46 protein-coding genes, 3 pseudogenes and 1 riboswitch are annotated in these 51,726 nt (G+C 36.3%); of the genes and pseudogenes, 38 read left to right on the top strand and 11 right to left on the bottom strand.

All coding sequences use genetic code 11. The features are described from left to right. Positions 1 to 103 precede the first annotated feature (103 nt). The 11 genes and pseudogenes from EKL96_RS00240 to EKL96_RS00190 form a co-directional block, all read left to right on the top strand. Positions 104 to 205: pseudogene (locus EKL96_RS00240) on the top strand (PLP-dependent transferase); the annotation flags it as partial. Positions 206 to 373: 168 nt separating this feature from the next. Then, positions 374 to 784, top strand: coding sequence for an RrF2 family transcriptional regulator (locus EKL96_RS00235; protein WP_126457434.1), 411 nt, complete (start codon positions 374 to 376; stop codon positions 782 to 784). Between the two features lie 115 nt (positions 785 to 899). Continuing rightward, entirely contained in the window at positions 900 to 1,805 is a 906-nt protein-coding gene (locus tag EKL96_RS00230) for a sulfite exporter TauE/SafE family protein (RefSeq protein ID WP_231507414.1), read from the top strand. Between the two features lie 15 nt (positions 1,806 to 1,820). Further along, the gene (locus EKL96_RS00225) at positions 1,821 to 2,522 is read left to right on the top strand and encodes a phosphoadenylyl-sulfate reductase (protein WP_126457433.1); all 702 of its coding nucleotides are present in this window, start codon (positions 1,821 to 1,823) and stop codon (positions 2,520 to 2,522) included. A 65-nt stretch (positions 2,523 to 2,587) separates the two neighbouring features. Continuing rightward, on the top strand, positions 2,588 to 3,487 hold the full coding sequence (gene cysD, locus EKL96_RS00220; RefSeq protein ID WP_126453028.1) for a sulfate adenylyltransferase subunit CysD: 900 nt from the start codon (positions 2,588 to 2,590) through the stop codon (positions 3,485 to 3,487). Between the two features lie 152 nt (positions 3,488 to 3,639). Further along, the gene (locus EKL96_RS00215) at positions 3,640 to 4,884 is read left to right on the top strand and encodes a sulfate adenylyltransferase subunit 1 (protein ID WP_126457432.1); all 1,245 of its coding nucleotides are present in this window, start codon (positions 3,640 to 3,642) and stop codon (positions 4,882 to 4,884) included. Positions 4,885 to 5,070: 186 nt separating this feature from the next. After that, entirely contained in the window at positions 5,071 to 7,161 is a 2,091-nt protein-coding gene (locus EKL96_RS00210) for a HEPN domain-containing protein (protein ID WP_126457431.1), read from the top strand. Beyond that, positions 7,154 to 7,927, top strand: a complete 774-nt coding sequence (gene cobA, locus EKL96_RS00205; protein WP_126457430.1) for a uroporphyrinogen-III C-methyltransferase — start codon at positions 7,154 to 7,156, stop codon at positions 7,925 to 7,927. The genes EKL96_RS00210 and cobA overlap by 8 nt, the downstream gene beginning before the upstream one ends. Positions 7,928 to 8,001: 74 nt before the next feature. Continuing rightward, on the top strand, positions 8,002 to 8,583 hold the full coding sequence (locus tag EKL96_RS00200) for a bifunctional precorrin-2 dehydrogenase/sirohydrochlorin ferrochelatase (RefSeq protein ID WP_126457429.1): 582 nt from the start codon (positions 8,002 to 8,004) through the stop codon (positions 8,581 to 8,583). Between the two features lie 107 nt (positions 8,584 to 8,690). Further along, on the top strand, positions 8,691 to 9,743 hold the full coding sequence (locus EKL96_RS00195; RefSeq protein ID WP_126457428.1) for an NAD(P)/FAD-dependent oxidoreductase: 1,053 nt from the start codon (positions 8,691 to 8,693) through the stop codon (positions 9,741 to 9,743). A 92-nt stretch (positions 9,744 to 9,835) separates the two neighbouring features. Then, positions 9,836 to 9,955, top strand: a riboswitch (SAM riboswitch). A 265-nt stretch (positions 9,956 to 10,220) separates the two neighbouring features. Further along, positions 10,221 to 11,222 (top strand): homocysteine S-methyltransferase family protein, encoded by a 1,002-nt coding sequence (locus tag EKL96_RS00190; protein ID WP_126457427.1) that lies wholly within the window; start codon positions 10,221 to 10,223, stop codon positions 11,220 to 11,222. Between the two features lie 319 nt (positions 11,223 to 11,541). Here EKL96_RS00190 and EKL96_RS14545 read toward each other — a convergent pair whose 3' ends face one another. Further along, entirely contained in the window at positions 11,542 to 11,667 is a 126-nt protein-coding gene (locus EKL96_RS14545; protein WP_255416337.1) for a hypothetical protein, read from the bottom strand. A 256-nt stretch (positions 11,668 to 11,923) separates the two neighbouring features. Between EKL96_RS14545 and metH the strand changes: the two genes are divergently transcribed. Together metH and metF are read left to right on the top strand one after the other, a co-directional pair. Continuing rightward, positions 11,924 to 14,605, top strand: coding sequence for a methionine synthase (gene metH / locus EKL96_RS00185; RefSeq protein WP_126457426.1), 2,682 nt, complete (start codon positions 11,924 to 11,926; stop codon positions 14,603 to 14,605). Positions 14,606 to 14,715: 110 nt separating this feature from the next. Further along, a complete protein-coding gene (gene metF, locus EKL96_RS00180; RefSeq protein ID WP_126457425.1) occupies positions 14,716 to 15,672 on the top strand; it encodes a methylenetetrahydrofolate reductase [NAD(P)H] in 957 nt (318 codons plus the stop codon). 261 nt (positions 15,673 to 15,933) lie between these two features. Here the strand turns inward: metF and gldA are convergent, their stop codons facing one another. After that, complete coding sequence (gene gldA, locus EKL96_RS00175; protein ID WP_126457424.1) at positions 15,934 to 16,833, bottom strand: gliding motility-associated ABC transporter ATP-binding subunit GldA; 900 nt, start codon at positions 16,831 to 16,833, stop codon at positions 15,934 to 15,936. 145 nt (positions 16,834 to 16,978) lie between these two features. On the opposite strand from gldA, the gene EKL96_RS00170 reads away from it, so the two are divergent. The 12 genes from EKL96_RS00170 to queA all read left to right on the top strand — a co-directional run bounded on the left by EKL96_RS00170 (position 16,979) and on the right by queA (position 28,683). Further along, positions 16,979 to 18,232: a dicarboxylate/amino acid:cation symporter gene (locus tag EKL96_RS00170; RefSeq protein ID WP_126457423.1), complete on the top strand. Its 1,254-nt coding sequence runs from the start codon at positions 16,979 to 16,981 to the stop codon at positions 18,230 to 18,232. Between the two features lie 373 nt (positions 18,233 to 18,605). Further along, positions 18,606 to 19,433: a prephenate dehydratase gene (locus EKL96_RS00165; RefSeq protein ID WP_126457422.1), complete on the top strand. Its 828-nt coding sequence runs from the start codon at positions 18,606 to 18,608 to the stop codon at positions 19,431 to 19,433. 75 nt (positions 19,434 to 19,508) lie between these two features. Next, positions 19,509 to 20,654, top strand: a complete 1,146-nt coding sequence (locus EKL96_RS00160) for a pyridoxal phosphate-dependent aminotransferase (RefSeq protein WP_126457421.1) — start codon at positions 19,509 to 19,511, stop codon at positions 20,652 to 20,654. A 3-nt stretch (positions 20,655 to 20,657) separates the two neighbouring features. Further along, positions 20,658 to 21,515: a prephenate dehydrogenase gene (locus EKL96_RS00155; RefSeq protein ID WP_126457420.1), complete on the top strand. Its 858-nt coding sequence runs from the start codon at positions 20,658 to 20,660 to the stop codon at positions 21,513 to 21,515. A 59-nt stretch (positions 21,516 to 21,574) separates the two neighbouring features. Continuing rightward, positions 21,575 to 22,657, top strand: coding sequence for a bifunctional 3-deoxy-7-phosphoheptulonate synthase/chorismate mutase type II (locus EKL96_RS00150; RefSeq protein ID WP_126457419.1), 1,083 nt, complete (start codon positions 21,575 to 21,577; stop codon positions 22,655 to 22,657). 201 nt (positions 22,658 to 22,858) lie between these two features. Beyond that, positions 22,859 to 23,836, top strand: a complete 978-nt coding sequence (rsgA, locus tag EKL96_RS00145) for a ribosome small subunit-dependent GTPase A (protein WP_126457418.1) — start codon at positions 22,859 to 22,861, stop codon at positions 23,834 to 23,836. Positions 23,837 to 23,881: 45 nt separating this feature from the next. Then, positions 23,882 to 24,334: a D-aminoacyl-tRNA deacylase gene (gene dtd / locus EKL96_RS00140; RefSeq protein ID WP_126457417.1), complete on the top strand. Its 453-nt coding sequence runs from the start codon at positions 23,882 to 23,884 to the stop codon at positions 24,332 to 24,334. A gap of 117 nt (positions 24,335 to 24,451) precedes the next feature. Next, the gene (locus EKL96_RS14365) at positions 24,452 to 24,781 is read left to right on the top strand and encodes a type ISP restriction/modification enzyme (protein ID WP_233579241.1); all 330 of its coding nucleotides are present in this window, start codon (positions 24,452 to 24,454) and stop codon (positions 24,779 to 24,781) included. A gap of 2 nt (positions 24,782 to 24,783) precedes the next feature. Beyond that, the gene (locus EKL96_RS00130) at positions 24,784 to 25,773 is read left to right on the top strand and encodes a virulence RhuM family protein (protein ID WP_126457416.1); all 990 of its coding nucleotides are present in this window, start codon (positions 24,784 to 24,786) and stop codon (positions 25,771 to 25,773) included. Further along, positions 25,770 to 26,096, top strand: a complete 327-nt coding sequence (locus EKL96_RS00125) for a nucleotide pyrophosphohydrolase (RefSeq protein ID WP_126453086.1) — start codon at positions 25,770 to 25,772, stop codon at positions 26,094 to 26,096. The genes EKL96_RS00130 and EKL96_RS00125 overlap by 4 nt, the downstream gene beginning before the upstream one ends. Before the next feature lie 120 nt (positions 26,097 to 26,216). Further along, positions 26,217 to 27,434, top strand: a complete 1,218-nt coding sequence (gene aroA / locus EKL96_RS00120; protein WP_126457415.1) for a 3-phosphoshikimate 1-carboxyvinyltransferase — start codon at positions 26,217 to 26,219, stop codon at positions 27,432 to 27,434. 199 nt (positions 27,435 to 27,633) lie between these two features. Further along, the gene (queA, locus tag EKL96_RS00115; protein ID WP_126453091.1) at positions 27,634 to 28,683 is read left to right on the top strand and encodes a tRNA preQ1(34) S-adenosylmethionine ribosyltransferase-isomerase QueA; all 1,050 of its coding nucleotides are present in this window, start codon (positions 27,634 to 27,636) and stop codon (positions 28,681 to 28,683) included. A gap of 524 nt (positions 28,684 to 29,207) precedes the next feature. Here the strand turns inward: queA and EKL96_RS00110 are convergent. Beyond that, positions 29,208 to 29,420, bottom strand: a complete 213-nt coding sequence (locus tag EKL96_RS00110; RefSeq protein ID WP_126457414.1) for a hypothetical protein — start codon at positions 29,418 to 29,420, stop codon at positions 29,208 to 29,210. A gap of 67 nt (positions 29,421 to 29,487) precedes the next feature. On the opposite strand from EKL96_RS00110, the gene kynU reads away from it, so the two are divergent. After that, on the top strand, positions 29,488 to 30,774 hold the full coding sequence (gene kynU / locus EKL96_RS00105; protein WP_126457413.1) for a kynureninase: 1,287 nt from the start codon (positions 29,488 to 29,490) through the stop codon (positions 30,772 to 30,774). A gap of 101 nt (positions 30,775 to 30,875) precedes the next feature. Then, entirely contained in the window at positions 30,876 to 31,283 is a 408-nt protein-coding gene (locus EKL96_RS00100) for a glycine zipper family protein (protein WP_126457412.1), read from the top strand. Positions 31,284 to 31,361: 78 nt separating this feature from the next. Here the strand turns inward: EKL96_RS00100 and EKL96_RS00095 are convergent, their stop codons facing one another. Beyond that, the gene (locus EKL96_RS00095) at positions 31,362 to 32,894 is read right to left on the bottom strand and encodes a cryptochrome/photolyase family protein (RefSeq protein ID WP_126457411.1); all 1,533 of its coding nucleotides are present in this window, start codon (positions 32,892 to 32,894) and stop codon (positions 31,362 to 31,364) included. 2 nt (positions 32,895 to 32,896) lie between these two features. After that, complete coding sequence (locus EKL96_RS00090; protein WP_126453105.1) at positions 32,897 to 33,538, bottom strand: flavin reductase family protein; 642 nt, start codon at positions 33,536 to 33,538, stop codon at positions 32,897 to 32,899. A gap of 174 nt (positions 33,539 to 33,712) precedes the next feature. Here EKL96_RS00090 and EKL96_RS00085 point away from each other — a divergent pair, with 174 nt between their 5' ends. Further along, positions 33,713 to 36,103, top strand: coding sequence for a penicillin acylase family protein (locus EKL96_RS00085; protein WP_126457410.1), 2,391 nt, complete (start codon positions 33,713 to 33,715; stop codon positions 36,101 to 36,103). A 63-nt stretch (positions 36,104 to 36,166) separates the two neighbouring features. Beyond that, positions 36,167 to 37,504 carry an FAD-dependent oxidoreductase gene (locus tag EKL96_RS00080; protein ID WP_126457409.1) on the top strand — a complete coding sequence of 446 codons (1,338 nt, stop codon included), beginning with the start codon at positions 36,167 to 36,169 and terminating at the stop codon, positions 37,502 to 37,504. Between the two features lie 32 nt (positions 37,505 to 37,536). Here the strand turns inward: EKL96_RS00080 and EKL96_RS00075 are convergent, their stop codons facing one another. The 3 genes and pseudogenes from EKL96_RS00075 to EKL96_RS00070 form a co-directional block, all read right to left on the bottom strand. Beyond that, positions 37,537 to 38,796 (bottom strand): NAD(P)/FAD-dependent oxidoreductase, encoded by a 1,260-nt coding sequence (locus EKL96_RS00075; RefSeq protein WP_126457408.1) that lies wholly within the window; start codon positions 38,794 to 38,796, stop codon positions 37,537 to 37,539. A gap of 42 nt (positions 38,797 to 38,838) precedes the next feature. Further along, positions 38,839 to 39,006: pseudogene (locus EKL96_RS14660) on the bottom strand (cupin); the annotation flags it as partial. A 6-nt stretch (positions 39,007 to 39,012) separates the two neighbouring features. Continuing rightward, positions 39,013 to 39,293 (bottom strand): annotated as a pseudogene (locus tag EKL96_RS00070) (helicase HerA-like domain-containing protein); the annotation flags it as partial. A 373-nt stretch (positions 39,294 to 39,666) separates the two neighbouring features. Between EKL96_RS00070 and EKL96_RS00065 the strand changes: the two are divergent. From EKL96_RS00065 to EKL96_RS00030, 7 genes are all read left to right on the top strand, one after another. Then, positions 39,667 to 40,488: a MotA/TolQ/ExbB proton channel family protein gene (locus EKL96_RS00065; RefSeq protein ID WP_126453117.1), complete on the top strand. Its 822-nt coding sequence runs from the start codon at positions 39,667 to 39,669 to the stop codon at positions 40,486 to 40,488. A 47-nt stretch (positions 40,489 to 40,535) separates the two neighbouring features. Beyond that, positions 40,536 to 41,147, top strand: coding sequence for an ExbD/TolR family protein (locus tag EKL96_RS00060; protein ID WP_126457407.1), 612 nt, complete (start codon positions 40,536 to 40,538; stop codon positions 41,145 to 41,147). A gap of 19 nt (positions 41,148 to 41,166) precedes the next feature. Beyond that, entirely contained in the window at positions 41,167 to 41,715 is a 549-nt protein-coding gene (locus EKL96_RS00055) for an ExbD/TolR family protein (RefSeq protein WP_126453123.1), read from the top strand. Positions 41,716 to 41,756: 41 nt separating this feature from the next. Continuing rightward, on the top strand, positions 41,757 to 42,554 hold the full coding sequence (locus tag EKL96_RS00050) for an energy transducer TonB (RefSeq protein ID WP_126457406.1): 798 nt from the start codon (positions 41,757 to 41,759) through the stop codon (positions 42,552 to 42,554). A 230-nt stretch (positions 42,555 to 42,784) separates the two neighbouring features. Beyond that, complete coding sequence (locus EKL96_RS00040; protein ID WP_126457405.1) at positions 42,785 to 43,711, top strand: PstS family phosphate ABC transporter substrate-binding protein; 927 nt, start codon at positions 42,785 to 42,787, stop codon at positions 43,709 to 43,711. After that, positions 43,698 to 45,404, top strand: coding sequence for a tetratricopeptide repeat protein (locus EKL96_RS00035; RefSeq protein WP_317125126.1), 1,707 nt, complete (start codon positions 43,698 to 43,700; stop codon positions 45,402 to 45,404). Before EKL96_RS00040 ends, EKL96_RS00035 begins: the two co-directional genes overlap by 14 nt. Before the next feature lie 210 nt (positions 45,405 to 45,614). Then, positions 45,615 to 46,247, top strand: a complete 633-nt coding sequence (locus tag EKL96_RS00030; protein ID WP_126457404.1) for a 7-carboxy-7-deazaguanine synthase QueE — start codon at positions 45,615 to 45,617, stop codon at positions 46,245 to 46,247. Between the two features lie 185 nt (positions 46,248 to 46,432). Here EKL96_RS00030 and EKL96_RS00025 read toward each other — a convergent pair whose 3' ends face one another. Together EKL96_RS00025 and EKL96_RS00020 are read right to left on the bottom strand one after the other, a co-directional pair. After that, the gene (locus EKL96_RS00025) at positions 46,433 to 46,975 is read right to left on the bottom strand and encodes a YfiT family bacillithiol transferase (RefSeq protein ID WP_126457403.1); all 543 of its coding nucleotides are present in this window, start codon (positions 46,973 to 46,975) and stop codon (positions 46,433 to 46,435) included. A 22-nt stretch (positions 46,976 to 46,997) separates the two neighbouring features. Then, on the bottom strand, positions 46,998 to 47,705 hold the full coding sequence (locus tag EKL96_RS00020; protein ID WP_126457402.1) for a class I SAM-dependent methyltransferase: 708 nt from the start codon (positions 47,703 to 47,705) through the stop codon (positions 46,998 to 47,000). 75 nt (positions 47,706 to 47,780) lie between these two features. Between EKL96_RS00020 and EKL96_RS00015 the strand changes: the two genes are divergently transcribed. Further along, positions 47,781 to 48,275: a YkgJ family cysteine cluster protein gene (locus EKL96_RS00015; protein ID WP_126453140.1), complete on the top strand. Its 495-nt coding sequence runs from the start codon at positions 47,781 to 47,783 to the stop codon at positions 48,273 to 48,275. Positions 48,276 to 48,349: 74 nt separating this feature from the next. On the opposite strand, the gene EKL96_RS00010 is transcribed toward EKL96_RS00015, so the two are convergent. Beyond that, entirely contained in the window at positions 48,350 to 49,585 is a 1,236-nt protein-coding gene (locus tag EKL96_RS00010; RefSeq protein ID WP_126457401.1) for an exo-beta-N-acetylmuramidase NamZ domain-containing protein, read from the bottom strand. A 78-nt stretch (positions 49,586 to 49,663) separates the two neighbouring features. On the opposite strand from EKL96_RS00010, the gene EKL96_RS00005 reads away from it, so the two are divergent. Beyond that, entirely contained in the window at positions 49,664 to 50,899 is a 1,236-nt protein-coding gene (locus EKL96_RS00005; protein WP_126457400.1) for an ABC transporter permease, read from the top strand. The last annotated feature ends 827 nt before the right edge of the window (positions 50,900 to 51,726 follow it).

Genomic DNA, 51,726 nt, shown 5'->3' with positions numbered 1-51,726 from the left:
GGATGTGATTGCTGATTTAGAGCAGGCGCTTTCGTAAAGTTCATGACGATTGAAACCATACAATAGTCCACGGTTTAAACCGTGGGCAATGTGGTTTATTTAAGAACGTTTAGCAGTGAGTATTACCGATGGTTTAGTGCGTGTTTCAGTAGGATTGGAAACCGTAAAAGATGAGATTGCTGATTTGGAGCAGGCATTGTTGTAAGGATTTTTGATTGTAGATTTACTACAAATTAAAAATCATCAATCTCCATTCACTATTCTTAAATCAAAAAGTATATTTTTGTTGTTTCAATATAAAAAGAATGTTGATTTCAGACAGCTTTGAAATCTACAATCAAAAATAATTAATCTTCAATTATATTTTTTTAAAATGCTTTCAAAAAAAACTAAATACGGAATAAAAGCACTTACTTTTTTGGCACGCCAAAAAAACAATTTTCCGGTGCAAATAGCGGAGATAGCCAAGAGCGAGACTATCTCGATCAAGTTTTTAGAAAGTATTTTATTATTACTGCGTCATTCTGGTTTTTTAGGAGCCAAAAAAGGAAAAGGCGGAGGCTATTATTTGATAAAAGATCCTAAGGAAATAAATATGGCCCATGTGTATCGTATTCTAGAGGGACCTATTGCATTACTTCCATGTGCCAGCCATAATTTTTATGAACCTTGTGGAGACTGTGCCGATGAAACCACTTGCGCCGTTCGGAAATTAATGACCGAAGTGCGAGACAATACCCTGATGATATTGGAAAACAATACCCTAGCGGATATCGCCTTTTAAAAAATAAACTTAAAAATTAGTGTTGTAGTTAAACAAAAAGTACTATTTTTGCGCTTTAATCTACAATGCCGATAGGGTAATAGATAATAAATAAAATTTATTTTACCTTGCAAGCATGAATAAAGAAGTAGTAGAAGAAAATAAAGGGATGATAAAATCCCAAATTACATTTAAAGAACGCTTGTGGGTTGTTATTCCGGTTGTTTTATTAGTTGGATTAATTTCTACATTGGTGTACAACCATCATGCTGAATTTTCTTGGAATGGTTTTGTGGGAGGGTTCGATCAGGAGTTTTTAATCTTTTTTTGTATTGGCGTTTTTGCACAACTAGTCGATGGAACTTTAGGAATGGGCTACGGAGCAACCTCTACCTCTTTTTTATTGGCATATGGAATCCCGCCAGCAATCAGCAGTACAGGTGTTCACGTTGCTGAAATGTTTACCACCGGCGCTTCTGCAATTTCTCATCATCGTTTTGGGAATATCAATAAAAAACTAGTCCGGCATTTGTTGATACCCGGAATTTTGGGTTCGATTACCGGAGCTTATTTGTTATCGGATGTAATTGATGGGGATGCAATAAAGCCTTTTATTGCCGTGTATATGATCGCTTTGGCGGTTATAATTATCAGAAAGGCAATGCAAAAAAATATTATTAAAAAGAAAACGAAACGATTGAATATTCTGGCTTCTTTTGGGGGATTCATGGATTCCGTTGGAGGTGGAGGCTGGGGGCCAATTGTAACTTCTACATTATTAGGACGCGGTAGAAATCCTAGATATACAATTGGTTCTGTGAATGCAGCCGAATTTGCGGTTTCTTTCGCTAGTGGTATTACATTTATGATTTTTGGAGGAATCCAAGGATGGCAGGTTATTATAGGTTTAATTTTAGGAGGCGTTATTGCTGCGCCAATTGCTGCTTTATTAGTTAATAAAATCAAAAGAAAACCAATGATGATTTTGGTAGGTATCTTAATTATTATTTTGAGTTTAAGAACCTTGTCAAAATTGTTGTAAAAGATAAACGGAATTATGAGCACAGATATAGTACAAGCGTTATTGCATAAAACCAAAGATTTTTCCATTGAGGAAACGCTTCGTTTTTTAGCCAACGAATATAAGGATAACGTAGTTTTTTCTACTTCTTTTGGTCAGGAAGATCAGGTGATTACGGCTTTAATTGCGAAAAATGATTTGCCAATTACCATTTTTACATTGGATACAGGACGATTATTTCAGGAAACGTATGATGTTTTTCATAAAACTTTAAGAAAATATAAAATTGACATTAAAACCTGTTTTCCGGAAGCAATTGCGGTGGAAGAGTTGTTAAATCATAAAGGTCCAAACAGCTTCTATGAATCGGTGGAGAATAGAAAAGAGTGTTGTTTTATTCGAAAAGTGGCACCGTTGACTAAAGGATTAAAAGGGAATGACATCTGGATTACTGGTCTACGTGCGGAACAATCCGAAAATAGAAATGACTTAGACCTTTTTGAATACGATGAAAAGTTCGACATTATAAAATTCAATCCATTGTTAAAATGGACTTTGATAGAAGTAGAAGCCTATTTAGAAAAAAATAATGTGCCACAAAATGTATTACACAAACAAGGGTTTGTAAGTATAGGATGTGCTCCATGTACGAGAGCCATAGCCGAAGGGGAAGATATCAGAGCAGGGAGATGGTCATGGGAATCGAGTCATAAAGAATGTGGGTTGCACCAAAAATAATTAAAAATTAATACAACAATCTTTCAATTTTTGAATTTTTCAATCCTTGAATAAATAAAAATATAATGAGTACCATATTAAAAACAAATGCTTTAGAAAGCGAAGCGATATACATATTTAGAGAAGTAATTTCTCAATTTGACAAACCGGTATTGCTTTTCTCTGGTGGAAAAGATTCGATTACTTTGGTACGTTTAGCGCAAAAAGCATTTTTTCCAGCGAAAATCCCTTTTCCATTGTTGCACGTAGATACGGGACATAACTTTCCTGAAACTATTGCTTTTAGAGATAAATTAGTTGCTGAATTGGGATTAGAATTAATCGTTCGTAATGTGCAAGATGCTATTGACGAAGGGAAAGTTGTAGAAGAAACAGGTAAGTACTCCAGTAGAAACAGTTTGCAAACGACTACACTTTTGGATGCTATCGAAGAATTCAAATTTGATGCTTGCATCGGTGGTGCGCGTAGAGATGAAGAAAAAGCGAGAGCGAAGGAACGTATTTTTTCGGTTCGTGATGATTTTGGTCAATGGGACGAAAAAAATCAGCGTCCTGAATTATTTGATATTTTAAACGGAAAAATTGAAAACGGTCAAAACGTTCGTGTTTTTCCAATTTCGAATTGGACAGAGCTAGATGTTTGGAGTTATATCGAACAAGAGCAAATCGAAATTCCATCGATTTACTTTTCACACAAGCGTAAGGTATTCTTGAGAGACGGTATGATTTGGTCTCATTCTCCTTTTGTTTACCAAGAAGAAGATGAGCAAATTGAAGAAAGAATTGTTCGTTTTAGAACCGTTGGAGATATGAGTTGTACCGCAGCTGTTGATTCTTACGCAGCAACTATTCAGGAAGTGGTGGGTGAAATTAGATCTTCAACTATTTCTGAAAGAGGAGCCAGAATTGATGATAAACGTTCTGAAGCTGCAATGGAAAAAAGAAAACAACAAGGTTATTTTTAGAAAACAATTATAAGTTATGAATTATAAATTATGAATTGTTCCGAGATATTTAAAATTTATAATTCAACATTTAAAATAAAAAAATCAAATTTAGAAGTTTTTACAAGGTGTTTTTGAAAACCTTAAACTTTTAAACTTTAAACAAAATTCAGATGGAAGTTTTAAAAATAGCAACAGCAGGAAGTGTAGATGACGGAAAAAGTACATTAATCGGGAGATTATTGTACGATACAAAATCATTGACTACAGATAAGATTGAAGCAATAGAAAAAAGCAGTAAGCAAAAAGGATACGATTATTTAGATTTCTCATTGGCTACCGATGGTTTGGTTGCTGAAAGAGAACAAGGAATTACGATTGATGTGGCGCATATTTATTTTTCGACAGCCAAAAAAAGTTACATTATTGCCGATACTCCGGGTCACGTTGAATATACACGAAACATGGTTACCGGAGCTTCAACTTCACAAGTTTCAATCATTTTGATTGATGCGCGTAAAGGAGTTATTGAGCAAACCTACCGTCACTTTTTTATCAATAATTTATTGAGAGTAAAAGATGTGATTGTTGCGGTAAACAAAATGGATTTAGTTGATTATTCAGAAGAAGTATACAACAAAATCAAAGCAGACTTTCAGGCATTAAATGCAAAAAGCGCTTTTAAAGAACAAAATGTAAGTTACATTCCGCTAAGTGCAATCAATGGTGGTAATGTTGCAGATAAATCGGAGAATATGCCTTGGTACACCGGACAGACGGTTTTGGAACATTTAGAATCATTGGAACCAAATGATATCTACGAAAACGGAATCGCACGTTTCCCTATTCAAACAGTAATTAGACCAAAAACGGAAGAGTATCATGACTTTAGAGGATATTCAGGAAAATTATACGGGAACACTATTAAAGTAGGAGATGCTGTAACGGTGCTTCCTTCTTTAACTGAATCTACCGTAACGAATATTCACTTTTTTGATAAACAATTTGATGAAGCGACAGCAGGTTCTTCTATCACTATCGAATTAGATAATGACATCAATGTAACCAGAGGTGATATGATTGTAAAATCGAATGAACTTCCTAAAATTGAAAAAGATATTACAACAACTGTTTGTTGGATGGACAGTAAAAAATTAGTGGCAGGTGCAAAATATTATGTGCAACACAACAGCAATAGAGTTTTGGCGAAAATTGACAGTGTAAAAAACGTAATCGCAACCGATTATTCTGGAACAACACCAGCGACTCAATTAGCTATAAATGAAATTGGAGAAGTAACTATCAAATTGAGCAAAGCCATTTATTTTGATGCTTATACTGATAATAAATCTAACGGAGCTTTCATTTTAATAGATGCTGCAACCAACACAACAGCAGGAGTTGGGTTTATAAAATAGCCCCCACCCCAGCCCTCCCCGAAGGGGAGGGAGACATCCTGGATAAAAGTATGCCGGTAGTTAAGGCGTTTGCCTTTTACGATAAGAATATAATAATAATTGAGTTAAAAGAAAATGTAATAATATTTCCAGTTTCGACTCCCTCCCCTTCGGGGAGGGTTGGGGAGGGGATAAACATAACTAAAGATGCAAAGTTTTAGAACAGAAATAGAAGATCCGATTGTCCAAAAAGAGATTATCGATTTAGAGAAAAAAATTCATTCCTTCCGAAGTGGACAAATTGACGATGAGCGTTTTCGCAGTCTTCGTTTGGCCCGTGGTATTTACGGTCAACGTCAAGAAGGCGTGCAAATGATTCGTATTAAATTGCCTTACGGAAAAGTAACTAGCGAGCAATTGAAGCGTATTACGGAAGTGTCCGATAAATATTCTACGGGACGTTTACACATTACAACTCGTCAGGATATTCAAATTCACTATGTGAGTTTAGACAGAACACCTGAGCTTTGGTCTGAGTTGGCCAAAGATGATATCACTTTGAGAGAAGCGTGTGGAAACACCGTGCGTAATATTACTGGAAGCGAATTAGCGGGTGTTGATGTTGACGAACCTTTTGACGTGTCGCCTTATGCGCATGGTTTGTTTCAATATTTATTGCGTAACCCAATTTGTCAGGAAATGGGACGTAAGTTCAAAATATCATTCTCCTCTTCTGATAAAGATACCGCTTTGAGTTATTTGCATGATTTAGGATTTATTCCAAAAATTGTAAATGGCGAAAAAGGGTTCAAAATAATGTTTGCGGGTGGTTTAGGTTCTCAACCAAGTCACGCTGAATTGCTTTCAGAATTTGTACCGGTGAACCAAATTATTCCAACTGCCGAAGGTATAATCAGAGTTTTTGACCGTTACGGAGAAAGAGCAAAACGTTTGAAAGCACGTATGAAGTTTTTAATCAAGGACTTGGGTCGTGAAGAGTTTTTGCGTTTGGTTGACGAAGAGAAAAAAGCTCTTCCGTTTCATACTTACGAAATAGACACTACCGCTTTTGAAGGACCAATTACTGAACCTTTATTGGCAGTACCAGCAGTAACGATCGAGGATGTTGAAGCTTTTGAAGCTTGGAAAAAATCGAACGTGATTGTACAAAAACAAGCAGGATATGTAGCTATTGGTATCAAAGTACTTTTAGGAGATTTTTATACGGACAAAGCAAGATTGTTAGCCGATTTGATTAAAAATTACGGTGCGAATGAATTGCGTTTTTCATTACGACAAAACATCGTTTTACGTAATATTAAAGAAGAAAATCTAGCGTTCTTTTACCAAGAATTAGCCAAATTGGATTTTGTTGCTTTAGGATATGATACTATCGGAGATATCACGGCTTGTCCGGGAACGGATACGTGTAATTTAGGTATTGCAAGTAGTACTGGTATTGCGGATGAATTAGAAAGAGTATTAAAAACAGAATACCCACAATACAGCAACAATCAACAAATCGCCATAAAAATTAGCGGTTGTATGAATGCTTGTGGACAACACAATATGTCCGAAATTGGTTTCCAAGGAATGTCTATTAATGCAGGAAAGTTGGTAGCTCCGGCTCTTCAAGTTTTATTAGGTGGCGGGAATTTAGGAAACGGAAACGGAAGATTTTCTGACAAAGTGATTAAAATTCCAAGCAGAAGAGGACCCGATGCGTTGCGTTATATCTTAAATGATTTTGAAGCAAACGGAAACGGACAATCATTCTTGAATTATTACGACGCCAAAGGAGAGAAATATTTCTATGAATTCTTGAAACCATTAGCAGATATAACAAACCTTACCGAGGCTGATTTTGTAGATTGGGGAAATGCTGATAACTACGTAAAAGCAGTTGGAGTAGGAGAATGTGCAGGTGTAGTAATTGATTTAGTGGCTACTTTAATATTAGAAGCCAAAGATAAAATGACTTTTGCACAAGAAGCTTTCGAAGAAGAAAAATGGGCAGATGCGATTTACTTGGCCTATGCAGGTTTTGTAAACGGTGCCAAAGCAATTTTATTGGCCGAAAACCAAAAAACAAATCACCACGCTGGAATTATCGATTTATTTGATACTGTTTTTATCGAAAGCAAAAAAATAGAATTGGATTCAAGCTTTAAAGATTTGGTTTATCAAATCAAAGCGAATGAGCCTTCTGCCGAATTTGCACAAAAATACATCCAACAAGGAGTTGCGTTTTTTGATACAATAGAGAAATACAGAGCCAAAGACCTAGCTGATGCATAATACAATACAACCCAAAGTAACTTTAGTAGGCGCTGGTCCTGGCGATCCGGATTTGCTTACTCTGAAAGGAGTAAAGGCGCTGGCAGAAGCGAATGTGGTTTTGTATGATGCACTAGCCAATGAGGAAATAATGATTCATGCACCCAAAGATGCCATAAAAATATTTGTAGGGAAACGAAAAGGCTGTCATGAATATTCGCAAGACCAAATCAATCAGTTGATTGTTGATAATGCGCTTACCTATGGAAATGTCGTTCGGTTGAAGGGTGGAGATCCATTTATTTTTGGTCGTGGAAGCGAAGAAATTGAATTTGCAGAAAGTTTTGGAATCCCTACATTTGTAGTCCCCGGAATTTCATCTTCGATTGCAGTTCCGGCTTATCAAGGAATTTCTTTGACAAAAAGAGGTGTTTCAGAAAGTTTTTGGGTAATCACAGGCACTACTTCCAACAGGAATTTGTCGAATGATGTAGCTCTCGCAGCGCAATCATCAGCAACAGTTGTGATTTTGATGGGAATGAGTAAACTATCACAAATTGTGTCATTATTCCAGAAGGAATCCAAAGGAGAAACTCCTGTTGCAATTATTCAAAACGGAACTACTCCACAGGAAAAAATTGGAGTTGGAACGATTAATACTATCCAAGGAGTTGTGGCGGAGAAAAAGTTAAGTTCACCAGCTATAATTGTTATTGGAGAAGTGGTCAAAGAAAGTAGCAAGTTAAAAGGATTTTACGAAGAATTCATTTTAAGTAACATTGCATAAAAAATAAGTATAAATTATTCAAGCTCAGGCTCCCTCTCCTTCGGAGAGGGTTGGGAGAGGAAAATAAGATAGTAATGGAAAGAAACGAACTATATCCTGTTTTTTTAAAACTACACAACCTCAATGTACTTATTGTAGGTGGAGGAAATGTGGGTTTAGAAAAGTTATCTTTCATGTTGAAATCCAGTCCAAATGCCAATGTTGAAGTGGTGGCACCAAGGTTTCTTCCAGAATTGGAAGGCCTGGCAGCAAAACATCCTTCGGTAATATTGACCTATAAAAAGTTCAATCGCTGGATGCTTCGCAAACGCCACATGGTAATTGCCTGTACCGATGATTTGAAAGTTAATAAACGGGTATTCGACTTGTCACGAAAAAGACATTTGATTTGCAACATTGCCGATACACCGGATTTATGTGATTATTATTTGGGCGGAATCGTAACCAAAGGAAATGTGAAAATAGCCATTTCAACCAACGGTAAATCACCGACAACTGCCAAAAGATTACGGGAGTTTTTCGAAGAAATAATTCCGGATGACATCAATAAAATGGTCGAAAACCTCAATGAATATCGCAAAACGCTTAAAGGGAATTTCGAAGAAAAAGTACAAAAAATGAATGAAATCACAGAAGCATTAAAAAACAAAGAATAAAAGCATTGCAAATTAACGAATGATATTTATCATTTAAAGTTGTAAAAATCAATCGTTAATTTGTACTAAATAGTTTATTATAATTACATTACATAAAGAATAAAAAAATGATTAAAACAGACATACTTATAATAGGAGCCGGACCAACTGGTTTATTTGCCGTTTTTGAAGCAGGATTATTGAAATTAAAATGCCATATTTTAGATGCCTTGCCACAAGCGGGCGGACAGCTTTCAGAATTATATCCTAAAAAACCTATTTATGACATTCCAGGGTTTCCAGAAGTATTAGCGGGGGATTTAGTGGATAATTTAATGGAACAAATCAAGCAGTTCGAGCCAGGATTCACACTTGGCGAGCGTGCAGAAACGATTGAAAAACAAGAAGACGGAAGTTTTATTGTCACCTCAAATAAAGGAAAAAAATTCCATGCACCAGTTGTAGCAATTGCTGGTGGATTAGGAAGTTTTGAACCCAGAAAACCATTGATTGAAGACATCGAATTTTACGAAGATAAAGGAATCAAGTATTTCATTAAAAATCCGGAAAAATTCAGAGACAAAAGAGTAGTAATTGCAGGAGGTGGTGATTCCGCTTTAGATTGGAGTATTTTCTTGTCGAATATTGCTTCCGAAGTGACTTTAATTCACCGTAGAAATGAATTCAGAGGAGCCTTGGATTCGGTCGAAAAAGTGCAGGAGTTAAAAGATTCCGGAAAAATAAAGATGATTACGCCGGCAGAAGTAGTTGGTTTAAATGGAGCCGAACATTTAGAATCAATTGATATTGAGGAAAATGGAGCGCATCGTACTATAGAAACGGATTATTTCATTCCACTTTTTGGATTAACGCCAAAATTAGGACCTATTGGAGACTGGGGATTAGACATTGAAAAAAATGCCATCAAAGTAAATAATGCTTTGGATTATCAAACGAATATTCCGGGAATTTTTGCCATTGGTGACGTAAACACTTATCCAGGAAAACTGAAATTGATTCTTTGTGGATTCCACGAAGCAACTATGATGTGTCAGGCAGCCTACCAAATCATCAATCCGGGGAAAAAATATGTATTGAAATATACTACAGTTTCTGGTGTTGATGGTTTTGACGGAACTCGTAAAGAAGCTCCAAAAGCGGTAGTTAAAGCCATAGTTTAACAACTTAGTACAAACTAGTTAAAAAATAAAGCGCTAATACTTGCAAGTATTGGCGCTTTGTCTTTACTTTGTACTGTTCCTATATTTATTGAAAGTTATCACGAAAGGCGGAGGGAAAGACCCGATGAAACCTTAGCAACCCTTTATCTTTAAAGAAGGTGCTACATTCTACTTTATACAGAACCAGTTTCAGTATCAAAGATAGATAACACACGAATACTCACCCAGTATTTCTCAAACCTTTTCTTGACAACATATATTTTTAGCCTGCTGAATCATTTTCAATATCAGTAGCGAAGAATTGGCCTTTTTTTGCCAATATCGTTCCCGCTTTACGCTATATCTTTTTTTCTGAACACCAGAAAAAAAGGATATCGCTTCAATCGGGGCTAAAGAGTTCATATAGTGAACTTTTGTAATTAATAATCAAAAGTGTAAATCCCGAAATGGATCGTGATTTACAAGAAATAACAAGATATGTCAAGCATTCAAGAAGCCATTAAAAAAAATATACTCATACTCGATGGAGCTATGGGAACCATGTTGCAACGTTACAATTTCTCTGAAGAAGACTTTCGTGGAGAACGTTTCAAAGATTTTCCACATTCCTTAAAAGGGAACAATGATTTATTGTCACTTACGCAACCACAAGCGATTCGAGCGGTTCACGCCGCCTATTTTGAAGCAGGAGCGGATATTGTTGAAACCAATACTTTTTCTGGAACCACCATCGGAATGGCAGATTACCATCTCGAAGATATTGTTTATGAACTCAACTACGAATCGGCAAGAATTGCCCGTGAAGTAGCCGATGAGTTTACAGCCAAAAATCCAGATAAACCTCGTTTTGTAGCCGGTTCAATTGGACCTACAAACAGAACAGCGAGTATGTCGCCAGATGTAAATGATCCGGGTTACAGAGCGGTAACTTTTGATGATTTGCGCATTGCTTACAAGCAGCAAGTGGAAGCGTTGATTGACGGAGGAAGTGATTTATTATTGGTGGAAACCATTTTTGACACTTTAAATGCAAAAGCGGCTCTTTTCGCTATTGAAGAAGTCAAAGACGAACGTAATATTGATATTCCAATCATGGTTTCCGGGACAATTACCGATGCATCAGGAAGAACACTTTCAGGTCAAACCGTGGAAGCTTTCTTAGTTTCGGTTTCACACATTCCGTTGTTGAGTGTAGGATTCAATTGCGCCTTGGGTGCCGATTTGCTTAAACCGTATCTCCAAACCTTAGCGCATAATACTTCGTTCAATGTTTCGGCACATCCTAATGCAGGATTACCCAACGCTTTTGGAGAGTACGATGAAACGCCAGAACAGATGCAAGCCTTTATCAAAGAATATTTAGACGATAATTTAGTAAATATCATAGGTGGCTGTTGCGGAACAACCCCAGAACACATTAAGTTGATTGCTGATATCGCAAAGGAGTATAAACCTAGAGTTTCAACAGCAACGATGTAATTAAATTTCCTGCATGGTTTTTTTAAACTGTGTAGTGATGTTTGAAAATGGATTTTTTTAGTTGAATCCAAGTTAGTGCCAGCGCCGGAACTGATAACACTAGATAGCGCGGATTTGTAATCCGTGCCCACAAAGAGAATAAAAACATAAAGTGTGATTTTGTCATTCGGACGAAGGAGGAATCACATTACGGATATAGTTTGATGAGATTCCTCCTTCGTCGGAATGACAAACTGGGTGGCTAGGTTCCCCCGCTAGCGCGAGCTTCTAGCTCGTGCCCATTAACAAAGGCAGGATAAATAGATTTTGAAATATAGAATTATAATTTAGAATAGGCACGAGCGGGACGCTCGCGATAGCGAAGTACGAGTTCCGTAGGAACGATATATTTTGTAGCAACGGAATTTATTCCGTTGAATGAAATAAAAATTAGGATTACGAGCATATTCTGTTGATAATAGATGATTTAGTACCAATATCCGCGTGAGGGATAGCAGTGAAAAGCCCACAGACAAATGAAGTCCCGATAGCTATCGGGACGGAATTAGTCGAGGACTTGTAACGAATAGCCCGACCCTTGTGGTCACGCCCAAAATAATAAGAAACAAAACGAACTACACGTTAAAAAAAAGTAGAAATAAACAACAAAAGCATAAACTTGTACCGTTTCTAAAACCGTGCAGGACAAATAAAGATAAAAAATGGCACAAGCAGAAACTAGAAGAAACTTGGTATTATCAGGATTAGAGCCTTTAATCATTACGCCTAACAGCGTATTTGTAAATATTGGTGAACGAACGAATGTTACCGGTTCTAGAAAGTTCCTTCGATTAATCAAGGAAGAAAAATACGAGGAAGCACTCAGTATTGCCAAAGAGCAAGTGGAAGGTGGCGCGCAAATCATCGATATAAATATGGATGAAGGAATGCTTGATGGCGAATATGCCATGACGAAATTCCTGAATTTGATTGCTGCTGAACCGGATATTTCCAGAGTTCCAATCATGATTGATAGCTCGAAATGGGATATCATTGAGGCTGGACTAAAAGTGGTGCAAGGTAAGAGTGTGGTAAATTCGATTTCCTTGAAAGAAGGCGAAGAACAATTTATTCATCACGCTAAATTGATTAAGCGTTACGGTGCTGCGGCAATTATTATGGCTTTTGATGAAACTGGACAAGCAGATAATTACGAGCGCCGGGTAGAAATATGCCAACGTTCATATGATATTTTGGTGAATAAAGTTGGTTTTCCTCCGCAGGATATTATTTTCGATTTGAATATATTTCCAGTAGCGACAGGAATGGAAGAACACCGCTTGAATGCTTTGGATTTCTTTAGAGGAACAAAATGGGTTAGAGAAAATTTACCTCACGCACACATTAGTGGAGGTGTAAGTAATGTTTCGTTCTCTTTTAGAGGAAATGATACGGTTCGGGAGGCGATGCACTCCGTGTTTTTGTACCACGCCATCCAACATGGAATGACGATGGGAATCGTGAATCCTGAAATGTTGTCTATTTATGACGAAATTCCAAAAGATCTTTTAGAACGCGTTGAAGACGTAATTCTGAACAGGCGAGAGGATGCCACAGAGCGATTACTGGATTTTGCCGAAAATGTAAAAGGAGATGTAAAGAGCAATGAAAAAGCGATTCAGGAATGGCGCTCTGGAACGATTCAGGAACGATTGACACATTCCTTAGTGAAGGGAGTGGATGAATTTATTCTTTTGGATATTGAAGAAGCTCGACTGGCAGCAAAAAAACCAATTGAAGTTATTGAAATTAACTTAATGACAGGAATGAATGTGGTTGGGGATTTATTTGGTTCGGGTAAAATGTTTTTGCCGCAAGTGGTAAAATCGGCTCGGGTAATGAAAAAAGCAGTGGCTTATTTGTTGCCGTTTATTGAAGCCAGCAAACAAGCCGGAGACAAACAAGGGAATGGAAAAATCCTGATGGCAACCGTAAAAGGCGATGTACACGATATTGGTAAAAACATTGTAAGCGTGGTGCTGGCGTGTAATAATTATGAGATTGTAGATTTAGGCGTAATGGTGCCTCCCGAAAAAATTATCGCAGCGGCCATTGAGCATAACGTAGATATTATTGGATTGAGCGGATTGATCACGCCGTCACTGGACGAAATGGTTTTTCTTGCTAAAGAATTAGACAAAAGAGGACTTAAAATTCCAATAATGATTGGTGGGGCAACAACTTCGCGAGCACATACAGCCGTGAAAATTGCACCACAATACAGAGAAACGGTTATTCATGTGAATGATGCTTCGAGAGCCGTGACGGTGGCGGGAAGTTTATTGAACAAGGATAAAAAAATATATGCAAGCGACATTAGAGCGGAGTATGATGCCTTTAGAGAGACGTTTTTGAATCGTTCACGCGACAAGAATTTCTTAACTATTGAGCAAGCGCGCAAGAATAAATTGCAGTTGGATTGGGAGAATTTTACTCCTGTAAAGCCAAAAATCATAGGCGAACAAGTGATCGAAGTGGATTTGGATGTTTTGGTTCCGTATATTGACTGGACACCGTTTTTTAGAACATGGGAATTGTTCGGGAAATATCCGGCAATTTTAACGGATGCGGTAGTGGGCGAACAAGCCACTTCGGTTTTTGCAGATGCGCAGGAAATGTTAGAAGTTATTTTGAGAGAAAAGAAACTGACTGCTAAAGGAATTTATGGAATTTTCCCTGCCAATCAAGTGAACGATGATGACATTGAGATAAGTGATGAAAACGGAAAACCATTGCAGACATTCTTGACGTTACGTCAGCAATCACAAAAAACAAAAGGTGCTCCAAACATTGCTTTGTCTGATTTTATTGCTCCAAAAGATAGCGGTAAAACGGATTATATGGGCGCATTTTGTGTCACGACTGGTTTTGGTGTTGATGAGTGGGCGGCTGAATTCGAAAGAGATTTAGACGATTACAATTCGATTATGGTCAAAGCATTAGCAGATCGTTTTGCGGAAGCTTTTGCGGAATATTTACACGAAAAAATCCGTAAAGAAATTTGGGGCTATTCATCAGATGAAGCTTTAAGTACAGAGGCTATGATCGCTGAAGATTACAAAGGAATCCGTCCGGCTCCAGGATATCCGGCTTGTCCCGACCATTTAGAAAAACCTACGATTTGGAAATTACTAAATGTAGAACAAGAAATTGGAGTGACGCTAACCGAAAGTATGGCGATGTGGCCCGCTTCATCGGTTTCTGGGTATTACTTTGGAAATCCGGAAAGCAAGTATTTCGGACTTGGAAAAATAAAAGAAGACCAAGTCATTGATTATGCCAAACGCAGAAGCATTCCAACCGATGTAGCAATGAAATGGTTGAACCCGAATGTAGCAGATTAAAATCCCCACCCAGCCTCCCCGAAGGGGAGGAGTCGAAAAGGAAGAAAAAAATATTGTTCAATTAAAATTACCCGAGTTCTCCCCTCCTTTGGAGGGGTCGGGGGAGGATCATGAAAGTAACACAACATATAAAAGCAGCCAAAGGAGAAACGTTATTCTCCTTTGAAATTATTCCGCCTCAAAAAGGCAAAAGTATTCAGGAATTATACAATAATATTGATCCGTTGATGGAGTTCAAACCGCCATTCATAGACGTAACCACCTCTCGCGAAGAATTTATCTATATGGATAAAGGAAATGGTTTATTGGAAAAAAAACTAACCAGAATGCGTCCAGGAACACTTGGGATTTGCGCTTCGATCAAGCATAAATACAATGTAGATACCGTTCCTCATGTGCTTTGTGGTGGTTTTACCAAAGAAGAAACGGAATATCTATTAGTTGATTGTCATTATCTGGGAATTGATAATGTGATGGCTTTGCGTGGCGATGCCATGAAAGACGAGCAGTCTTTTGTTCCTAAATTAGGAGGAAATGATTTTGCAGTTGATTTGGTCAAACAAATTAACCAATTAAATTGCGGGAAGTACTTGCATGACCTCATGGATGTTGATGATAAAGCCAATTTTTGTATTGGAGTTGCGGGATATCCGGAGAAACATTTAGAATCACCGTCTTTAATTTCAGATTTGAAAAGACTCAAAGAAAAAGTAGATGCCGGTGCGGATTATGTGGTGACGCAAATGTTTTTTGATAATGCTAAATACTTCGAATTTGTTGCCAAAGCCAGAGAAATTGGGATCACCGTTCCTATTATTCCGGGAATTAAGCCTATTGCCGTGCAAAGACACTTACAAGTTTTGCCACAAATTTTCCGAATCGATCTGCCGGAAGATTTAATTCATGCGGTTGATCAGTGCAAAAACAACGCAGATATCAGACAAGTAGGAATCGAATGGGCTATCCAACAATCATTGGAGTTGAAAGCAGCCGGTGTTCCCGTGTTGCACTATTATTCTATGGGAAAATCAGAAAATATTCGACAAATAGCGAGTAAGGTTTTTTAGGAGCTATTTCCAGCTATTCGTTACAATCTTTTCTTGTCTAAAAAAACGAGACAAGAAAAGGATTTTTACTGCTATCTGGGCTAGGGATTTAACGGTTATAAATGTCGTTATTCATTTCAAATTCTCATAATTTTGTCATTCCGACGAAGGAGGAATTTCACCGCATGGGATTCCTCCTTCGTCGGAATGACAAATCAAACGGTATAAGTATTATGAATGGCTAGTATTTTTCATCTGCAAACTGCGACTGAACACTGATTACTATTTTTTCGTAATCTCTCTAAAAACAGCCTCTAAATTTTTATTTTTCTGATTCAGTTGCAATGTTTTCAAACCATTGGCATTGGCAAAATCAAAAACTGCCGGACGCATGTCTTTATCCGCTTTGAAAGTCAACTCCCAAATCATGTCGTGCGTATTTTTATAAGAAACAAGATTTTCGATTTTAGCAATGGCTTGTTCTTCGATTTTATAGTCAAATTCTACTTCAATCACTTGTTCCTTATCTTCAGAAATTAAGTTGTCCAGTTTTTTATCGGCAACAATTTTTCCATTATTGATGATAATAACACGGTCACAAATCGCTTCTACTTCCTGCATAATGTGCGTCGAAAGGAAAACAGTTTTGTCTTTTCCCACATTTTTAATCACATTACGAATTTCGATTAATTGGTTTGGATCTAAACCAGTGGTTGGTTCATCCAAAATCAAAACATCGGGATTGTGCAATAACGCATTGGCAAGGCCCACACGTTGCCGATATCCTTTAGACAATTGGCCTATTTTTTTATGACTTTCGGTAGTTAAACCAGTAAGTTGAATTACTTCGTCGATACGGGATTTAGCTACTTTATACACATCAGCGTTAAAGGCTAAATATTCGCGTACATACAAATCCAAATACAGCGGATTGTGTTCCGGTAAATAACCAATTGAAAGTTGTACTGCCTTTTGGTTGGTGTTTACATCATTTCCGTTTACTATTGCGGATCCTTCATCAGCATTGATGTAAGTGGTCAATATTTTCATCAAAGTTGATTTTCCGGCTCCATTTGGACCTAAGAAACCAACTATTTCTCCTTTTTTGACAGAAAATGTAATGTTGTCTAAGGCTTTTTGAGTACCGTAACTTTTGGATATGTTATTTACTTCTATTGACATGGAATTTTATTTGTTGCAAAAGTAAACAGAAAAAGTATTGATTTATTGTTTTTGTAACTCAATAAATAAAAGACCTTCGTCAAAGTTTATTGAGCAAGAGGATATTCTCTTTTAGATTTATATATTTACCATAAACTATATGAACATGAATTTGAAAAACACACAATCAGGGAGTTTCTTGAAAAACTACAAAAGTATTTTATTGCTGCTTGGCGGAATTTTGGCAGGAAGTATATTGGGTTTAGTTTTTGGAAAGGAAGTAGAAGTGATTAAACCATTGGGAGATATATTTCTGAATTTATTGTTTACCGCCATTATCCCTTTGGTGTTTTTTACGATTGCATCTTCGATTGCCAATTTAGAAAAATCAGAGAAACTGGGAAGATTATTTGTAATTGTTATGGGAGTGTTTTTAAGCACCGTATTAATTTCTGCCATTTTGATGCTGGTTGGTGTCCTGTTATTTCCCATTCATCAAGACATCATTATTTCAAAAATACCGTTAGAAAGTATACAAAGTACAAATACAGGTTCACAAATTACCCAATTGCTTACAGCGGGGGATTTTTATGAACTGCTTTCTCGAAAAAGCATGTTGCCCTTAATCATTTTTTCCTTTCTAATAGGGTTTGCCGCCCTGCGTTCCGGAGAAAAAGGAAAAGATTTCAGCAGGTTTTTGAATTCAGGCAATGAAGTGATGAAACAATTGTTACACATCATCATGAAAACGGCTCCAATAGGTTTGGGGGCTTATTTCGCGTATCAGGTTGGAATTTTTGGACCGCAATTATTTGGAGCTTATGCAAAACCTTTGGGGCTTTATTATGCGGTTTGTGCTTTCTACTTTATTGTGTTTTTTAGTTTGTACGCTTTTATCGCTGGAGGGAAATTAGGATTTAAAGTATTTTGGAAAAATAATATTACGCCTTCCTTAACCGCATTGGGAACTTGCAGCAGCATTGCCACTATTCCTGCCAATCTGGAAGGTGCCGAAAAAATGAATATTCCGGCTCACATCAGAAATGTAGTTATTCCACTGGGTGCGCCTTTGCATAAAGACGGATCCAGTATGTCATCTATTGTGAAAATTGCGGTAATTTTCGCCATGTTCGGAAAAGATTTAACGGACCCAAATACCTTATTAGTGGCGTTAGGAATTACAGTAATTGTTTCGGTAGTTGAAGGCGGAATTCCTAATGGAGGTTATATAGGAGAAATTTTGGCGATTACCGTTTATGGTTTCCCAATGGAACAAGCTCTTCCAGCTGCAATGATTGTGGGGACTTTAGTAGATCCAATGGCGACATTGCTAAATGCGAATGGTGATTTAGTGTCGGCGATGATGGTTGCCCGAATTTCGGAAGGAAAAAAATGGCTTGCTGAAAAAGTAGTTGTATAAAACCACTTTTTTTAGCCGGTTTCAATGGTATAGTTTTAAAAACAGTAAAATAGCAACGACTTATTGGTGTTTTAAAGACCTTTTTTTAATTATTACATAATTAATAACCAGTTTTTTAGCGAATTCTTTTTTTGTTCAATAAAATCAGCCTTTTTTTTTGGATAGCTGGAAATTATGTATACATTCGCAGAGTAATTAATACAAAAAACAACAGCATGTTGAATAACCGATTTTATTTTAGCAACTCTTATTATTTCTTCTGGAAGGTCGAAAGGGATTGTTGTATGGTTATTTGATTATAAAATTAAATTGATACTATAAATATACAATCCCGATGTAAATCGGGATTTTTTTTTGCTTAAAAAGGTGTAAAATGAATGAAATAATTGGAATACAAGGCATAACGGGTTCTTTTCACCACCAGGTGGCGCAAGAATATTTTCATCAGGCGGTTGCTTTAGATGAATGTTTGTCGTTTGAAGAGTTAGTGGATAACCTGCTCTCCGGTAAATCAGATCAGGCAGTTATGGCTATAGAAAATTCTATTGCGGGCCCAATTATTCCGAATTACGCATTGATTGACAAGAATAATTTACACATTATTGGGGAGCATTATTTAATAATTCATCAAAATTTAATGGCCTTAAAAGGGCAGAAAATAGAAGATATTTTGGAAGTACATTCGCATCCTATGGCCATTTTGCAATGTATGGAATTCCTTAAAAAATATCCAAATATAAAATTAGTCGAAGATAAAGATACTGCCGAAACGGCTCGTAGAATTCAGAAAAATCAGTTGAAAGGAATTGCTGCAATTGCCAGTATTACGGCGTCGAGAATGTATGATTTAGAAATTTTGGCTCCGGAGATTCAAACGATTAAAAATAATATGACACGTTTTGTGATTATCAAAAAGGAAAATTCATTTGTTCCGGAAAACGAAATTAACAGAGCGTCCATCAAATTTGAATTGGATCACAAACGGGGAAGTTTAGCGGCAGTTTTGAATGTGATGAGCGATTGCAAATTGAATTTAACAAAAATACAATCGTTACCAAAAATAGAAACGCCTTGGAAATATTCGTTTTTTGTCGATGTCACTTTTGAAAAATACGAAGATTATGCGAAAGCAAAGTCGCTATTGATCATTATGGCAGAATATTTCAAAGTGTTAGGCGAATATAAAAACACAAAATTATAAAGCCCTTAACCCCAACCCAACCCCCGAAGTGGGAATTAGATTAAGATCGATTTACAAGAAATTTAAAATAGAAGAATGATTACTATAGCGAAACGTCTCGAAATAATTGAAGAATACTATTTCTCCTCAAAGTTGAGAGAAGTAAGGCAACTGGCTTCTGAAGGGAAACCCATTATCAATATGGGAATTGGAAGTCCGGATTTACAGCCGTCACAGGCGGTAATTGATGCAGTGGTTCTGGCAATGCAAGAGGAGAATGCACATCAATACCAAAGTTATCAGGGGTTGCCAGAGTTGCGGCAAGGTATGGCTGATTTTTACAAAAACAATTACGGAGTTGCGTTGAATCCGGCTAACGAAATTTTGCCTTTGATGGGTTCCAAAGAGGGAATTATGCATATTTCACTGGCTTTTTTGAATGAAGGCGATCAGGTACTGATCCCAAATCCAGGATATCCAACCTATACTTCGGTGACAAATTTAGTGGGAGCAGTTCCGGTTTATTATGACTTAAAAGAAAACAATAACTGGGAGCCGGATTTTGAAGCTTTGGAAAAATTGGATTTGTCGAAAGTGAAAATCATGTGGATTGGGTATCCGCACATGCCAACTGGAGCCAGAGGAAGTCTGGCATTGTTTGAAAAATTAGTGACTTTTGCCAAAAAGCATAACATTTTATTAGTCAACGACAATCCGTATAGTTTTGTTTTGAACGACAATCCGATGAGTTTGTTGCAAGTAGCAGGTGCAAAAGACGTGGTTTTAGAATTGAATTCTTTGAGTAAGACTTTTAACATGGCGGGCTGGAGAGTGGGAATGCTTCTGGGAAATGCAGCTTGCATTGATGCCGTTTTGAAAGTGAAAAGCAACATGGATAGCGGTATGTTTTACGGGATTCAAAAAGGAGCAATTGAAGCTTTAAAAAGTGACAAAACTTGGTTTGATTCGATGAATGCGATTTATAGAAAACGCAGAATTCTTACCGAACAACTGGCTGAGAAATTAGGCTGTAAAGTTTATAAAGAAGGAGTTGGATTATTTGTTTGGGCAAAATTGCCGGACGGAATCACATCGGCGGAGAAATTCATAGATGAAATTTTATATGACAAATCTATTTTTATTACACCGGGAACCATTTTTGGTTCTAATGGAGAAGGTTACATCCGATTTGCATTGTGTGTAAAAGAAGAAAAAGTACAGGAAGCAATTGATAGATTTTAATACATGAATATACACGTAATAGGAATAGGATTGATAGGCGGTTCAATGGTATTGGACATTAAAGCACTGCATCCGGAAGCCAAAATTTATGGAATCGATACTGATGAAAATCATTTGCAGGAAGCAATAACTTTGGGAGTTGTTGATGCTGGTGCGACATTTGATGATTTAGTTGATGCAGATTTTGTAATCGTTTCTGTTCCGGTTGACGTTGCATTAAGTGTTTTACCAAAAGTACTGGATGTTATTGGTGAAAATACGATTGTTTTTGAAGTAGGTTCGACAAAAACGCCTATTTGTGAAGCGGTTGCTAATCATCCTAAGAGAAGGAGTTTTATTGCAACGCATCCTATTGCAGGAACGGAGTTTTCAGGACCATCGGCAGCGATAAAAGGATTGTTTCAAGGGAAAACGAATATCATTTGTGAGGTCGAAAAAACAACGTTTAAATTACAGGAAAAAGCGTTGGATTTGTTTAAGGCAATGGGAATGCGGATTCGGTATATGGATCCAAAATCACATGACAAACACATTGCTTATGTGTCGCATTTATCCCATATCAGTGCATTTATGCTTGGAAAAACGGTAATTGACAAAGAGAAAGACGAGCAGGATATTTTTGATATGGCGGGTTCTGGTTTTGAAAGTACGGTTCGTTTGGCCAAGAGTTCACCGGCAATGTGGACACCAATTTTTAAACAGAACAGGAAGCAGGTTGTGAAAACATTAGAGGAGTATATTTCTAATTTGTCAAAGTTTAAGGAATTATTAGAGAAGGAAGATTACGATGCGATTTACAATGAAATGCAAAGTGTCAACAAAATAAAGGAAATATTAAACGGTATTAATGTAAAAAAGTGATCAGTGATTAGTCACTGGTTACAGTAAAAAGAACAACACAAAAACTAAAATTAGAAAAGATGGAAAACAAGAAAGAAATGAGAAATTGGTTGAATGAATTCAATTTGACTCATCCATTTGTGATCGCAGGACCTTGTAGTGCTGAAACAGAAGAGCAAGTATTGAAAATTGCACATGAATTGAAAGACTCTGACGTAAGTGTTTTTAGAGCAGGAATTTGGAAACCAAGAACGCGTCCGGGAGGATTTGAAGGAGTAGGAGCAATAGGGCTTAAATGGTTGCAAAAAGCAAAGGCAGAAACCGGCTTGCTTATGGGAACCGAAGTAGCGACTGCAGCGCATTGTAAATTGGCTTTAGAGCATGATATTGATGTATTATGGGTTGGAGCCCGTACAACTGCAAATCCGTTTGCGGTGCAAGAAATTGCTGATACATTAAAAGGAACCGATAAAATTGTATTGGTCAAGAATCCGGTAAATCCAGATATGGCTTTGTGGCTGGGTGGTGTGGAACGTTTGCATGCGGCAGGAATTAAGAATTTAGGCGTTATTCACAGAGGTTTTTCTACGTATGAAAAAACGAAATACAGAAACATTCCTGAATGGCAGATAGCTATTGAATTGCAAAATAAATTCCCTGATTTGCCTTTGATCATTGATCCCTCCCATATTACAGGAAACCGTGAGATGATTCTTGAAGTGACTCAAGAAGCATTAGATCTGAATTACGACGGTATGATTATCGAGACGCATACTGATCCGGATAATGCCTGGAGTGATGCAGCGCAACAAGTGACACCAGATGCTTTGAAGCAAATTTTCAAAGATTTGAAAGTGAGAAAAGTAAGTGGTGATACGGATGAGTTTGCTAATAAAATGACAAAATTGAGAGCGAATATTGATGTTCTGGATTCGAATTTATTGGAATTGTTAGGCAAAAGAATGAAAGTGGCTGACGAAATTGGTCAAGTGAAAAAAGACGCTAACGTTGCTGTATTGCAAAACAATCGTTGGAACGAAATTTTAGGAAAAATGATTTTGGAAGGCGAGAAGAAAGGGTTGACAGAAGAGTTTGTACTAAAAATGTTCAAAGCGATTCACCAGGAAAGTATTGGTCACCAAGAAAAAGTACTAAACGCTTAGTCCGTATTTTTTAAATATAAATCCCTGCAGCTTTTGTCAAAAGTTGTGGGGATTTTCTATTTTTAATTGTATGTAAAGTTGCTCAAAGTGAAAAACTTTAAACTTTTAAACTTTAAACCTAAAACAAAGAATTATCTTTGCAAAGTCTTAGATTTTAAATCAGAAATCTAAAATAGTTAATCTTCAATCAAATAATCCTTTATGACAGGACTCGTTTACAAATCTACAGGAAGTTGGTACACCGTAAAATCCGAACAAGGGGATTTTATCGAATGCCGTATGAAAGGGAAATTCCGAATTAAAGGAATCAAAAGCACCAATCCTATTGCTGTAGGCGATATTGTGGATTATGAACTAGAAGAATCATCCGATACTGTTACGGGAACCATTCATAACATTCATGACAGAAAGAATTATATCGTTCGGAAATCAGTGAATTTATCCCATCAGATGCATATTATTGCGTCTAATATTGACAGGGTTTTCTTGCTGGTAACCATCAATAATCCGCCAACGACTTTTAACTTTATTGACCGTTTTCTGGTTACTGCCGAAGCGTATGGAATTGAAACTATACTGGTTTTTAATAAAATAGATACGCTAGACGATGCCACGCTGGATGAACAATTGTACATGCAGCATGTGTATCAGGAAATTGGATATAAATGTTTGCGCGTTTCTTCGACTGAAATGAAAGGAATAGAGGAATTGAAAGAAATGATGATTGGGAAAGTGAGCATGTTCTCTGGACATTCCGGAGTTGGGAAATCGACTTTGGTAAATGCGATGGAGTCTTCTTTACATTTAAAAACAAAGACAATTTCTGAAGCAAGTAAACAAGGGCAACACACGACGACTTTTGCCGAAATGTATGATTTGTCTTTTGATGCCAGAATTATCGATACGCCCGGGATCAAAGGTTTTGGAATCGTAGACATGGATGCAGCAGAAATCAGTGGTTATTTTCCTGAATTTTTTAAGTTGAAAGAGCAATGTAAATTCAATAATTGCTTGCATAAAGATGAGCCGCATTGCGCTATTAAAGGGGCTTTAGAAAAAGATGAAATCGCTTGGTCCCGTTATAGAAGTTACCTTAAAATTCTCGAAGGTGACGATGAAAATTACCGTACGGATATTCATAATGAGGATCGAATAATCAGTGACAAAACCAGGGAATAGTAGAGACGCGATTTATCGCGTCTATTTTACATAGAATATAAAAGAATGAAAATCGTCCTCCAAAGAGTTTCCCAAGCTTCCGTAACCATCGATACTAAAGTCGTAGCCGATATCCAGAAAGGATTGTTGGTTTTGGTTGGGATTGAAGATTTAGACAATCAAGAAGATATCAATTGGTTAGCTTCAAAAACAGTCAATATCCGTGTTTTTGGGGATGAAAATGACGTTATGAATCTATCTGTCAAGGATACAGATGGCGATGTTATTGTGGTAAGTCAATTTACTTTGCACGCCGCTACTAAAAAAGGCAATCGTCCTTCCTATATCAAAGCTTCAAAACCAGAAATAGCTATTCCATTATACGAGAATTTTGTGCTTCAGCTGGAGAAAGAATTGGGTAAAAAAGTACAAACTGGCGTTTTTGGTGCAGATATGAAAGTACTTTTGCTGAATGATGGTCCTGTAACAATAGTAATTGACAGTAAAAATAGAGAGTAGGTTTCCGTACAGCTCTCCAAACATAAAAAGTAAATACCGGAAATTGTTATAAGAAACACCTCACTGAAGGTGTTTTTTTAGGTTCCAATTCTTTACATTTGTTCAAATACAACTGAGATGACTTTAGAACAATACATTCAAAATATAAATTCCGCCTACAAAAGAGGTAATGCAACAGAACACACCTATCGTGGCGATTTGAAGCAACTTATCGAAAGTATTGTTCCGGATGTTGCCGCAACCAACGAAACCCAATATTTCGACAACGTTCCCGATGTGGCTTGGAATTTCTACATTGGTGGTTATCAACCCGCTCAAAAATGGCTCAAAGACCGTAAGGAACGCAAACTGGAATTTGACGATATTGCCCATTATCAAAAAATCATAGTTGCTTTGACCGAAACCGATCGCTTAATGAAAGCAATTGATACAATAGCAATAGAATAGTTATGGAAGAAAACGTAAAAAAATTTATTTTATACACCGCACCAAGCGGAGAAATACGTGTTGATGTTTTACTGCAAAACGAATCGGTATGGCTTTCGCAAAAAGCAATGGCGTTATTGTTTGACTGCAGTGCAGACAATGTTTCATTACACTTAAAAAATATTTTTGAAAGTAAGGAATTAGAAGAAAATGCAGTTACCGAGGTTTTCTCGGCAACTGCATCAGATGGCAAAACCTACAAAGTAAAACATTACAGTCTTGACGCAATAATTTCTGTAGGTTACAGAGTAAACTCTACCAAAGCTACACAATTCAGGATTTGGGCAACCCAGACTTTAAAAGAATATATTATAAAAGGGTTTGTGCTTGACGACAATCGTTTAAAACAGGGTCAAGCAATTTTTGGAAAAGATTATTTTAAAGAATTACTGCAAAGAGTTCGTTCGATTCGCGCAAGTGAAAGAAGAATTTACCAGCAAGTAACGGATATTTTTGCGGAGTGCAGTATTGACTATGACAGTAATGCCGATATCACAAAAAATTTCTATGCCACAGTTCAAAATAAATTTCATTTTGCTATAACCGGTAATACTGCTGCCGAAATAATAGCCAAAACTGCCGACGCCAAAAAGGAAAATATGGGATTAACGACTTGGAAAAATAGTCCAAGTGGAAGGGTTTTGAAATCGGATGTGGTAGTTGCCAAAAATTATTTACAAGAAAAAGAAATTAAACAATTGGAGCGCACCGTAACGGGTTACTTTGATTACATAGAAGGATTGATAGAGCGGGAGAATACTTTTACGATGAGTCAATTGGCAACAAGTGTGAATAAATTTCTAAACTTTAATGATTATAAGGTTTTGGATGGTAAAGGGAAAATTTCTAAAATACAAGCTGATAAAAAAGCAATCGCTGCCTATGAAGCCTTTAATAAAACACAGAAAATAATTTCTGATTTTGATAAAGAAATAAAAAAACTAAAAAAATGAACCTAAAAAATTCCCAACTCGACGTAGATACTTGGATTAAAGAACACGGCGTTCGTTACTTTAACGAATTGACCAATATGGCGCAGCTTACCGAAGAAGTAGGGGAAGTGGCCCGAATCATCGCCCGTCGTTACGGCGAACAATCCGAAAAAGAAAGCGATAAAGACAAAGACCTTGGCGAGGAATTAGCCGATGTAGTTTTTGTGGTATTGTGTTTAGCCAACCAAACCGGAATTGATTTACAAGCCGCTTTTGATAAAAAAATGGATCTAAAATCCATTCGAGACAAAGACCGTCACAAAAACAATGAAAAACTCAAATAATTTGTGAAGTATAAATTATGAATTATAAATGCGGAGTGGTAAATTGCGACTCAAAAATTATTTGAGTTAAAAATGAAAGTATAATTCATATCTCATAACTCACAACCCATAATTACAAAAATGAATTTACTGTTACAAACTTCCCAATCCAATTTACAAGCTCAAATTGCAGTTACTGGCTCAAAAAGCGAAACAAACCGCTTGTTATTGTTACAGGCCTTATTCCCAAACATTACTTTGGCCAATACTTCGAACTCTGATGATAGTGAAGTCATGCAAAAAGCATTGCTAGGAAACGAGGAAATAGTTGACATTCATCATGCAGGAACAGCCATGCGTTTCCTGACCGCTTATTTTGCTGTGAACGAAAGCCGCGAAGTAGTTTTGACTGGTTCTCAAAGAATGACGGAGCGCCCGATAAAAGTTTTGGTGGAAGCCTTGGAACAATTAGGTGCGAAAATCTCCTATGAGAAAGAACCAGGATATCCGCCCATTCGTATCAAAGGACAAAAAATAACAGCTTCTAAAGTGAACATTCCTGCCAATGTGAGCAGTCAATACATATCGGCCTTATTATTAGTGGCGCCAAAACTGGAAAACGGTATTGAAATCACTTTGGTTGGTGAAATCACTTCAGTTCCTTATATCAAAATGACCCTGGCTTTGTTGAATGATTTGGACATTAAAACCAGTTTTGAAGGGAATGTAATTACTATTTATCCAAAACAAGCAGTAGCATCAAAAGTAATGACTGTTGAATCCGATTGGAGTTCGGCTTCCTACTTTTTTAGTTTGGTTGCTTTGGCTGAAAATGCTACTGTTTCATTGACCAGTTATACAGAAACCAGTTTACAAGGCGATTCGGCTTTGGTAGAAATCTATAAGCTAATGGGCGTTGAAACGCATTTTGAAGGAAATAAAATGACGCTTACCAAACAAGGGAATTTTATTCCTCAAACTCTAAATCTTGAACTAAATAATACGCCGGATATTGCCCAAACCATTGTTGTTACCTGCCTTGGATTAGGAATTGGTTGCCATCTAACAGGCTTACATACCTTGAAAATTAAAGAAACAGACCGACTGGAAGCACTACGAATTGAGCTAACAAAACTCGGAGCGAGCATATCCGTTACCAATGATAGCTTGACGCTTTTGACTTCAAGTGAAATCAATCACAACATTAAAATTGCAACCTACAACGACCACAGAATGGCAATGGCATTTGCACCATTAGCGTTGAAAGTACCCATAATCATCGAAAATGCCGAAGTCGTTTCAAAATCATATCCGGATTTTTGGGAAGATTTAAAAAGTTTAGGTTTCGAAATTTCGTAAAAAACCCTCAATTCATTGGGCGAAAAGATGTTTCCCTTTTCTCTCTCTTTTGGAGAGGGCTGGTGTGAGGAAAAATAAATTGCAAAACACTTGACAACGCCTATCTCACAATCGTATATTTGCACACTCGAATTAAGATTGTCATCCTGAGCGCAGACGAAGGACATAACTCATAATTCATAACTTATAACTTTTTAAGATGAAACTATCACATTTTCAATTCGATTTGCCAAAAGAACTTCTTGCTGAATATCCAGCTGAAAACAGAGACGAAGCACGTCTAATGGTTATAGATCGTAAGAAAGGGACTATAGAGCATAAAATGTTCAAAGATGTTATTGATTATTTTGACGAAGGCGATGTTTTAATTCTCAATAATACTAAAGTTTTTCCGGCACGTTTGTATGGTAACAAGGAAAAAACAGGCGCAAGAATCGAAGTTTTTTTACTTAGAGAATTAAATGCAGAGCAAAGACTTTGGGACGTTTTAGTAGATCCGGCCCGAAAAATCAGAATTGGTAACAAATTGTATTTTGGAGATGATGATTCCTTAGTCGCTGAGGTGATAGATAATACTACGTCTCGTGGAAGAACATTGCGTTTTCTTTACGACGGTTCTTATGAAGAATTCAGAAATAAATTAACGGAACTTGGAGAAACTCCAATCCCAAAATACATTTCTAGAGACGTAACTCCGGAAGATGCGGAACGTTACCAAACTATTTATGCCAAAGAAGAAGGATCTGTTGCAGCGCCAACTGCAGGATTGCATTTCTCTAAACATTTAATGAAAAAACTGGAAATCAAAGGGATCAAATTTGCCGAAGTAACCCTTCACGTAGGTTTGGGAACTTTTAATCCGGTTGAGGTTGAGGATTTATCAAAACACAAAATGGATTCCGAGGAATTAAAAATCACTCAAGAAGCATGTGATATTGTAAATAACGCAAAAGTTCATAAAAAAAGAATCTGTACCGTAGGAACAACATCTATGCGTGCCGTAGAAAGTTCAGTTTCGTCACATAATACACTGAATCCTTTTGACGGATGGACAAATAAATTTGTGTTTCCACCTCATGAATTTACGATTCCCACCTGTATGATTACTAATTTTCACACGCCAAAATCAACTTTATTAATGATGGTTTCCGCTTTTTGTGGCCACGATTTAATGAAAAAAGCATACGCAGAAGCAATCGAAAAAGAATACAAATTCTATTCTTACGGTGATGCAATGATGATCATCTAATCTGAATTCATTTCAGTCTAAATAACAAGATCTCGTCAGCAATGGCGAGATCTTTTGGTTTATTCCGAGCGCAGTTTTATAAGGGTGTGCCCCAAGGGTCGCGCTGTACGCTGTATCTTTATTTTCTTAAAGAAAGAAAATAAAGGATGCCGCTTCCATCCCTCACACAAAACGTTTGGAATATGTGAGGACTTTTTGTGTAAAAAGAAATTTAAAACGGCATCTCAATTTTGTGTCTGAATAAATTTGTTACAGCTATTTTTTTGTCAAGTCGAGCGCAGTCGAGATACCGCGTTGAGTTTTGACTGCGCTCGACTTAATATATATTCTGAAATCTTAAATTGTAATTTGAAAACACCGATACCTGCTTTTTTTTAGATTTCGTAAGTCAGAGTCTGCATTCTCAGCAATACTCGTGGCTCGTATACTTGCATCTTTAGTTGCCTGAGCAATCATTTTATTTTTAGTTCGGCCAGTTTGATGTACTAATATTCCACGCCAGAATTAATCAATTCACGGGATTGTCACGATAATTTTTCAATTTTGTTTACTTCCTTAGATTGGATACTCACACTTTGAGTTAACGTGAATCCAGTAAAAATTTGCTGTCTCGTAGTTCCGTTTTTGTTATAAGTAGTTTCAAAATCTTTATTGAAATTTCCCGCAGAGAATATCATTTCATAGGCAATAACTCTTTTGCCGGATAAATAGTTTTTTTCTTTTCTCTCTGTCCTCATTCAATGCGACGTTGGCCTTTTTCAAAGTGGTACTTTTTCACTACTTTTACAAAACAAAATACAAATCATGATTTTCGAAAACACCCTTGAATTTGCAAAACACCTCGATTTACAAGATCCTTTACACAAATACCAAGACGAATTTATTTTCCCGAAGGTACAAGGAAAAAAAGTAATTTATTTTACTGGAAATTCTTTAGGATTGCAGCCGAAACGCACCAAAGCGTATGTAGATGAAGTCATGAATGATTGGGCAAATCTAGCTGTTGAAGGACATTTTTACAGTGAAAAACCATGGTGGGATTACCACGAACGATTCGCAGATCCGTTGAGTAAAATTGTTGGTGCTTTACCAAGCGAAGTTACCGTGATGAATACATTAACGGTAAATCTTCATTTACTGATGGTTTCCTTTTACCAACCTACACAAACCAGATATAAAATTATTTGCGAAGAAAAAGCATTTCCTTCGGATCAATATATGTTTCAAAGTCAGGTCGATTTTCACTCCCAAAACCTGGGGATACAACTCGAGGATGCAATTGTTGAGATTAAGCGTCGCGATGGCGAACACAACATTCGCTTAGAAGATGTGTTGGCAAAAATTGAGGAAGTAGGTGATGAGTTAGCTTTGGTCTTAATTGGGGGAGTCAATTATTACACAGGACAGGTATTTGATATGAAAACTATTACCGCTGCAGGTCATAAAGTGGGAGCCTACGTAGGCTGGGATTTAGCGCACGCCGCAGGAAATATTAAGCTGGAATTGCACGATTGGAATGCGGATTTTGCAGCTTGGTGCAGTTATAAATACATGAATTCAGGGCCAGGAAATGCTTCTGGATGTTTTATTCATAAAAAGCACCACAACAATGCAGCGTTACCCAGATTTGCCGGATGGTGGGGACATAATAAAGAACGTCGTTTCAAGATGGAACAAACCTTTGATCCTATTCAAGGCGCTGATGGCTGGCAAATTAGTAATCTTCCAATACTTTCTCTGGCGCCTTATTTAGCATCTGTAGACATGTTTGATGAAATTGGGATGGATGCTTTGATCCAAAAAAGAGATGCGATCACTTCTTATTTAGAATTCATTCTGCATGAAATAGACAAAGAAGTGGATAGTAGTTTCGAAATTATAACACCGTCAAATCCCACAGAAAGAGCGTCACAATTGTCCGTCTTGCTTCATGGGGAAGGCCGCAGTTTGTTTGATTATTTAATGCAAAATGGAGTAATCACGGATTGGCGTGAACCTAATGTTATCCGCTTAGCGCCAGTGCCTCTGTATACTTCTTTTGAGGATATATATCAATTTGGGCAAATTTTGAAAGCAGGAATTCAGTCTTAAAACGGGCATTAAATAACACAAAAAATAGTTTTAATTTTATAAACGTAATTAACAGGGTTAAGCCTTTCTTTGTATTCGTACTAATTATGAAAATTAAAATTATGAAAGCATTATATTTTATACTAATAGCTGCAGGTATTGTTTCTTGTCAAAATCAAGGAAAAATGGACATTCAAAAAGCCAAACAGGCTACTGTAGACTCCATGAAAGTTGAAATCGAAAAACAAAGGGTGATCGACTCCATGCAGGTAGAAATGGTTAAAATCCAGGAAGCTAAAGTAGAAACTCAAAAAGAAGTAGTTGTTGTGGATCAACAAACAGCGGGGACTACTACAAAAAATAAAGGTTGGAGTGGTGCTGCAAAAGGAGCCGTAATTGGTGCCGGCGTTGGTGCTGCCACAGGGGCAATCATCAGTAAGAAAAAAGGACAAGGTGCTATAATAGGTGGTTTAGCCGGTGCGGGAGTAGGGGCAGGTACAGGCGCTATTTTAGATAGTAAAAAACAGTAAATAGATTTTTCAATATAGCTTGGAGTGTTTAAGTTCAAAAAGAATTTAAACACCCCTTTTTATTTAGCGCTATCTAGTTTAATAGGAATCCATATTAGTTATAATTTCGTTCGCCTTAACTTTGATTTTATACATTTCTTCCGGATTCATTTTGTTCAATAAATTCATCATCATTGCCATGCGTTGGTTCCCTTTGAAATACTCTTTTTTCTCATCTAGGAAATTCCAATACAGCGTATTGAAGGGACAGGCTTTGTCGCCAAATTTCTCTTTGACATTGTAGTGGCATTTAGAGCAATTATTACTCATTTTGTTGATGTAACTTCCAGAGGAAACATAGGGTTTTGTGGCAATTATTCCGCCATCGGCATATTGTGACATCCCGCGTGTGTTGGGCATTTCAACCCATTCAATCGCATCAATATACACGCCCAGATACCAAGCGTCTACTTCGTCAGGATGAATCTGTGTCAATAGTGTAAAATTCCCAATAATCATAAGTCTCTGGATGTGGTGCGCGTAGGCTTCATCTAAACTTTGATTAATCGCGTGGCTCATGCAATTCATTTTGGTTTTACCTGTCCAGAAAAAATCAGGAAGCTTGTTTTTGTTTTGCAAGACATTCATTTTAGCATAATCAGGCATTTCTTTCCAGTATATTCCTCTTATATATTCGCGCCAGCCTAAAATTTGACGCACAAAACCTTCTACTTGTGAGATAGTTATTTCTATTTCATTGTCATGATAAAAAGCAATCACGGTCTCGAGGACTTCCTTTGGCGAAAGCATTTTGCTATTCATGGCAAAAGACAAACGAGAATGGAAAAGGAATTTTTCATCGGTATGCATTGAATCTTCGTAATCACCGAAATGTTTCAACAGATTTTTACAGAAATAATCTAAAACCTCGAACGATTGCTCGCGCGAAGTAGGCCAACTGAAATTATCTAAATCGATGTTTCCAAAAGTGATGATCCCAGCTTCTTTAATTTGGGCAACAACTTTAGAAACATTGGTGTGAAAATTCTTTTCAGAAGGCACAGGAACTTCTCCTTTGTATTTTTTGCGATTATCGGCATCAAAATTCCATTGATTTCCCACAGGAGTTGACCCATTCATTAACAAATGATGTTTTTTACGCATGCTGCGATAAAAATTTTCCATCAGCAACAGCTTTTTACCCTCAAAAAAATCGGAAAGGTCATGACGCGTAGTGTAAAAATGCTCGGAGTCAAAAGCTTCTGATTCTATTTTTAGATTGGAACAAATTGTTTTTAGTTGTTGGTCCAATCGGTATTCATCAGGGAATTGATATTCAAATTTTTCGATTTTATATTTTTCGATACAGAAAGCAATAATTTTTTCTAGATCCTGAGGATTATCGCCATCAGTAATTTGAAAATATAAGGCTTGATGTTCCTGTGATTGTAGGGCTGTGTAAAAATTTCTCATCGCCATAAAAAAGGCCACCACTTTTTGAATGTGATGTTTTACATACGCTGTTTCCTGACGCATTTCGGCCAGCACATAAATAGTGTTATGATCTTTCTCCTCCAACCAGGAGTGTTTTAAATTGAGTTGATCTCCAAGGATTAATCGTAGTTTTTTCATTTTTATTTTTTGTAAAAGGAAACAGTAGAAACTTCTTTTCGGGCATATTCAAAACGGTCGATAAGTTTGGGTAAACAATAGCCATCAAGGCCGTTTAGCGCCACAACATTGCCTTTATCAATTTGTAACCACCCATCTTTATGTATTAATTTCTCCTCAAAAAATAAATTTTCGATAGCTGCAATTACATGAATTGTATTGTTTTCCTGGATGTAATATTCATTTAGATATTTGCAATGCAACTGCACAGGGCTTCCTTTTACAAAAGGAGTTTCAATGTTGGTCTTGTATTCTTCTTCCAGGCTTGTTTTATCAAATTCAGAAACGCCTAAATCATAATTTGCGGAGGTATGATGCGCATCGGCAATCATGTCAGCAGTGATGTGATTTACCGTAAAATAACCAGTCTCTTTTATATTTTTGTAGGTGTCTCTGGGAACGGTTGTGGGTCGCATAATGAATCCAATTATGGCAGGATTACTACCTAAATGTGTGATACTGCTAAAAATTGCTACGTTAGTGTTTCCGTCCAATGATTTTGTAGCAAGAAGATTCGCTGATTTATAACCCGTGCACGAATTGATTAAATTCAGTCTTTCAATTTTTTCCATTTTGGAAATAGCTTCTTGAGAAATATGTTTCATCTTTTTACTTTTGAACAAATATACTTTTTGTTTAATTAAAATGTAAATAAATCAAACAAAATAACAAATAGGGCTCAATTATTTATTTTGAATTAGTTTTGAACAAACACATTATAAGTAAATTGTTCTAATTGACTTATAAATCTTATATATTTGTTGCCAATTTATGTAAAGATGCAAACACTTAAAAAGGTCCTTCTGGTTTTACTTTCTTTATTGTTTCTTTCAGCAATAGTTGTGTTGATTTATGGGTTTTATTTAAAGCCAACCTATGAAGGGGAACTAAAACTTAAAAATATTGGAAAGGAAACCACAGTTTATTTTGATGAATTTGGAGTGCCTCATATTTATGCGGCAAGTTCAAGGGACGCTATGGTTGTGTTGGGTTACGTACATGCGCAAGAACGATTGTGGCAAATGGAATTGATGCGGCGTATTGCTCCGGGACGATTGTCAGAAATTTTTGGACCAGTTGCATTGAAAAGTGATCTGTTTTTTGCCGGATTAGGAATCGAAGAAGCTTCCGCAAAAGCAATCGCAACTTTAGATAAGAAAAGTTCCAGTTATCTATTGACAATGGACTATCTAGAGGGGATAAACCAATATATGGCAGAGGGAACTACGCCAATAGAATTCAGTTTAGTTGGTGTCAAAAAAGAAAAGTTTACCATAAAAGACGTCTACAATATTTTTGGATACATGTCTTTTAGTTTTGCTATGGCCCATAAGTCAGATCCTTTGTTGACGGATATTCGGAACAAGTACGGAATGGACTATCTCAAGGATTTTGGCATTGACGGTTCATTTAATACCACAAAAATAAAAAATGCAAAACATAAGCCACAGGAATATGCTGCTATTTCAAAATCAGTAGCCTCACTTTTAGACCAATCCCCTATCCCACCCTTTATAGGAAGCAACAGCTGGGTTCTTTCTCCAAAGAAAACTAAAAAAGGAAAAGTGATTTTTGCCAATGATCCACATATTGGGTTTTCGCAACCCGGAACTTGGTATGAAGCGCACTTAGTAACTCCGGATTTTGAATTGTACGGTTGCTATTTAGCAGGTACTCCATTCCCATTATTGGGACATAACCGTAACTATGCGTACGGATTAACCATGTTTGAAAATGATGATATTGATTTGTACCAAGAAGAAAATAGTCCTGGAAATGCGACCGCTTACAAAACACCAACGGGGTATAGGAATTATGAAATTCGCCAAAAAATTATAAAAATAAAAGATTCTACTGATGTGGTTTTGAATGTAAAAGTGAGTCGTCACGGGCCTATCATGAATGATTTAATTGTTGGGCTGGATAAGGACAAACCAGTGGCAATGTCTTGGATTTATACCCAACAACCCATACGAATTCTGGACGCAGTGTATAGGCTTTCGCACGCTGAAAGCAAGGAAGATTTTCTAAAAGGAGTGGCTCTGATAGCCGCACCGGGACTGAATGTTATGTATGGTGACTCCAAAGGAAATATTGCATGGTGGGCAACAGGAAAATTATACAAGCATAATGAAGGCGTGAATCCGAATTTTATTTTGGATGGGGCGAGCGGGAAAGACGATATCAAGGAATATTTGGATTTCTCCAAAAATCCTTCAGCGGTGAATCCAAAATGGAATTACGTGTATTCAGCCAATAATCAACCAGAGGCAATAGACGGATTTTTGTATCCGGGCTATTACCTTCCTGAAGACAGAGCCAAACGAATCACGCAATTATTGAATAAAAAAACAAAATGGAATAAGGCAACTGTGGGCAGCATGATTTTTGATAATACATCACCAGTTGCGCCTGACGTTGTAGCACGTTTAATTTCGAATCTGGATTACACTACGCTTTCAAATAATGAAAAAGAAGCCTTTGCTGTTTTGAAAAAATGGAAAGGTTCTAATAATCTGGATGATGTAGCACCCACAATCTATAATAAATGGATTTTTAATTATTTAAAAAATACTTTTGAGGACGAACTGGGAGCTGCTAATTTCAAGCAGTTTTTAGGCACGCATATCATGAAGCAAATGATCGCCAGACAACTTGAAAACAAAAACTCACTGTGGTGGGATAATATCAATACAAAAAACCATTCGGAAACAAGGCGAGAAATCGTGTCGCTATCGTTCAAGGAATCGATTGCTGCTTTAGAAAAACAATTGGGCAATTCCGTATCAGCTTGGACCTGGAACAAAGTACATACTCTGGAACATCAGCATCCGTTGGGTAAAATCGCAGCTTTAAGAACTATATTTAATGTTGGTCCATTTGAAGTTTCAGGTTCAACGGAAGTGATTAATAATTTGTTTTTTGATTATACCGAAACGGGTCAGTATCAAGTAAAAGGCGGCCCTTCAACACGAAGAATTATTGATTTCTCAGACATTGAAAATAGCTGGGCCATTTTGCCAACGGGACAATCCGGAAATCCATTCAGTGCACATTATAACGATCAGGCGGAATTGTATAATTCAGGAAAATTCAGAAGAATGAAACTGAACGAAAAGGAGATTGTTAGGACTTCTACAAAATTGGTGTTTATTCCCTATAAAAAATGATTGTTTTTTAAAGTTATTAAAACTTTAAATCAGTAATTTTGCCTAACTTTTTATAAAAAATTAATGCAAACTCCCCGAAAAATAGCAGTTGTAGGCTCTGGACTAGTCGGATCTTTACTAGCTATTTACCTTCGTAAAGCAGGTCATACTGTTCATATTTACGATAGAAGTCCAGATATCAGGAAGATACAATTTTCAGGACGTTCTATCAACTTAGCGATGTCTAATCGCGGCTGGAAAGCCTTAGATGGAGTTGGAGTAGGTGATGCTGTTCGAGCGATCGCAATCCCCATGAAAAAACGGGCAATTCATTTAGTGGATAAGCTTAATTTTCAAAATTATGGTCAGGAAGGCGAATCCATTGATTCAATTTCGAGAGGAATTTTAAACCGAAAAATGATCGATTTGGCGGAAGCCGCAGGAGCAGAGTTCTTTTTTGAGCACAAAATTTGGGATGTAACTCTAGAAAATGCCACGCTTCATATAGGCGAAACCGAAAGAGGTGCATGGGAAGATAAAAAATACGATATGGTTTTTGGCGCTGATGGTGCTTTTTCAAGAATTCGTCACCGCATGCAGCGCCAGAGTATGTTCGATTATTCGCAAGAATTTCTACCTATTGGATATAAAGAATTAAATATTCCGGCAAACGGGGATGGATCACATAAATTGGATAAAAATTCGTTTCATATCTGGCCACGAGGAGAATATATGTTGATTGCCTTGCCCAATTTAGACGGAAGCTTTACCTGTACTTTATTCATGCCCTTTGAAGGAGAAAATTCCTTTGATTCCTTAAAGGACAGGAAGTCAGTAGAAGCTTTTTTTGAAAAAAATTTACCGGATACGGTTGATGTTATTCCAAAATTAGCAGAAGATTTTTTCCGGAACCCAACCAGTACATTAGTAACCATGAAGTGTTTTCCTTGGACGTATGAGGATAAGGTTGCCTTGATTGGGGATGCGAGTCATGCCATTGTACCTTTTTACGGACAAGGAATGAATGCCGGTTTTGAAGATATTTCAGTGCTGTATGAAATGATTGAAAAGTACGGAGATGATTGGAAATCTATTTTTTCCGAATATCAAAAATCCCGTAAACAAAATGCCGATGCTATTGCAGAGCTTTCCTATCGAAATTTTTTAGAAATGAGCTCTAAGACTGCAGATGAAAACTTCCTTTTGCAAAAGAAAATTGAAAAATCATTTTCAGACAAGCACCCTGAAAAATGGATTCCGCTATACAGTCGTGTAACATTTAGTGATCGGCCTTATACAGAAGCGTTGGCTATAGGTGATTATCAAAATGCAATTATGGAAGAAATTTTAAAAATGGAAAATATCAAAGAAATCTGGGATTCAGAAGTAGTTGAAAAGACCATTTTAGAATTATTAAAATAAAAAAAGGACTCTATTCAGAGTCCTTTTTGGTGTTATTTATCTTTTGTTGCCGGTTTCAGTAGGACTCGTAAGGTGCTGTCATTATTGAAATAGCTGAACGTCCAATTGATAAAAATAGAAAGTTTGTTTTTGACGCTCAAAATCAACATAAGGTGGATAAACATCCAGGTAAACCAAGCCAATCTTCCTTGGAAACTAAATTTTGGCAAATCGACCACCGCTTTTCGTTTCCCTACTGTAGCCATAGAACCCTTATCATGATACTCGTATTCGATTTGAGGTTTGTTTTTTAGACTTAGTTTGAAGTTTGTGGCTAATACTTTTCCTTGTTCTATAGCAACACTGGCTACTTGCGGATGACCATTGGGATATTTAGGAGTAGCCATGAATGAAATATCACCAAGGGCATACACGTCTTCGAGGTTTTCTATTTTATTAAATCGGTCAACAAGATAGCGATTTCCTCTGGTAATACTTTCTTTGGGAATGCCTTCCAGGGTGTTTCCTGTAATTCCTGCTGCCCAAATCACATTTCTGGATGCAATCGTGTCTCCGTTTTGCAGGCTTACGGTCTTACCGTTGTAATGGCTTACAATAGTATCCGTTTTTACAATGACACCTAGTTCCTCCAGATATTTACGAGACGTTTTTTGGGAATCTTCACTCATTGGATTCAATACGTTCGGAGATCCTTCAAGAATATAAATGGTGAGTTTCGAAAAATCTTTGTCCGGATAATCTTTTGGCAAAATATTTTTTTTCATTTCTGCCAAAGCTCCTGCAAGTTCTACTCCGGTAGGGCCTCCGCCAACAATCACAAAGTTCATTAGCGATTGTAGCTCTTCTGGTGAAGCAATTAAGGCATCTTCAAAAGTTTGTAGAATTTGGTTGCGAAGTTGGATCGCTTCCGGTACCGATTTCATGGGAAATGCAAATTTTTCTATTTCAGCATTTCCAAAATAATTAGTCGTGCATCCAAAGGCAATTATCAAATGGTCGTACTCAAAATCAGCAATAGAGGTTTGTACTATTTTGTGCTCCGGATCAATACGAAGTACATCAGCTATTCGAATGCGGACATTTTTCGAATGCTGAAATACTTTTCGTAACGGAAATGAGATACTGGCAGGTTCAAGCCTTGCTGTGGCTACCTGGTACATCAAGGGTTGAAATTGATGGTAGTTGTTTTTGTCAATCAGTAAAACATCAAAATCTGTATTTTCTAAATCTTGAGCCAAACGCAATCCAGCAAAGCCAGCGCCAACTATTATAATTTTTTTTTGAACTTTCATACTTTTTTTATTGAAAGTATGAAGATACAAATTATATAAGGGTTAGTCTGCTCTATTAACTTTTTCTAAAGAAAATGAAGGTTTGCAAATAGCTAAATATTCACAGACTTCATTAAAAGGATCGGAATAGTGCACACGGGTATTCTTCTCTATTTTTATGGACTGTCCTGCTGTAAGAACCACGGTCTCGCCTTCAATTATAAATTGTTTTTATTTCCCTTCTTTAGCAATACCACTAAAATCGCCTTTTATGTCCATCATTAAAACAGGAATCCCAAAAGAGGATAGTTGTTATGAAAGAACTTGGATCGTTTTGGTTTTCCCCGTTCCAGTAGCTCCGGCAATTAACCCATGACGGTTTAAGGTTTTTAAGGGAATTTTTATGGGTGCATTTGCTAGAGCTTCTCCGCCTAATAGTACTCCTCCAAAGTCATACTCTCTCCTTTTGAAAGGTACCCACGCGTTATGTCTTGTATAAAATCTTCTTTTCTGGTCATGATAAGTTTGAATTAAAAGGATTTGTAAGCTGCTATTAGTATCCTAAAATAGGAAATTATGGGGTATAATGCAGTTTTCCTGCTTTTTTACTCTTAATAATAAAAAAATATATTTTTGACTGCTTTTAAACGGTTATTGAAAATTTATGTTAATATTTCTTAAAAATGTATTTTTTTTTTTGTAAAACGAATGATTTCCTTATAGATTTTGATATATATGCAATGAGTAAATTGCTAAATGTTTGTTTGAAATAAAATTAATGACAATAAAATTAAAAAAAGTTTTTTTATTTGAACTAAAAATATAAATTTGCTCCACTACAAGTTTATTATAACTAAAATAAATTATTTAAAACTATTAAAATTAAAAAAAATGGCAAACGTTAAAAAAGAAAAGAGTTCAAACGGAGGAGGAATGATTTCAGGAATCATTATTGTGGCATGTGTATTTGTAGGATGGTTGATTTGGAATTTTATAATGGGAGATGGTGCCAATTTTGAAGGCGGAGTAAATACAGGACACCCAATACCGGGTAATTATTTGGCAATGGTATACAAAGGAGGTCCAATTGTACCAGTTTTGATGGGTTTATTGTTGATGACTGTTGTTTTTTCTTTTGAAAGATATTTTGTGATTTCAAAAGCAGCTGGATCAGGAAACTTAGATCAGTTTATGAAAAAAGTACAAGATGATATTAAAGAAGGGAATATTGATGGAGCTATCGCTTTGTGTGATAAACAAAAAGGATCTGTTGCAAATGCAATAAAATCAGCTTTGATCAAATACCAAGATGTTAAAAAAGAAGGATTCAATAGCGAAGAAGCTGCTGAAACAATTCACAAGGAAATCGAAGAGGCTACTTCATTAGAAATGCCAATGTTAGAGAAAAATATGACTATTATTTCATCTTTGGTTTCTTTAGGAACTCTTGCAGGATTATTAGGTACGGTAACAGGGATGATTAAAGCGTTTGGAGCATTAGCTAGTGCAGGTACTCCTGATCAAGCGGCTCTTGCAAATGGTATTTCTGAAGCACTTATCAACACTGCAACTGGAATTTCGACTTCAGTATTAGCAATCGTTTCGTATAACTTCTTTACTTCTAAAATTGATGATTTAACCTATTCTATTGATGAAGCAGGTACTACAATTGTAAATACTTACAGAAGATTTAGAGGAAGCTTAAAACAATAATAATTTTTTTGACGTCATGTGCGTCAAAATAAAATATAAAAAAGATAATGGCTAAACTAAAAATGTCAAAAAAGTCAACGTCAATTGACATGACTGCGATGTGTGATGTTGCGTTTCTTTTGCTTACGTTCTTTATCTTGACCGCTACAGCTAAAGTACCAGAAGCATTGCCGGTAGACACGCCTTCTTCTACAGTTCAGACAAAATTGCCTGAGACAGATTTGGCTACAATTACTATTGGAAAAGGAAAAGTATTCTTTGATCTAAAAGGAAGAGAAGTTCGTAAAAAAACGTTAGAATTAATGGGTCAAAAATATGGTGTTGAATTCTCAGCTGATGATGCTGATAAATTTGCACTGATGGATGGTTTTGGTGTGCCAATTCAAAGTTTGAAGCAAATCATAGAGATGAAAGCTGCAGACAGAGGAAAAGCAAACCAACCAGGTATTCCAAAAGATTCACTTGATAATCAATTAGCGGATTGGATACAAAATGCTCGTATTGCCAATATTGAAATTGCTGATAAAGAATTGCAAATAGCCATAAAAGGGGATGCAAAAGAAGAATATCAGGCAATTAAAAAGGTGATGGATATTTTACAAGATCAAAAAATCAATAGCTTTAATTTAGTTACTGGTTTAAGAGGAGAAGATTTTTAATTAAAAAACATACACTACAATGGCTGAATTAAATACCGGCGACGGTGGAGGCGGAAAAGGTGGTAAAGTAAGAAGTAAAAAACAAAATTCAAAAGTAGATTTAACTGCTATGGTGGATTTGGCATTCTTATTGATCACATTTTTCATGCTGACTACTACGTTGTCAAAACCCCAATCAATGGATTTGGGGTTGCCAGATAAAGAAGACGATCCTAAAATAAATAAGGATATTAAAGTAGATGAAAATCGTACTTTAACAATTATGCTTGGTGAGAACAATAAGGTGGTATATTACATGGGTTTATTGGCTACGCCAATTGCAGGTCCAAAAGATATTGCCTATGGAAAAAACGGAATTCGTAAAGAATTATTGGCTAGAAAAAAATCAGTAGTGGAGCATACTGGAAACAAAGACAAAGGAGTTATTGTGATCATCAAGCCAAGTAAGAAATCTAATTATCGTAACTTAGTTGATATACTTGATGAAATGGCAATTGTTGGCGTTCCAACTTATGCAATTGTAAATGATTTTTCACCTGAGGAAACAAAATTGTTAGAAGGTAAATAAGATTTTAATCTAATAGCCTAATAACCTAATAATTAAGAAAAATGAAATTAGATATATTTAAAAACCAATGGCTGGATATCGTTTTTGAAGGGCGAAATAAAAGTTATGGAGCGTATGAACTAAGAAAAGAAAATAATAAGACCTCAGTGAGAGCGCTTATTGTTGGAAGTATTCTTTTTAGTTTGGCCGTTAGTGCCCCTCTTATTGCTAGTCTGCTTCCGGATACATCTGATGTAGAGGAAAATAGAGATATTAAAATTACAGCAGTAAAGTTGCCGCCAAAGCAAGAAAAGCCTAAAGAAAACATCCCGCCACCACCACCTCCACCTCCAAAAGTGGATCAGGTTAAATTTGTGAAACCTGTTGTAGCAAAAGCGGAAGAAGTTACAGAAGAACCACCCAAAATTGTTGAAATTAAAGACAAAAAATTAGGTGCAGTGACCATAAAAGGTGATCCAGATGCAGTATTGACTGTAGAGCCTGTAGGTACAGGTACTGCCGCGGTAGTAGAAGAAGTAGATAACCAAATTTACAACACTGCTGGGATTGAGGTTAAACCTGATTTTCCAGGTGGGATAGAGAAATTTTACAAGTATGTGGGTAATAATTATCAAACTCCTGAAGAAGACGGGTTGAATGGTAAAGTATATGTTACTTTCGTAGTAGAGAAAGATGGTTCTTTAACCGATATTAAAGTAATTAGAGATATTGGTTATGGTACAGGGAAAGAGGCGATTCGTGTTTTGAAAAAGTCTCCTAGATGGACTCCGGGTGAACAAAATGGTAAAAAAGTCAGAGTGCTGTATTCTTTACCAATTACAATTCAAACGGCAAATTAATGTTAAAGAGCATACGTATTAATATTCAGAAGAAATCGCTCAAAGAGCGATTTCTTCTCGTTTTAGGAATTATGTTTTTTTTAGTTTATCTGGTTTTGGGTTTATTTATTATCTTTATGAAAGAATTTCCCATAGTAATGGATACTGGATATAGAATAGCATTTGGTTTGCTTCTTATTGTATATTCTTTTTTTAGATTCATCCGACTTATTAATAATACCAACTAGATCATGAAAAAAACAGCTATAATTCCGTATTTTATTTTTCTTTCTTTGTTTGCATTTCTTTTTGCATGTAAAAAAACGGAAGGATCTAAGGAAAATAAAGAAACTATTTTAAAAGGTTCTACAACGATACTAGTTGATGAAACATTACAACCTGTGATTGAGGATCAGATAGCGGTTTTTGAAAGTGTGTATCCTGCAAAAATAACGTTGAATGCTAAATCTGAAAAAGAAGTGCTCCGATCATTGCTAAATGATTCATTAAGTATTGCCATTTTATCCAGAAAATTAAATGCTGAGGAAAATAAGATTTTTGAGGGTAAAAAAATTATTCCAAAAGTGACTCCTTTCGCTACTGATGGGATTGCTTTAATCGCAAATGAGAAAATTAAGGATACCTTAGTCGCTTTAAATGACATTATAGCCTTTCTGCAAGGGAAGTCTCAAACGGCAATAAAGGGATTGGTTTTTGATAATCCAAATTCCAGTACTGTTCGTTATATGAATGAATTAGCGGGTGTGTCAGAACTTCCGAAAAAGGGGATTTTTTCTTTTAAAACCAATGAAGAGGTAATAAAGTATGTGTCTGAAAATGAAGGAATGATTGGAATAGTGGGGCTAAACTGGCTTTATCAACCTTCTGGAATTATGAAAGATATTGTAAAAAAAATTAAGGTGCTTAGCGTTAAAAGTACTACTGGAAATCAATATTATCCGCCATCGCAAAATAATATTGCAGAGGGAACCTATCCTTTGGCACGTGATTTGTATATAATAAATTGTCAGGGTTCTTCTGGATTAGGAATGGGTTTTGCCTCTTTTGTAGCAGGTGAAAGAGGACAGCGGATAATACTTAAATCTGGTTTACTGCCGGTACGAACACCGAGTAGATTAATTCAGGTTAGAAAAAAAATATACAATGATAAAAATTAAATTAACTACAATGAAAATGAATAAATTAAAAACGTTTAGTGTTGCATTATTAGCATCGGCATTTGCAAGTCAAGCGCAAGATATTGATCAAGCAAAAAAAGCGATCGATGCAGAACAGTTCGAAAGTGCGAAGGCAATTTTAAAATCAATTATTAAGGAGAATCCATCTAATGGAGCTGCTTTTTTTACTTTAGGGAATGTATATCTTACTCAAAATGTAGAAGATTCCGCCAAAATTTATTTCCAAAAAGGATTAACAGCTTCTGATGAAGCTAATTTGAATTACATTGGCTTAGGTCAAATGGATTTAGATAACAATGATGTTGCGGCAGCTCAAGCAAAATTTGTATTGGCCACCAAAGACATGAAAAGAAAGGATTTTGCAGAGTACGTTTACCAAGCAAGAGCCTATATGAATGCTGAAAAGCCCGATTATAAAAATGCAATCGCTATTTTGAATCGCGCTGCCATAAAAAATGCAGATGATGCACAGTTACAGCTTGCCCTTGGTGATGCTTACTATGGTGATAGCAAACAAAATGAAGCTTATGTAGCTTATAGAAGTGCTTTTCAAGCAGATAATTCTTTGCTAAGAGCAAAAATGCAACTGGGTGTTTTGCTTAAAGGAGCAAAATCGTATGACGAAGCTTTAAAAGCTTATGAAGAGGTTATTGCTATTAATCCTAACTATGGACCAGTGTATAGAGAATTAGCGGAGACTTATTATAAAATTGCACGTAATAAACCTTCTCAAGCGGCTGTGAATTATAAAAAAGCAATTGGCTATTACGATAAATATATGGCTTTAACCGATTACTCGATTAACTCTAGAATGCGTCGAGCTGATTTTCTAATCTTGATAGAGGATTATGTTGCACTGGAAGCGGAAGCTAACAAAATGATCGAATTGGACAAAGTTAATCCAAGAATCTATCGTTATTTAGGATATGCGGCTTATGAAAATGGAAATGTTGATTTAGCATTGAAATCATTGGAAAGTTTTATCGCTTCCCCAACTAATAAAGTAATCGCTAAAGATTATTTGTATTTAGGTTTGACTAAAATAAAAAAAGGGACTAGCGAAGATGGATTAGCTATAGACTCCGTTGCTTTTGATTCAGGAATGAAAGGTCTTAAAAAAGCAATCGAAATGGAGCCATTAGCGGTTCAAGATTTGAGTGATATTGGTAAAAAATTATTTTCTCAAAAACTATACAAAGAATCTGCAGCTGTATTTGAATCTGGAGCCAGTTCTCCTGAGTCTACTAATTATCTGGATGACAACGTCTATTTTGGTCTAGCGAATTACTATGCCAATATTAACAAAAAGGAAGGCGAAAAAGTAGATGCAATTGCTTTATCAAAAGCAGATGCTGCTTTTGATAAAGTATTAGTTGCTTCTCCTACTTATTTAGAAGCATACTTGTATAAAGCAAGAACCAATAGATTACTTGAAAAAGATGACTTGATGGTGAAAAATTATGAAGATTATCTTTTAAAAACAATGGAATTAGGTGCTGAGGAAATAGCAAAACCTGCAGTAAAAACTAAGTTTATTGAATGTTACAATAATATGGCAGCCAGTTTTGCTAATACAGACAAGCCTAAAGCTATTGAATATTTTAAAAAAACATTAGCATTAGACCCTGCTAATAATTATGCGACAGAGTCAATAAAAATTTTGAAACAATAAGAATTTGTCTCAATATCAAAAACCGATAGTCTTTGGCTATCGGTTTTTTTGTGCTCCTATTTTAGGATCGTTGTATTCAGAGTTGGATTAATTATTTCAAAACGGTTTAATACACGCCTTTTTTGGCTTATTGAAAGTTTATCATTTTAGTCTGTGTTTGCAAATGGACTCCTTTTCTAATTAACTATCTTTGCACTTTAAAATTAAAGAATGTTATCAAAAGAAATACAGTTAGAAGTTAATAAAGGTGCAATGCTTCCTTTAATGGAAGAATTTTACACCATTCAAGGGGAAGGATACCATACCGGAACAGCTGCGTACTTTATTAGAATTGGCGGATGTGATGTAGGTTGTCATTGGTGTGATGTTAAAGAAAGCTGGAATGCGGCGCTACACCCGCCAACTAGTATTGATCAAATTGTTGCCAATGCAAGTAAATATTCAGAAACTGTTGTGGTTACTGGTGGTGAACCACTGATGTGGGACATGAGCTTGCTAACACAAAAGCTAAAAGATAGTGATAGAAAAGTGCACATAGAAACTTCTGGGGCTTATCCGCTTACGGGAACTTGGGATTGGATTTGTTTGTCGCCAAAGAAAAACAAATTACCAACTCAGACGGTGTATGATAACGCACAGGAATTAAAAGTGATTATTTACAATAAACATGATTTTATTTTTGCCGAAGAGCAAGCTGATAAGGTAAATGAGAATGCCATTTTATTTCTTCAACCGGAATGGAGTAAAAAAGAAGAAATGACTCCGTTAATTGTTGATTATGTAATGAACAACCCAAAATGGCGTGTCTCGTTGCAAACACATAAATATTTGAATATTCCTTAATACTTAAAAACCTCAAATAGCAAGTGCTGTTTGGGTTTTTGAATTAAAACAGATACTGATTAATTTTCGGAAGGCTTACTTCTTGTTGCCAGATTCCCTAGCCCAGATAGTAGCGACATCCTTTTTTTCTCATTTTTTTAATGAGAAAAAAAGATATAGCGAATAGCTGGAAATAGCTCCTTATGCTACCAACCTTTTTCTTTTTTCAATTCGGTAATATGCGCTAAGTGGTGGTTTCCATGCCAAGCATAGGTTCCAATTATTTCCTTCAATTGAATAACGGTATTATGTTCGGGATGTATAAAAGATTTTTCAAGATCTGCTTCAGAAAGACTGTTCATTATATATGCCAAACGAAAATGCAATCCGTCAAGAAATGAAAGTGTGGGTTGAATGGGCATCGTTAAATTATCATGTAATTCTGCCCAACAATCTTCGTGATACGCTTTTATTAGCGGTTTATTTTCAGTTAATGTCCATTTAATTCTAACGAAACAATTCATGTGACTGTCGGCGCAATGGTGAATGACTTGACGAATCGTCCAGCCATCCTGACGGTATGGTGTCTCGAGTTGTTCCTCTGTCAAATGAATGACTTCGTTTTTCAATCGTTCTGGAAAACTTGCGATTGCTGCTATTTTATTATGGAGATATTCACTTGAATAGATCTCGGGTCTGATAAATTTCCCAATAGGATAACGTAATTTTTCCACCGCTGAATTTCCCACACTAAGTAGTTTTATGTGTTTTCTAAATGGAAAGTTTTGCTAAATAATCAAAATGTTCGCCTTCAAGAATCAACTCGCATTTTAGTCCATTATCTAAAGCTGCATTTTGCAAAGTATTGTAATCAATAAACATCCAGTCAAATGGTTTTTCCTTCTCGCCTTTGTAGGAGATATTAAAAACGATTTCTCCATAATATTCCTTTTGGGAAGGAATCCACTTTCCGCCATCTTCATCGTCATCAAACATATAAATTATATCAGAACTGTCCAACAGAATTTGTCCGCCGGGATTCAATAATGATTTTAGTTTTAAAAGGAAATTCGGGATGTTTTTAAGTTTACCGCACATTCCAGCACCATTCATCAATAGGAGTATGGTGTCGTACTTTTCATTTTCTAATGTCAGTACATCTTGAACTTTTGCTTTTTTAAGTCCGCGAAGGGTACACGCTTGAATAGCATTTGCTGAAATATCAATAGAGGTTACGTCTAGATTGCGTTCGTTTTGCAAAGATAAACTATGGCTTCCTGCGCCACAGCCAACATCCAGGATTTTACCTTTGGCAAGTTGTAACGCTTTTTGTTCCATTTGGGGCATTTCATCGTATGAACGAAACAAGTAGGCAACGCTCATTTCATCTTCTTCAGATATTGTAGTTTCCGTAATTAAATCTTCGGGTGAATTATTGGTTTGAAAATCAAGTATGGCTTTGCCAAAAAGGTCTTTCATCTTTTTTTTGTTTAAAGTTTAAGGTTAAAGGATTCAAGTTTGTTACTTTTGTGGTTCCAACTTTAAACTTTAAATTTGAAACATATTTTAAACAATCTCCCTAAGGAAGCCAAAGATAAGCATATCGAAAACAAAAAGTATTTTGATAAGCTGAAAAAAAAGACACCAAAGAATTTGGATTACGTGATGCAAGATTTGCATGATGCTGAATTCAAGAAAACGGATTGTTTAAAGTGTGCTAATTGTTGTAAAACTACGGGACCATTATTTACGGATGCCGACATTGAGCGTGTTTCAAAATACCTACGCCAAAAGCCACAACAGTTTATCCAGCAATACCTTCAAATCGATGAAGACCGAGATTATGTTTTGCAAAGTGTACCCTGTACTTTTCTCGACAATGAAAATGCGTGCATGATATATGACGTACGTCCAAAAGCGTGTAGAGAATTCCCGCATACGGATCGAAAAAAATTCCAGCAAATTACAGACTTAACCCTGAAAAACGTAGCGATATGCCCGGCAGCGTTTAATATTGTAGAGGAAATGAAAAAGAAAATGCCGCTTTAAAAATTTTCTATTTTGTCTCCCTCTGCTTTGTAGAGTCCCGTCCCGAAACTTCGGGATCGGAAGGGGGGTGAGAATTAGTATATCAAATATTTCATTCTCATTGCTTTAAACTCGATAAGTCCTTTCTGCCAGCTTTTTCTGATTTCATTTTCGGAAATTCCATTTTCTATTTGCTGTTGCAGTTTTTTAGTTCCTGCAAGTTTGGTAAAAAAAGGATTGAAGAATTTCGATTTTTCCGTTGTGCTTTGATAGGCTTGAATCAACCATTTTAATTCTAGTTTACTGACCTTTGTATGTGTTGATAAATCTTCCCCATAACATTTCACGCCATTGTAAACTGGATTTTGTGCGCCAAAATTTGGTTTGGGTATAAAACTAAAATCACTTTTTGGTAGATACGGAGAACCATAAATCTGAAATTGTTTTTCAGTTCCACGACCCACACTTACATTTGTGCCTTCAAACAGACACAAACTTGCATAAAGATTCACGGCTTGATCATTTGGAAGATTCGGTGAAGGTTTTACAGGTAAACTATAATTCATTTTTCGGTTGTAATTAATACACGGAATAACGGTCAATTTGCATTGAATGCCATTTTTCAGCCATTTCTCTCCATTTATCATTTTAGCATACTCGCCAATTGTCATTCCATGTAGCAAAGGAATTGGATGCATGCCTACAAAACTGGTAAATTCTGGCTCAAGAATTGGACCGTCGACTATACTTCCATTCGGATTTGGTCTGTCAAGAACTAAAAGCGGAATGTTGTTTTCAGCGCAAGCTTCCATGATGTAATGTAACGAGGAGATGTAAGTATAAAACCGTGCGCCTACATCTTGCAAGTCGAAAATCATGATATCGATTCCAGCGAGGTGTTCTTGTTTTGGTTTTTTATTATCACCGTATAGAGAAATAATTGGCAGCCCGGTTTTAGAATCTTTTCCATCAACCACATGTTCTCCCGCATCAGCAGTGCCACGAAAACCATGTTCTGGAGCAAAAATAGTTTGCACATTGATATTTTTGGAAAGTAAAAAATCAACAAAATGGGTTTTGTCAGATAGAATTCCCGTTTGATTGGTTACAATTCCTGTTGTTTTATTTTCTAACAGAGAAATATATTTTTCGTAATTATCGGCTCCCGTTTTAAATATTGGTATTTGATGTGGTCTAAAAAATGGTTGGAAATGGATTTTTGGCAAGCTATCCGTACTGCTGCTATACTGATTGTTTTTTGTAGAACTTCCACAAGAGGATTGTACAACTAATGTCAATAATAAGAGGTAAGTATAGCTAAAATATTTCATAGTACTATTTTTGATCTGTTTAAATCTGTTTAATCTGTGGCAAAAAACTTTATGTATCTTTGTTGCAAACTATAAATTTTGAATTTAGAATATTTCATAGCCAAAAGACTCATAACTGCTAAAGATTATAAAAGTAGCATATCTGCTCCAATTATAAAAATTGCTATTTCAGCAATTGCAATTGGTATGATTATGATGATTATTTCGGTAGCGACAGGAATTGGACTGCAACAAAAAATCCGAGAGAAGGTTGCGGCTTTCAACGGACACATCGTTATTTCCAATTATGACAACAATCAATCCGAAGTCACGGTAGTTCCAATTTCTAAAAAACAAGATTTTTATCCAAAATTTACTGCTGTTCCTGAAGTGGAGCATATTCAAGCCATTGCCAGTAAAGCAGGAATTATTAGAACCGAAACCGCTTTCGAAGGAATTATTTTCAAGGGAGTGGGGAATGATTACAAATGGGATAATATAAAAGAGTATCTGGTTTCAGGCAAATTACCTGATTATTCAAAAAATGTGAATCAAGAAGTGTTATTGTCTCAATTCCTTGCCAATAGGTTGAATTTGAAAGTAGGAGATCTGTTCAATACATTCTTCATCAAAGAAAATCAAAATCAGTTGCCCAATATTCGGAGATTTAAAATTACAGGAATCTTCAATTCCGGTTTTCAGGAATTCGATGCAACCTATATAATAGGAGATATTCGTCACATGCAGCGTATCAATAAATGGACTCCAGATCAAATTGGTGCTTTCGAAGTTTTTGTTGACGATTTTAATACTATCGAAGCTACCGGAGAACAAGTCTATGCACAAACAGCTTCTACATTAGATAGTAAAACCATACTAGAAAAATACAGCTATATATTTGAATGGCTTCAGCTATTCGATTTTAATATCATCGTTATATTAGTTGTCATGATTCTTGTGGCCACAATCAACATGGTGGTTGCACTATTAGTATTAATTCTCGAACGAACCCAAATGATAGGAATCCTAAAAGCGTTGGGAGCCAATAATTGGTCCGTCCGGAAAATATTTCTATATAATGCCTTCTATCTTATCGTAAGAGGGCTTTTCTGGGGAAACTTAATCGGAATAGCACTATTGTTACTCCAGCAACAATTTGGCGTGATCCAGTTGAATCCAGAAAACTATTATGTAAACCAAGCACCAGTTTATTTAAATTGGGGATATATCCTAGTGCTAAACCTACTTACTGTGACCGTTTGTTTTTTTGTATTATTAATTCCGTCCTATATAATAACTAAAATTTCTCCAGTCAAAGCCATACGTTTCGATTAGATTATCATTAGTGCGTTCCCATTTATAAAAAAGAGAGGCTATTATCAATATCGATAGTAGCCTCTCTTTTTTATAAACGGTCGGGCTATCCGCTACAAGTCCTCATAAAGTTGTGTTTCACTCCACTTTCTTGCGGGCTTTCCACTACTATCCCTAACGCGAAGATTTGGAAACCAGAATATTTTGTTGTTTTGCCGCAAGTAATTGTAGCTTGTATGAGTTATAGTAAAGCAAAGAGCTGTTCAGTCATTATATATGGTATAGTATAAAATCGTTTACTGTGTTGCGATTTTTTGTTAGGATAGTGTATGGTGGCGTTAATTTTCAGTAAATGAAAAAGAAGGAAGCGCATAAAAGTGTAATAAAGCGTGATTTGGATAGGTTTCAAAAAAGGGAATGGAGATTAAAGCTTTGTGAGGATAGATAAAAAGGTGATTTAGGATTGAAACGGATTAAAAGGGGAGTTAAGAATTACGATTATTTAAAAAACTTTGATCTTCAAAAAACGTGATATCAGCAAGTTAAAGAAAAAGTTAAGAAAAGGATAAAAAAAAGGGATTAAAAAGCTTGTAAAAGCGAATAAAGGGTGTAGTTTTGCACCCGCAAACAAGTTTACCGAACACCAATTAGAATATAATTATAGTGAGGTAATGGTGCAGAAGTTCTTTAAAATACTGGCAAGTTACTTAGATCAAAAGGAAAATTTATTTTCAAAAAAAGATTTGATAAAGCTTGTGAGAATAGAAAACGGATGTTACCTTTGCACCCCGCAAAACGCGCAATGTTCCTTGACAGATTGATAAGAAAAGCAGAAGAAAGGGATATAA

Origin of the sequence: Flavobacterium sp. LS1R10, from assembly GCF_003968825.1 — a bacterium.
GTDB lineage: Bacteria > Bacteroidota > Bacteroidia > Flavobacteriales > Flavobacteriaceae > Flavobacterium.
The sequence above is the reverse complement of the archived record's forward strand: the minus strand, read 5'-3'. Positions and strand labels throughout refer to the sequence as shown.

Excerpts from the sequence above, each read along its gene's own strand:
- EKL96_RS00050 (WP_126457406.1), top strand. The coding sequence starts at position 41,757 with ATGAAATTAGATATATTTAAAAACCAATGGCTGGATATCGTTTTTGAA.
- EKL96_RS00200 (WP_126457429.1), top strand. The coding sequence starts at position 8,002 with ATGGAAAGAAACGAACTATATCCTGTTTTTTTAAAACTACACAACCTC.
- gldA (WP_126457424.1), bottom strand. The coding sequence starts at position 16,833 with ATGTCAATAGAAGTAAATAACATATCCAAAAGTTACGGTACTCAAAAA.
- EKL96_RS00215 (WP_126457432.1), top strand. The coding sequence starts at position 3,640 with ATGGAAGTTTTAAAAATAGCAACAGCAGGAAGTGTAGATGACGGAAAA.
- dtd (WP_126457417.1), top strand. The coding sequence starts at position 23,882 with ATGAAAATCGTCCTCCAAAGAGTTTCCCAAGCTTCCGTAACCATCGAT.
- EKL96_RS00230 (WP_231507414.1), top strand. The coding sequence starts at position 900 with ATGAATAAAGAAGTAGTAGAAGAAAATAAAGGGATGATAAAATCCCAA.
- EKL96_RS00020 (WP_126457402.1), bottom strand. The coding sequence starts at position 47,705 with ATGAAAGACCTTTTTGGCAAAGCCATACTTGATTTTCAAACCAATAAT.
- EKL96_RS00125 (WP_126453086.1), top strand. The coding sequence starts at position 25,770 with ATGAACCTAAAAAATTCCCAACTCGACGTAGATACTTGGATTAAAGAA.
- EKL96_RS00190 (WP_126457427.1), top strand. The coding sequence starts at position 10,221 with ATGTCAAGCATTCAAGAAGCCATTAAAAAAAATATACTCATACTCGAT.
- EKL96_RS00165 (WP_126457422.1), top strand. The coding sequence starts at position 18,606 with ATGAATGAAATAATTGGAATACAAGGCATAACGGGTTCTTTTCACCAC.
- EKL96_RS00100 (WP_126457412.1), top strand. The coding sequence starts at position 30,876 with ATGAAAGCATTATATTTTATACTAATAGCTGCAGGTATTGTTTCTTGT.
- EKL96_RS00195 (WP_126457428.1), top strand. The coding sequence starts at position 8,691 with ATGATTAAAACAGACATACTTATAATAGGAGCCGGACCAACTGGTTTA.
- queA (WP_126453091.1), top strand. The coding sequence starts at position 27,634 with ATGAAACTATCACATTTTCAATTCGATTTGCCAAAAGAACTTCTTGCT.
- EKL96_RS00090 (WP_126453105.1), bottom strand. The coding sequence starts at position 33,538 with ATGAAACATATTTCTCAAGAAGCTATTTCCAAAATGGAAAAAATTGAA.
- EKL96_RS00055 (WP_126453123.1), top strand. The coding sequence starts at position 41,167 with ATGGCTGAATTAAATACCGGCGACGGTGGAGGCGGAAAAGGTGGTAAA.
- EKL96_RS00235 (WP_126457434.1), top strand. The coding sequence starts at position 374 with ATGCTTTCAAAAAAAACTAAATACGGAATAAAAGCACTTACTTTTTTG.
- EKL96_RS00210 (WP_126457431.1), top strand. The coding sequence starts at position 5,071 with ATGCAAAGTTTTAGAACAGAAATAGAAGATCCGATTGTCCAAAAAGAG.
- EKL96_RS00110 (WP_126457414.1), bottom strand. The coding sequence starts at position 29,420 with ATGAGGACAGAGAGAAAAGAAAAAAACTATTTATCCGGCAAAAGAGTT.
- EKL96_RS00010 (WP_126457401.1), bottom strand. The coding sequence starts at position 49,585 with ATGAAATATTTTAGCTATACTTACCTCTTATTATTGACATTAGTTGTA.
- EKL96_RS14365 (WP_233579241.1), top strand. The coding sequence starts at position 24,452 with ATGACTTTAGAACAATACATTCAAAATATAAATTCCGCCTACAAAAGA.
- cysD (WP_126453028.1), top strand. The coding sequence starts at position 2,588 with ATGAGTACCATATTAAAAACAAATGCTTTAGAAAGCGAAGCGATATAC.
- EKL96_RS00065 (WP_126453117.1), top strand. The coding sequence starts at position 39,667 with ATGGCAAACGTTAAAAAAGAAAAGAGTTCAAACGGAGGAGGAATGATT.
- rsgA (WP_126457418.1), top strand. The coding sequence starts at position 22,859 with ATGACAGGACTCGTTTACAAATCTACAGGAAGTTGGTACACCGTAAAA.
- metF (WP_126457425.1), top strand. The coding sequence starts at position 14,716 with ATGAAAGTAACACAACATATAAAAGCAGCCAAAGGAGAAACGTTATTC.
- EKL96_RS00150 (WP_126457419.1), top strand. The coding sequence starts at position 21,575 with ATGGAAAACAAGAAAGAAATGAGAAATTGGTTGAATGAATTCAATTTG.
- EKL96_RS00075 (WP_126457408.1), bottom strand. The coding sequence starts at position 38,796 with ATGAAAGTTCAAAAAAAAATTATAATAGTTGGCGCTGGCTTTGCTGGA.
- EKL96_RS00095 (WP_126457411.1), bottom strand. The coding sequence starts at position 32,894 with ATGAAAAAACTACGATTAATCCTTGGAGATCAACTCAATTTAAAACAC.
- EKL96_RS00035 (WP_317125126.1), top strand. The coding sequence starts at position 43,698 with ATGATAAAAATTAAATTAACTACAATGAAAATGAATAAATTAAAAACG.
- aroA (WP_126457415.1), top strand. The coding sequence starts at position 26,217 with ATGAATTTACTGTTACAAACTTCCCAATCCAATTTACAAGCTCAAATT.
- cobA (WP_126457430.1), top strand. The coding sequence starts at position 7,154 with ATGCATAATACAATACAACCCAAAGTAACTTTAGTAGGCGCTGGTCCT.
- metH (WP_126457426.1), top strand. The coding sequence starts at position 11,924 with ATGGCACAAGCAGAAACTAGAAGAAACTTGGTATTATCAGGATTAGAG.
- EKL96_RS00040 (WP_126457405.1), top strand. The coding sequence starts at position 42,785 with ATGAAAAAAACAGCTATAATTCCGTATTTTATTTTTCTTTCTTTGTTT.
- EKL96_RS00155 (WP_126457420.1), top strand. The coding sequence starts at position 20,658 with ATGAATATACACGTAATAGGAATAGGATTGATAGGCGGTTCAATGGTA.
- EKL96_RS00225 (WP_126457433.1), top strand. The coding sequence starts at position 1,821 with ATGAGCACAGATATAGTACAAGCGTTATTGCATAAAACCAAAGATTTT.
- EKL96_RS00080 (WP_126457409.1), top strand. The coding sequence starts at position 36,167 with ATGCAAACTCCCCGAAAAATAGCAGTTGTAGGCTCTGGACTAGTCGGA.
- EKL96_RS00085 (WP_126457410.1), top strand. The coding sequence starts at position 33,713 with ATGCAAACACTTAAAAAGGTCCTTCTGGTTTTACTTTCTTTATTGTTT.
- EKL96_RS00160 (WP_126457421.1), top strand. The coding sequence starts at position 19,509 with ATGATTACTATAGCGAAACGTCTCGAAATAATTGAAGAATACTATTTC.
- EKL96_RS00030 (WP_126457404.1), top strand. The coding sequence starts at position 45,615 with ATGTTATCAAAAGAAATACAGTTAGAAGTTAATAAAGGTGCAATGCTT.
- EKL96_RS00170 (WP_126457423.1), top strand. The coding sequence starts at position 16,979 with ATGAATTTGAAAAACACACAATCAGGGAGTTTCTTGAAAAACTACAAA.
- EKL96_RS14545 (WP_255416337.1), bottom strand. The coding sequence starts at position 11,667 with ATGCTCGTAATCCTAATTTTTATTTCATTCAACGGAATAAATTCCGTT.
- kynU (WP_126457413.1), top strand. The coding sequence starts at position 29,488 with ATGATTTTCGAAAACACCCTTGAATTTGCAAAACACCTCGATTTACAA.
- EKL96_RS00060 (WP_126457407.1), top strand. The coding sequence starts at position 40,536 with ATGGCTAAACTAAAAATGTCAAAAAAGTCAACGTCAATTGACATGACT.
- EKL96_RS00130 (WP_126457416.1), top strand. The coding sequence starts at position 24,784 with ATGGAAGAAAACGTAAAAAAATTTATTTTATACACCGCACCAAGCGGA.